Source organism: Streptomyces sp. S186, assembly GCF_051603415.1.
In the GTDB taxonomy this organism is placed as follows: Bacteria; Actinomycetota; Actinomycetes; order Streptomycetales; family Streptomycetaceae; genus Streptomyces.
The window spans coordinates 3315296-3372650 of the sequence record NZ_CP193932.1 but is presented as its reverse complement, the minus strand read 5'-3'; the positions used below and the strand labels follow the sequence as shown (position 1 = coordinate 3372650).

47 protein-coding genes, 1 pseudogene and 1 riboswitch (2 of these 49 cut by a window edge) are annotated in these 57355 nt (G+C 73.3%); of the genes and pseudogenes, 31 read left to right on the top strand and 17 right to left on the bottom strand.

Annotated elements, in window-relative coordinates:
• The 3 genes from guaA to ACRAS8_RS14105 all read left to right on the top strand — a co-directional run.
• Positions 1–1033: the 3' portion of a glutamine-hydrolyzing GMP synthase gene (gene guaA / locus ACRAS8_RS14115; RefSeq protein WP_438486389.1), read on the top strand. Its footprint begins 554 nt before the window's first position; the window shows 1033 of its 1587 coding nt (coding positions 555–1587); its start codon lies beyond the left edge, outside the window; its stop codon occupies positions 1031–1033.
• 125 nt (positions 1034–1158) lie between these two features.
• Entirely contained in the window at positions 1159–1767 is a 609-nt protein-coding gene (locus ACRAS8_RS14110; protein WP_438486387.1) for a Uma2 family endonuclease, read from the top strand.
• A gap of 85 nt (positions 1768–1852) precedes the next feature.
• Positions 1853–2674, top strand: a complete 822-nt coding sequence (locus ACRAS8_RS14105) for a class II aldolase/adducin family protein (RefSeq protein ID WP_438486385.1) — start codon at positions 1853–1855, stop codon at positions 2672–2674.
• A gap of 130 nt (positions 2675–2804) precedes the next feature.
• On the opposite strand, the gene ACRAS8_RS14100 is transcribed toward ACRAS8_RS14105, so the two are convergent.
• Both ACRAS8_RS14100 and ACRAS8_RS14095 read right to left on the bottom strand, forming a co-directional pair.
• Positions 2805–3563 (bottom strand): DUF4239 domain-containing protein, encoded by a 759-nt coding sequence (locus ACRAS8_RS14100; protein ID WP_438486383.1) that lies wholly within the window; start codon positions 3561–3563, stop codon positions 2805–2807.
• Between the two features lie 9 nt (positions 3564–3572).
• The gene (locus ACRAS8_RS14095) at positions 3573–4229 is read right to left on the bottom strand and encodes a hypothetical protein (RefSeq protein WP_438486382.1); all 657 of its coding nucleotides are present in this window, start codon (positions 4227–4229) and stop codon (positions 3573–3575) included.
• A 280-nt stretch (positions 4230–4509) separates the two neighbouring features.
• On the opposite strand from ACRAS8_RS14095, the gene ACRAS8_RS14090 reads away from it, so the two are divergent.
• Positions 4510–5787 (top strand): hypothetical protein, encoded by a 1278-nt coding sequence (locus ACRAS8_RS14090; protein WP_438490476.1) that lies wholly within the window; start codon positions 4510–4512, stop codon positions 5785–5787.
• A 244-nt stretch (positions 5788–6031) separates the two neighbouring features.
• Positions 6032–6565 carry a TQO small subunit DoxD gene (locus ACRAS8_RS14085; protein ID WP_438486380.1) on the top strand — a complete coding sequence of 178 codons (534 nt, stop codon included), beginning with the start codon at positions 6032–6034 and terminating at the stop codon, positions 6563–6565.
• Positions 6566–6612: 47 nt separating this feature from the next.
• Here the strand turns inward: ACRAS8_RS14085 and ACRAS8_RS14080 are convergent, their stop codons facing one another.
• Both ACRAS8_RS14080 and ACRAS8_RS14075 read right to left on the bottom strand, forming a co-directional pair.
• Entirely contained in the window at positions 6613–6837 is a 225-nt protein-coding gene (locus tag ACRAS8_RS14080) for a hypothetical protein (protein ID WP_438486378.1), read from the bottom strand.
• The gene (locus ACRAS8_RS14075) at positions 6834–8279 is read right to left on the bottom strand and encodes a PspC domain-containing protein (RefSeq protein WP_438486376.1); all 1446 of its coding nucleotides are present in this window, start codon (positions 8277–8279) and stop codon (positions 6834–6836) included. Before ACRAS8_RS14075 ends, ACRAS8_RS14080 begins: the two co-directional genes overlap by 4 nt.
• A 387-nt stretch (positions 8280–8666) precedes the next feature.
• On the opposite strand from ACRAS8_RS14075, the gene ACRAS8_RS14070 reads away from it, so the two are divergent.
• The 4 genes from ACRAS8_RS14070 (at position 8667) to ACRAS8_RS14055 (ending at position 14101) form a co-directional block, all read left to right on the top strand.
• Positions 8667–10508, top strand: coding sequence for a serine/threonine-protein kinase (locus tag ACRAS8_RS14070; RefSeq protein WP_438486374.1), 1842 nt, complete (start codon positions 8667–8669; stop codon positions 10506–10508).
• A 91-nt stretch (positions 10509–10599) separates the two neighbouring features.
• On the top strand, positions 10600–11931 hold the full coding sequence (locus ACRAS8_RS14065; RefSeq protein WP_438486372.1) for a PspC domain-containing protein: 1332 nt from the start codon (positions 10600–10602) through the stop codon (positions 11929–11931).
• A gap of 119 nt (positions 11932–12050) precedes the next feature.
• Positions 12051–12761 (top strand): LuxR C-terminal-related transcriptional regulator, encoded by a 711-nt coding sequence (locus tag ACRAS8_RS14060; RefSeq protein ID WP_438486370.1) that lies wholly within the window; start codon positions 12051–12053, stop codon positions 12759–12761.
• 215 nt (positions 12762–12976) lie between these two features.
• On the top strand, positions 12977–14101 hold the full coding sequence (locus tag ACRAS8_RS14055; protein WP_438486368.1) for an alpha/beta hydrolase: 1125 nt from the start codon (positions 12977–12979) through the stop codon (positions 14099–14101).
• 361 nt (positions 14102–14462) lie between these two features.
• Here ACRAS8_RS14055 and ACRAS8_RS14050 read toward each other — a convergent pair.
• Positions 14463–14849, bottom strand: a pseudogene (locus ACRAS8_RS14050) (C40 family peptidase); the annotation flags it as partial.
• Between the two features lie 697 nt (positions 14850–15546).
• Between ACRAS8_RS14050 and ACRAS8_RS14045 the strand changes: the two are divergent.
• Positions 15547–15900 carry a hypothetical protein gene (locus ACRAS8_RS14045; RefSeq protein WP_438486366.1) on the top strand — a complete coding sequence of 118 codons (354 nt, stop codon included), beginning with the start codon at positions 15547–15549 and terminating at the stop codon, positions 15898–15900.
• A 161-nt stretch (positions 15901–16061) separates the two neighbouring features.
• On the opposite strand, the gene ACRAS8_RS14040 is transcribed toward ACRAS8_RS14045, so the two are convergent.
• A complete protein-coding gene (locus ACRAS8_RS14040) occupies positions 16062–17198 on the bottom strand; it encodes an NlpC/P60 family protein (protein WP_438486364.1) in 1137 nt (378 codons plus the stop codon).
• A gap of 8 nt (positions 17199–17206) precedes the next feature.
• A riboswitch (cyclic di-AMP (ydaO/yuaA leader) is annotated at positions 17207–17381 on the bottom strand.
• Between the two features lie 249 nt (positions 17382–17630).
• On the opposite strand from ACRAS8_RS14040, the gene pcrA reads away from it, so the two are divergent.
• Positions 17631–20102 (top strand): DNA helicase PcrA, encoded by a 2472-nt coding sequence (pcrA, locus tag ACRAS8_RS14035; RefSeq protein ID WP_438486362.1) that lies wholly within the window; start codon positions 17631–17633, stop codon positions 20100–20102.
• Between the two features lie 101 nt (positions 20103–20203).
• Here the strand turns inward: pcrA and ACRAS8_RS14030 are convergent, their stop codons facing one another.
• Entirely contained in the window at positions 20204–21928 is a 1725-nt protein-coding gene (locus ACRAS8_RS14030) for a peptidoglycan DD-metalloendopeptidase family protein (protein WP_438486360.1), read from the bottom strand.
• Positions 21929–22205: 277 nt separating this feature from the next.
• The gene (locus ACRAS8_RS14025) at positions 22206–23012 is read right to left on the bottom strand and encodes an esterase/lipase family protein (RefSeq protein WP_438486358.1); all 807 of its coding nucleotides are present in this window, start codon (positions 23010–23012) and stop codon (positions 22206–22208) included.
• A 406-nt stretch (positions 23013–23418) separates the two neighbouring features.
• Between ACRAS8_RS14025 and ACRAS8_RS14020 the strand changes: the two genes are divergently transcribed.
• A complete protein-coding gene (locus ACRAS8_RS14020) occupies positions 23419–23829 on the top strand; it encodes a cobalamin B12-binding domain-containing protein (RefSeq protein WP_221909553.1) in 411 nt (136 codons plus the stop codon).
• Between the two features lie 191 nt (positions 23830–24020).
• Here ACRAS8_RS14020 and ACRAS8_RS14015 read toward each other — a convergent pair whose 3' ends face one another.
• Both ACRAS8_RS14015 and ACRAS8_RS14010 read right to left on the bottom strand, forming a co-directional pair.
• Entirely contained in the window at positions 24021–25622 is a 1602-nt protein-coding gene (locus ACRAS8_RS14015; protein WP_438486356.1) for a DUF5691 domain-containing protein, read from the bottom strand.
• 214 nt (positions 25623–25836) lie between these two features.
• The gene (locus ACRAS8_RS14010; protein ID WP_438486354.1) at positions 25837–26952 is read right to left on the bottom strand and encodes a hypothetical protein; all 1116 of its coding nucleotides are present in this window, start codon (positions 26950–26952) and stop codon (positions 25837–25839) included.
• Between the two features lie 249 nt (positions 26953–27201).
• Here ACRAS8_RS14010 and ACRAS8_RS14005 point away from each other — a divergent pair, with 249 nt between their 5' ends.
• The 7 genes from ACRAS8_RS14005 to sucD all read left to right on the top strand — a co-directional run bounded on the left by ACRAS8_RS14005 (position 27202) and on the right by sucD (position 37436).
• On the top strand, positions 27202–28350 hold the full coding sequence (locus ACRAS8_RS14005; protein WP_438486352.1) for an ATP-binding protein: 1149 nt from the start codon (positions 27202–27204) through the stop codon (positions 28348–28350).
• Positions 28347–30935 (top strand): DUF5682 family protein, encoded by a 2589-nt coding sequence (locus ACRAS8_RS14000; protein ID WP_438486350.1) that lies wholly within the window; start codon positions 28347–28349, stop codon positions 30933–30935. The genes ACRAS8_RS14005 and ACRAS8_RS14000 overlap by 4 nt, the downstream gene beginning before the upstream one ends.
• The gene (locus tag ACRAS8_RS13995) at positions 30932–32113 is read left to right on the top strand and encodes a VWA domain-containing protein (RefSeq protein WP_438486348.1); all 1182 of its coding nucleotides are present in this window, start codon (positions 30932–30934) and stop codon (positions 32111–32113) included. The genes ACRAS8_RS14000 and ACRAS8_RS13995 overlap by 4 nt, the downstream gene beginning before the upstream one ends.
• Before the next feature lie 134 nt (positions 32114–32247).
• The gene (locus ACRAS8_RS13990) at positions 32248–33138 is read left to right on the top strand and encodes a hypothetical protein (RefSeq protein ID WP_438486346.1); all 891 of its coding nucleotides are present in this window, start codon (positions 32248–32250) and stop codon (positions 33136–33138) included.
• Positions 33139–33229: 91 nt separating this feature from the next.
• Complete coding sequence (locus ACRAS8_RS13985) at positions 33230–34345, top strand: hypothetical protein (protein ID WP_438486344.1); 1116 nt, start codon at positions 33230–33232, stop codon at positions 34343–34345.
• 1006 nt (positions 34346–35351) lie between these two features.
• Positions 35352–36530, top strand: coding sequence for an ADP-forming succinate--CoA ligase subunit beta (gene sucC, locus ACRAS8_RS13980; RefSeq protein WP_438486343.1), 1179 nt, complete (start codon positions 35352–35354; stop codon positions 36528–36530).
• Between the two features lie 21 nt (positions 36531–36551).
• On the top strand, positions 36552–37436 hold the full coding sequence (sucD, locus tag ACRAS8_RS13975; RefSeq protein ID WP_438486341.1) for a succinate--CoA ligase subunit alpha: 885 nt from the start codon (positions 36552–36554) through the stop codon (positions 37434–37436).
• Between the two features lie 120 nt (positions 37437–37556).
• On the opposite strand, the gene ACRAS8_RS13970 is transcribed toward sucD, so the two are convergent.
• Entirely contained in the window at positions 37557–38597 is a 1041-nt protein-coding gene (locus ACRAS8_RS13970) for a hypothetical protein (protein WP_438486339.1), read from the bottom strand.
• Between the two features lie 97 nt (positions 38598–38694).
• Between ACRAS8_RS13970 and ACRAS8_RS13965 the strand changes: the two genes are divergently transcribed.
• On the top strand, positions 38695–40410 hold the full coding sequence (locus tag ACRAS8_RS13965) for a cell division protein PerM (protein WP_438486337.1): 1716 nt from the start codon (positions 38695–38697) through the stop codon (positions 40408–40410).
• 37 nt (positions 40411–40447) lie between these two features.
• On the opposite strand, the gene ACRAS8_RS13960 is transcribed toward ACRAS8_RS13965, so the two are convergent.
• Positions 40448–41392 (bottom strand): hypothetical protein, encoded by a 945-nt coding sequence (locus ACRAS8_RS13960; protein WP_438486335.1) that lies wholly within the window; start codon positions 41390–41392, stop codon positions 40448–40450.
• A 334-nt stretch (positions 41393–41726) separates the two neighbouring features.
• Here ACRAS8_RS13960 and purN point away from each other — a divergent pair, with 334 nt between their 5' ends.
• Both purN and purH read left to right on the top strand, forming a co-directional pair.
• Positions 41727–42371: a phosphoribosylglycinamide formyltransferase gene (purN, locus tag ACRAS8_RS13955; RefSeq protein WP_438486333.1), complete on the top strand. Its 645-nt coding sequence runs from the start codon at positions 41727–41729 to the stop codon at positions 42369–42371.
• Entirely contained in the window at positions 42368–43954 is a 1587-nt protein-coding gene (gene purH, locus ACRAS8_RS13950; protein WP_438486331.1) for a bifunctional phosphoribosylaminoimidazolecarboxamide formyltransferase/IMP cyclohydrolase, read from the top strand. Before purN ends, purH begins: the two co-directional genes overlap by 4 nt.
• Before the next feature lie 90 nt (positions 43955–44044).
• Here the strand turns inward: purH and ACRAS8_RS13945 are convergent, their stop codons facing one another.
• Both ACRAS8_RS13945 and ACRAS8_RS13940 read right to left on the bottom strand, forming a co-directional pair.
• A complete protein-coding gene (locus ACRAS8_RS13945) occupies positions 44045–44629 on the bottom strand; it encodes a hypothetical protein (RefSeq protein WP_438486329.1) in 585 nt (194 codons plus the stop codon).
• Between the two features lie 121 nt (positions 44630–44750).
• The gene (locus ACRAS8_RS13940; RefSeq protein WP_438486327.1) at positions 44751–45554 is read right to left on the bottom strand and encodes an RDD family protein; all 804 of its coding nucleotides are present in this window, start codon (positions 45552–45554) and stop codon (positions 44751–44753) included.
• 247 nt (positions 45555–45801) lie between these two features.
• Between ACRAS8_RS13940 and ACRAS8_RS13935 the strand changes: the two genes are divergently transcribed.
• The 7 genes from ACRAS8_RS13935 to ACRAS8_RS13905 all read left to right on the top strand — a co-directional run bounded on the left by ACRAS8_RS13935 (position 45802) and on the right by ACRAS8_RS13905 (position 53384).
• Positions 45802–46659, top strand: coding sequence for a bifunctional methylenetetrahydrofolate dehydrogenase/methenyltetrahydrofolate cyclohydrolase (locus tag ACRAS8_RS13935; protein ID WP_438486325.1), 858 nt, complete (start codon positions 45802–45804; stop codon positions 46657–46659).
• Between the two features lie 167 nt (positions 46660–46826).
• Entirely contained in the window at positions 46827–47255 is a 429-nt protein-coding gene (locus ACRAS8_RS13930; RefSeq protein WP_438486323.1) for a DUF3017 domain-containing protein, read from the top strand.
• Positions 47256–47379: 124 nt separating this feature from the next.
• Positions 47380–48600 carry an NADP-dependent isocitrate dehydrogenase gene (locus ACRAS8_RS13925; protein WP_438486322.1) on the top strand — a complete coding sequence of 407 codons (1221 nt, stop codon included), beginning with the start codon at positions 47380–47382 and terminating at the stop codon, positions 48598–48600.
• Positions 48601–49015: 415 nt separating this feature from the next.
• A complete protein-coding gene (locus ACRAS8_RS13920) occupies positions 49016–50005 on the top strand; it encodes a malate dehydrogenase (protein WP_438486320.1) in 990 nt (329 codons plus the stop codon).
• 240 nt (positions 50006–50245) lie between these two features.
• On the top strand, positions 50246–52093 hold the full coding sequence (locus tag ACRAS8_RS13915) for a hypothetical protein (protein ID WP_438486318.1): 1848 nt from the start codon (positions 50246–50248) through the stop codon (positions 52091–52093).
• 1 nt (position 52094) lies between these two features.
• Positions 52095–52484 (top strand): hypothetical protein, encoded by a 390-nt coding sequence (locus ACRAS8_RS13910; RefSeq protein WP_438486316.1) that lies wholly within the window; start codon positions 52095–52097, stop codon positions 52482–52484.
• A gap of 6 nt (positions 52485–52490) precedes the next feature.
• A complete protein-coding gene (locus ACRAS8_RS13905; RefSeq protein ID WP_438486314.1) occupies positions 52491–53384 on the top strand; it encodes a hypothetical protein in 894 nt (297 codons plus the stop codon).
• Positions 53385–53424: 40 nt separating this feature from the next.
• Here ACRAS8_RS13905 and ACRAS8_RS13900 read toward each other — a convergent pair whose 3' ends face one another.
• The 3 genes from ACRAS8_RS13900 to ACRAS8_RS13890 all read right to left on the bottom strand — a co-directional run bounded on the left by ACRAS8_RS13900 (position 53425) and on the right by ACRAS8_RS13890 (position 55167).
• Entirely contained in the window at positions 53425–53634 is a 210-nt protein-coding gene (locus ACRAS8_RS13900; protein WP_438486312.1) for a DUF5988 family protein, read from the bottom strand.
• A gap of 57 nt (positions 53635–53691) precedes the next feature.
• On the bottom strand, positions 53692–54285 hold the full coding sequence (locus ACRAS8_RS13895; RefSeq protein WP_438486310.1) for a Uma2 family endonuclease: 594 nt from the start codon (positions 54283–54285) through the stop codon (positions 53692–53694).
• A 102-nt stretch (positions 54286–54387) separates the two neighbouring features.
• Entirely contained in the window at positions 54388–55167 is a 780-nt protein-coding gene (locus tag ACRAS8_RS13890) for a hypothetical protein (protein WP_438486309.1), read from the bottom strand.
• Between the two features lie 292 nt (positions 55168–55459).
• Between ACRAS8_RS13890 and ACRAS8_RS13885 the strand changes: the two genes are divergently transcribed.
• Together ACRAS8_RS13885 and ACRAS8_RS13880 are read left to right on the top strand one after the other, a co-directional pair.
• Positions 55460–56986, top strand: a complete 1527-nt coding sequence (locus tag ACRAS8_RS13885; RefSeq protein WP_438486307.1) for an aldehyde dehydrogenase family protein — start codon at positions 55460–55462, stop codon at positions 56984–56986.
• A gap of 81 nt (positions 56987–57067) precedes the next feature.
• Positions 57068–57355, top strand: the beginning of a protein-coding gene (locus ACRAS8_RS13880; protein ID WP_438486305.1) for a GMC family oxidoreductase. The gene runs 1254 nt beyond the window's last position; 288 of the gene's 1542 nt are visible here — the first part of the coding sequence; its start codon is at positions 57068–57070; its stop codon lies beyond the right edge, outside the window.

Below are 57355 nucleotides of genomic sequence, written 5' to 3'. Positions count from 1 at the left end.
CGGCCAGCAGGTCCTGGAGCACTTCCTCTACCGCGGCGCGGGCATCGAGCCGACGTGGACGACCACCAGCGTCGTCGAGGAGCAGGTCGCCGCGATCCGCGCGCAGGTCGGCAGCAAGCGGGCGATCTGCGGGCTCTCCGGCGGGGTCGACTCGGCGGTGGCCGCCGCCCTCGTCCAGAAGGCCATCGGCGACCAGCTGACCTGCGTCTACGTCGACCACGGCCTGATGCGCAAGGGCGAGACCGAGCAGGTCGAGAAGGACTTCGTGGCGGCGACCGGCGTGCAGCTCAAGGTCGTCGACGCCAGCGAGCGGTTCCTGAACGCGCTGAAGGGCGTCTCCGAGCCCGAGCAGAAGCGGAAGATCATCGGCCGGGAGTTCATCCGGGTCTTCGAGCAGGCCCAGGCGGAGCTGGTCGCCGAGGCCGGCGCCGAGGGCGAGGAAGTGGCCTTCCTGGTGCAGGGCACGCTCTACCCGGACATCGTCGAGTCCGGGGGCGGCACCGGCACCGCGAACATCAAGTCGCACCACAACGTCGGCGGCCTCCCCGAGGACCTGGAGTTCGAGCTCGTCGAGCCGCTGCGCAAGCTGTTCAAGGACGAGGTCCGGATGGTCGGCTCCGAGCTGGGCCTGCCGGACGAGATCGTGCACCGCCAGCCGTTCCCCGGCCCGGGCCTGGGCATCCGCATCGTCGGCGAGGTCACCCAGGAGCGCCTGGACCTGCTGCGCGAGGCCGACGCCATCGCCCGCGAGGAGCTGACCGCGGCCGGTCTGGACCGCGAGATCTGGCAGTGCCCGGTGGTCCTGCTCGCCGACGTCCGCTCGGTCGGCGTCCAGGGCGACGGCCGCACCTACGGCCACCCCATCGTGCTCCGCCCGGTCTCCTCCGAGGACGCCATGACCGCGGACTGGACGCGCATGCCGTACGAGGTCCTGGCCCGCATCTCCACCCGCATCACCAACGAGGTCGCGGACGTCAACCGCGTCGTCCTCGACGTGACCAGCAAGCCGCCGGGCACCATCGAGTGGGAGTGAACACCTGCTGATCTCCCGCTGACGTTCCTGACACACGCCGTCGCTCACTCGTTTGAGCGGCGGCGTTGTCGTTCCCGCTCGGTACTCTGGCTGCACAGGCGAGACTCCGTCGCATGGGAGCACTTATGAGCGCCGCACCTGAGTACGACCTCGACGAGCTGGACGAGCACTACAACTACCCCGTCCCGCCGCCGGGCGGCTGGACCGCGGACGACCTTGACCGGCTTCCGGACCTTCCTCCGCACACGGAGCTGATCGACGGGAGTCTCGTCTTCGTGAGTCCGCAGACCAATTTCCACTCACGGGCCATGCGCCTGTTCGAGATCACCCTTCTCTCTCAGGCGCCCGACGAGTTGGACGTCATCCGTGAGATGGCCATCAAGCTCAACAAGAGGAACCGTCCCGAGCCTGATGTTCTGGTGTTCCGGGCGGAGGCTGACGCCGGCCCGAGGCAGACCTGTTACCAGGCGGAAGATGTCATCCTGGCAGTCGAGGTCGTGTCCGAGGACTCCGAGGACCGGGACCGCGAGGTCAAGCCCCGCAAATACGCGGCCGCTGGGATCCAGCACTACTGGAGAGTGGAAGAGGACGAGGGGCTCCCGGTCGTGTATGTCTACGAACTGGACCCCGCCACCAACTCCTACGCGCCCACCGGCATCTTCCACAGCCGGATCAAGGTCTCGGTTCCCTTCCCCATCGATATCGATCTCACCGCCATCAACAAGCGCCCCTGAGCGACGGCGGTCGACTGCCTGCGGTCCTGGCGCGGGCCTGGCCTCCCAGGGAATCGGAAGGTAGCTTCCGCCCGAGCGCCCTGAGTTGTGCGTAAGGACCCGCGCCAGGAGGACAGCCGCGATGCCCGAGCCGACGCCCATACCCACCGATCAACTGCACTTCGCGATGCCGCCGACGCACGAGACCGTCGAGGACGAGCGGCGGTACCGCAAGGAGCGCCTGGCGGCGGCGCTGCGCCTGTTCGCGCGGCACGGCCTGGAGGAGGGCGTCTCGGGCCAAGTCACCGTGCGGGACCCGGAGTTCGCCGACTGCTTCTGGGCCAACCCGTTCGGCATCCCCTTCGCGCTGCTGACCGCCGGCGACCTGATTCTCGTCAACGGCGAGGGCAAGGTCGTCGACGGCCGCCACCACGTCAACCAGGCGGCGTTCACCCTCCACGCGCAGATCCACCGGGCCCGCCCGGACGTCGTCGCGGTCGCCCACAGTCACTCCACGCACGGCCGCGCGCTCGCCGCCCTCGGGGAGCCCCTGGACCCGATCACCCAGGAAGCCTGCGCCTTCTACGAGGACCACGCCCTCTACGACGCCTATACGGGCGTGGTGGTGGACGAGGAGGAGGGGCGCCGGGTCGCCGCCGCCCTCGGCCCCCGCAAGGCCGTGATCCTGCGCAATCACGGACTGCTGACGGTCGGCGACTCGGTCGACGCGGCGGCCTGGTGGTTCCTCACGATGGAGCGCTGCTGCCAGGTGCAGCTGGCGGCGAAGGCGGCCGGCAAACCGGTGCCGATCGGCCATCAGGACGCGCTGCGCACCCGGGACCAGCTGGGCAGCGACCTGGTCGCGTGGATCAACTACCAGCCGCTGTACCAGCAGATCGCGCGCGCCGAACCCGAGTTTTTCGGCTGACCGGCCGCCTGCCCGTACAGCGGGGCGGGCCAGCGCGGCCCAAGTGGCCGCGGGCCGACGCTCGTTGTACGTTCTCCACTCCTGTCGCTTCCTGCCGCCCGCTCTGCGTCACTTCCGCGCCCGTTCTGCGTCACTTCTGCGGGAAAAGATTCAGGAACGGGTCCGCGGCCGCCGGCAGCCCCCGGCTGAACGGCGCGTCGAAGTCCCAGACCAGGAACAGCAGAAAGGCGATCAGCGCGCTGAACACGCCGGCCATCAGCATCTCCCGCCCCGAACGCCGGATCTGGAGCGTGTACATCACCCCGATGGAGATCAGGCCCCCGATGATCAGCCCGAACCACACCACCCCCGGAAGCGTGGAGTCCGCCGCGTCGGAACGGCCCATCCGGGCGCTGTCCGCGGCCGCGACCTGGTCGACGAGCGGTTGGTAGGACTCCCGCTCGTAGTCGTCCCGCGGGTGGTAGCCCATGACGTCGGTGCGGACCTTCGCCAGCAGGTCGGCGCCCCGCTCGGTCAGCTCCCCGCGCTCGGCCATCACCGGCCACTCCTTGTGGACGACGTAGTCGACGTAGGAGTCGACGTCCTTGCGGATGATGTCCCGTACGGGCGCCGGCCAGACCTGGACCCGCGTGCTGACCTCGTGCAGCGCCTGCGCCTCGGCCCGCACGGTGTCCTCGGCGGTGCTCCGGGCCTCCCAGACGCCGGCGATGGCCAGGCCCAGCACGATCGCGTACACCACCCCGACCATCATCGTGAGGTACTCGATCACATCGGGCGTCTCGGACGGGTCGTCGTCCTCGCCGATCCGGCGCTCCTTGAGGACGGTGATGGTCAGGACGACGCCGCAGACCGCGGCCATGGCGATGGTCAGCACCAGCCATTGCGACATGGAGACCTCCTACGAGGAACCGCGCCCGGCGGAGCGGGACGCGGAGCGCGAACGGGGACGGAGCGCGGCGCAGGCCAGCACGGCGGGGGTGGTGACCAGCAACGTCCTGGTCACCACGGAGCGCGCGTGGTGCGGCTTGGCGCGGGTCGGTGTATAGGCGGGCGGGCGCGGGGGGACCGGGGCCGCCAGGTGGCGCGCGGGCGGCGGCGAGGGCGGCGGCGGGGCCGGTGGCGTACTGCGGACCGGCGGGGCCGGGGGCGCGGGCCGGGGCGTGGGGGCGGCCGGGGTGACGCGCGGGTAGGGGCGTGGCGGTGGTGCGGGTGGGGCGGGCGGTGGGGCCGGCGGCGGTGAGGGGTGGGGCCGGGGAGGGGGCGTGGGGGTGGGCGTGGGCTTGGTGCAGGGGATGTGCCAGCCGGGCGGCACGGGGAAGTCGGTGGGCAGGTGTACGGGGGGCGAGGTGCCGGCATAGGCGCAGTTGTCGCCGGCCGGCCGTGGGAGCGCTCCGGTGCGGGCGGCGGCCGGCGGGGGCGTGAGCAGGGCCAGGGCGGCCGCGAGCGTCGGTGCCGCGGCCAGCGCCAGGGCCGCGGCGCGGACCAGGGTGGCGAACGGGGGTCGGGTCCGGCGCGGGGCGGTGCCCGTTCGGTCGGATTCGTGTGTCTCGCGCACGGCGGGAAGCCTGCGCAGCGCCCGGGCCGCGCAGCCCCTGTTCGACGGCGATTCGCCCGAACGGGGGAAGTGCGCGACAGGGCGTCCGGGCGGCGTCCGGACGCCTGCTGCGACGGGAGCACAGTTGAGCGTCAACCCGCTGACGCCGTACGGGACTTCCGTGACCAGGACGATTACCGGCCCGACCGGTGACCTGGGGCACAATTCCCGTTGAGAGACGAGAAGTTGAGACAAGCGGCGGCGGGGCGGTACGGACGTGTCGGTGGATTCGGCGAGCACAGTGGCCGGAAGGAGTGAGCCGGGGGGTGGCGGGGCGCCCGGTGACGGTGGCGCGTGCCGCTGCGGACGGTGCCCGCACGGGGCCCGCGAGGGGCACCGGCAGGCGCTCGCGGCGTTCGTCGCGCTCCGTGAGGAGTTCGCCGCCGGGCGCGGGGTGCCGGCCGGTCTGGCGCATTCCGCCGGTGCCGCCCGGCAGTGGGTGTCGGACGAACTGACGCTGTCCGCACGGCTGCTGGCCGAGCGCGGCGCCGCCGAGGGCGCCTCCTGGCCGGCGGCCGCCCGCCGGCACACCGTGGTGGCGGTGTGGGCCATGGTGCTGGCGCTGCTGCTGGGGCAGGCGCTGACCGCCGTCGGGTCCGGCTGGACGGCCGGCCGCACGGCCACGCTGACCGCGGCCGCCGTCCTCGCCCTCGGGGCGGCGGCGGCGGCCTGGCTCCTTCGTGAACAGGGCGGCGCCCTGGCCCCGTTGGTCGGCGAGGACCGCCGGCTGTCCACCTCCCGTGCGATCGCCGCGGCCTGGGTGGCGGCGGTGCTCTACGCCGTGCTGACGCTCGCCGTCCATCTGGCGGTGGCGCCCGGCCCGGACGCCCGGCGGCGCCTGCTCTCCGGGCTCGGGCTGCTCGCCTCGGGCGGGCTGCTGGCCATACTGGCCGTCGGCTGCGCGGTGGCGGTGCTGGCCTACGGGATGACGGCCGGACGGGTCCGCTCCGGGCGGGTGCAGAAGATCCCGGCGGACCGGCCCCGGGCCGCCGACCTGCTGGCGGACGACGCGGGCCGCGGCAGCTTCACCGACGCGCAGTATGTGTTGGTGAACGCCGCGGTGCTGGCGTTCACACTGGTCCGGCTGGCCGCCGACCCGGCCCGACTGCCCGCGCTCCCCTGGGTGCTGGTCGTCCTGGCGGCGCTCTCCGGGGTGACGTATCTGGCGGGCAAGGCCGTCGCCGGGGGCAGGCCGGTGATCCTCTCCGTCGTCCGCGCGCGGGAGTTGGGCGATCTCGCCGCGCCGATCCGCACCGGCGACGACATCGAGATCCGCGGCGCCGGTTTCGTCCCGCCCGGCGCGGGCACCCCGGACGGGCTGGCTCGTACGGTCGTCCGGATCGGCGGGGTGCATGTGCCCGTACCGCTCGTGCCGGTGCCCGGAGGGTTCGCCAACCCGACGGACGGGGTGCTGACCGTGCCGGTGCCGGTCGATGTGGAGCCGGGGCCCGTGGACGTCCGGGTGATCACGGCGGCCGGGGCGGAGACGCGGGCCTATCGCATCGAGGTCCAGGACTGACGCAGCCGGACGGCGCCCGTGGCCGCGCGCGGTCCGCGCGGGGCGGATGCCGGGGCGGTCCGCGTGGGACGAGCGCTCCGCCGCACCGGTGGCCCGGGGGTTCCCGCGGCCGCCGGAGCGGCGCGTGGCGGCCCCGCGGGTGGTGCGCGAGGGAATCCCGCGCGTCCGTGCGTACGCATCTCGCCAAGCCGTGCGGGCACCGGCACAATCGGCTGCCCCCGGTGGCAACGGAGAGGCGGACGTCATGGCTCACGCACACCGCACACATCCCGTCGACGTCGGCGAGGCCCGGGCCGGCGGACTCCGCGGCGGGGCGGGGCGATTGGCACTGCTTCCGCTGCGGATCTTCCTGGGCGCCACCTTCCTCTACGCGGGACTCCAGAAGCTGACCGACCCGGCGTTCCTGGCCGCCGGCGGGAAAGGATCGCTCGGCGCACTGCTGGGGCAGGTGCACGGCAGCGCCGCGCTGCCACAACTGGTGGAGCTGGCACAGCGCAGCCCGGTGGCCTTCGGCTATGCGATCGCCGGCGGCGAGGTTCTGGTCGGCATCGGGACGCTGCTGGGGCTGCTGGGGCGACTGGCGGCCCTCGGCGGCGCGCTGATCTCGCTGACGCTGTGGCTCACCGTGAGCTGGCCCGCCACTCCCTACTACTACGGCAACGACCTCGCCTACCTGATGGCCTGGACGCCGCTGGTGCTGGCCGGTGCGCCGGGCTTCTCGCTGGACGCGGCGCTGGCCAACCGCCGCCGTCGGCACGGCACCCGGCTCTACGGCTGACCGGGGCGAGCCCCGCGCGTTCGGCCGCCGGGCGGGCGGGGCGCCGGTCATGACGGCGGCCGGGGCGGGGCGTCCCGCTGGTGGTGACGGCGGACGGTGGCCCACACGGCGGTGGTGATCCCGGCGAGCAGCAGACCGGCGGGGAGGGCGAAGAACAGCCAGGGGCCGGGGGCGTGCCAGAGGCCGAGGGCGTCGAGGCCGTAGCCGGCGCCGACGACGAGGGCGGCGACACCGGCGATCAGCCGGCCGGGCTCGAAGGGATGGCGCTTCACTGGGAGGGTCCCTGGGGAGTCGTGGCCGGGGGCGCGGACGAGATGGACGAGGTGGCCGGCGGGGACGGCGTGGCGCGCTCGATGGCGAGCTGACCGGCGCCGACCCTGAGGTCGAGCTCCACCGCACCGCGCGGCTTCTCGCCCTTCTTGAGGCCCTCGGCGGGCAGCGTGACCTGCCGCTCGCGGTGGCCGGCGATGATCTCCACGTCGTTGGCCGCGTCGCCCGGCAACTGGATGTCGCCGACGTCCAGCTGGAGGCGGAGGGTCGCGGTGGTGCCCGGTGGCAGCGTCACCACGAGCCGGCCGGCGCCGACTTCCGCGCTGCTGCGGACCGTCGTGCCGGGCTTCAGGGGGAGTTGGCCGAGATCGAGTCGGGCCTCGCCGGAGCCGACCGCGTAGTGCGGCTGGACGGCGGCGACGGTGGTCGGGGCCCAGGTGCGGTGCTGCCAGGCGGCGGTGATGTTGGCGGGCAGCGCCATCGCGCCCGCCAGCAGCGCGGCCGTCAGCACCGTCATGAAGACCGTGCCGCCGCCCGTGCGGCCCAGCCAGGCGCTCAGCACCAGGCCCAGCCCGAAGACAACCAGCGCGGCGGCCAGGCCCGCCTGGAGGGACGGGGCGAGCGCGGCGTGCCGGGAGACGCCGAGGGCGGTGCCGGTGCCCGCCACGGCGGCCAGCAGGAACGTACGGCCGCCGATCCCCCGGCCGGCGGCGCGGACCGGCCGGGGCGGGACGGCGGCGGGGCGCGGCGCAGCCGCGGGGCCGGACCCCGGGGACCAACTGCCGCGCGGACGGGGGCCGTCCGGCCCCCCGTGGGTGAAGTCGTAGGTGATCTCCAGCCGGGCGTCCTCCGGGCCCCAGAGATAGCCCCGGCGCAGCAGCGGCTCGGTGCGCGGATCGCGCCACCAGGAGGGGCTGTTGGGCGCCGGGGGCGCGGTGGCCTCCGGCGGGGCGTCTGCGACCGCCTGGGCCGTGGCGGCGTCCACCGCACCGGGGCCCTCGGTCTGCGCGCGGCGGCGCCGGCGCGACCAGTAGGCGGCGCCGGCCACGGCCAGCGTCACCATGATCGCGAAGGTCAGCATGCTGCCCTTGCCGAGCGTGGTCAGGAACAGCGCGCAGCCGGCCAGCGCGCACAGCAGGGCCGACAGTGCCGAGCCCTCGACGCGGCCGGAGAGCAGTCGGCGGCCCTCGTTCTCCTCCTCGCCGTCGAGGGGGATCAGCAGCCAGGCGAAGCCGTAGAAGATCAGGCCGAGGCCGCCGATGGACAGCACGGCGAGCACGACCCGGAAGATCACCGGATCGACGTCCCACTGCCGGCCCAGGCCGCCGCACACGCCCGCGACGACCTTGTGCCGCCGGCTGCGGCGCAGCGGGGCGTGCGGCGGCGGGGCCGGGTCCGCGGGGCCGGAGGCCGCCGGCTGCGCGGCGGTGGGTGCATCGTTCATGGAGCCATGGTGACAAGCGCGGCGGCGATCGCGGTATCGGTGAAAACCCTGGCCGATCCCTGATATCCCCCGAGGCGACCCTGATGTGTCCCCGATGCCTCCCCTGGGGGCGTGGGCGGGCCGCCGTGACGGCTGCGGGTCACGGTCGGACGTCGGCCGGTGTAACGGCTGTAACGGCCTCGTGCGGGGCTGTCGCCGCGGCGGGAGGCGGCGGCGCCGGACGGAGGCGGCGGCGGTAACATTTCCCGCGCAGGGGCCGCGCAAGCCCCGCGGGCCGTGGTTCGCACAGGAAAAAGACACGTCGTGGCGGTGGCCGGAGGTCTGTTCCGGCCTGCCGAAGACTATCGTTGCGCCCTGAATACGTACGGGTTTCCGGAGGGGCGTGCGGTGGCGGAAGCGGCGTCGGCGGATGAGGGGCGACTGGTCGCCGGGCGATATCGCCTGGTCGAGCGGATAGGCCGAGGCGGGATGGGCACCGTCTGGCGGGCCCGGGACGAGCTTCTCGGGCGCCAGGTCGCGGTCAAGCGCCTGCACGTCTCACCCCAGTTGGACGCGGACGAACTCGCCACCCGCCACGCCCGCACCACCCGGGAGGCGCAGGCCGCCGCGCGGATCAACCACCCCAACGTCGTCGGCGTGCACGACGTCGTGGACGACGAGGGGTCGCCGTGCATCGTCATGGAGTACGTCCCCTCCTCGACGCTCGGCGACGCCATCAAGGAGGCGGCCGGGTCCGGCACTTACCTCACGCCCCGGGAGGCCGCCCGGATCGGCCGCGGCATGATCGCCGCGCTGCGGGCCGCGCACTCCGCCGGTGTGCTGCACCGCGACGTCAAGCCGGGCAACGTCCTCCTCGGTGAGGACGGCCGGGTGGTCCTCACCGACTTCGGGATCGCCGTCGCCACCGGCACCTCCACCCTCACCAAGACCGGCGAACTGGTCGGCTCCATCGACTACCTGGCGCCCGAGCGGGTCAAGGGCTCGACGCCGGGTCCCGCCTCGGACCTGTGGGCGCTGGGCGCGACGCTCTATCAGGCGGTCGAGGGGAAGCCTCCGTTCCGTAAGAACACCGCGGTGGAGACGGCGTACGCGATCGCCGTCGACCCGCTGGAGGCTCCGCGCAACGCCGGCCAGCTCGGCGCACTGATCGAGGCGCTGCTCGCCAAGGAGCCGGGCGACCGGCCCACCGCCGAGGTCGTCGAGCAGGCGCTGCGGGCCGCCGAGGCCGAGGCGGACACCGCGCTGATGGGCTGGCCCACGCTGGCGTTGGGCACGGCCGGCCGCGGCAGGACCGCGGTGGGCGAACCGTCCGAGGCCCTCACCCGGCCCGTGACGCGGACCTCCGCCCCGGTGGACGCCGAGAGCGGCACCGGGACCGGAGAACGCACGGACACCGGCGCGCCCACGGGGAGCACCGCCGGTACCGCCACCACCACGGGGACGGCCGCCGTCGCCGCCCCCGGGGCGCACCATTCCGCCGGCGCCGCGGATGCCGAGGCCACCGGCTCGATGTTCCTGGCGGCCGGCAGGACCGGCCGGCCGGTCGCCGGTGCCCGCACGGACGTGGTGACGGCTGACGCGGCCCCGCGCAGGCGCCGCGGCCGGATCGTGGCCTGGGCCGTCCTCGGCCTCCTGATCGCCGGGGGCGGCGGAGGCGCCGCCTGGTACCTGAACCACCGCGACGACGGGTCCGCATCCGGCAACGACACCGGCAACATGAGTACGCCCGTCCTGCCCAGCGCGCCGCACGCCAGCGTCAGTCCGCCGCCGCCCACCCCCAAGGGGTACCGCCGGGTCACGGAGAAGAGCATCGCGGCGTCCTTCCCGGTGCCGTCCGGCTGGCGGCGGGAAGTCACGGACGGCGGCAGGCAGATCGTCTACACCTCGAACACCGGCCTCGCGCAACTCACGGTCAGCGGGCTGGACTTCTCCTCGGCGGACCAGGTCGAGCACTTCAAGAGCGTCGAATCCGACGTCAAGGCCCGGTACCCACGCTACGAGCGGCTCCGCCTTCAGGACACCGTCTTCCAGGGCGACCCGGCCGCCATCTGGGAGTTCACCTTCCAGGGCCGGGCCCGCGAGTTCCGCGGCATCGACCTCGGCTTCGGCCGCGAGGGCGGCAAGGAGTACGCCCTCTACGTCTCCGCGCCGTCAGCGGACTGGTCCAGGTACGAAGCGGTCTTCGCGAACGTGAAGGACGGGTTCCGGAAAACCGCGCCGACGGGCTGAGCGGCCCGCAGGAGAACCCCGGGCCGGCTCAGGGACGGTTCAGGGTCGACCCTGATGTCCCGGGCCCGGCCGGCGTGTGACGATCTGAGGCATGACCACAGCGCCACCCCGCGCCGAGACGATCTACGCCCCGGCGCCGGACCCCGACGACCCGCCCGTGCGCAAGCTCTACCGCAGCGCCGAGGGGCGGCTGCTCGGCGGCGTGGCACGCGGTCTCGCCGGGCACCTCGGCCTCCCGGTCTCCTGGGTGCGGATCGTCTTCGTCGCGCTCTTCATGGCCGACGGCATGGGCGCCCTGCTCTACGCCGCCTTCTGGTTCTTCGTGCCGCTGGGCGTCGGCGGCGTCGGGACCCGGCCGTCCGCGCCCGGGGAGGACCGGCGGCGCCTGCTCGGCCGCAGGCCCGACAAGGGGCAGGTCCTGGCGTTGATCGCGCTCCTGGTGGGGGCGGCGATCGTGGCCTCCCGGTTCCAGCCGGGCCGGGCCAACGTCTATCTCTGGCCGGTGCTGCTGATCGGCGCCGGCGTCGCCCTGGTCTGGCGCCAGGCGGACAACTCCCGCCGCGCCCAGTGGCTGGAGCTCGGGCGCCGCAAGGGCCTGCTGCCGATGGTGCGTGGCGCGGCCGGTGTGCTCCTGGTCGGCGCCGGCGTCACCGGCATCGTCGTCCTGCAGGGCTCCGTGCAGAACCTCGGCTCGGTGCTCCAGGCCGCGCTCGCCGTCGTCATCGGCATCGCCCTGCTGGCCGGCCCCTATCTCGTGCGGATAACCCAGGACCTCTCCGAGGAACGCCTGATGCGCATCCGCGCCCAGGAGCGCGCCGAGGTCGCCGCGCACGTCCACGACTCCGTCCTGCACACCCTCACCCTGATCCAGCGCAACGCCGACGACCCCAGGGAAGTGGCCCGGCTGGCCCGCGCCCAGGAGCGCGAGCTGCGCGCCTGGCTCTACAAGCCCGAGGGCCGCGGCAAGGACGAGGACGAGGAGCCGGCGACGCTGGCCGAGGCCGTGCGGGCGGCCGCCGCCGAGGTCGAGGACCACCACGGCGTCCCCATCGAGGTCGTGGTCGTCGGCGACTGCCCCCTGGACGAGGCGCTCGGGGCCCAGATGCAGGCCGCGCGCGAGGCGATGGTCAACGCCGCCAAGTACGGTGGCGAGGGCGGCGCCGTCCAGGTGTTCGCCGAGGTGGAGGGCCGTACGGTCTTCGTCTCGGTGCGCGACCACGGCCCCGGCTTCGACCTGGACGCGGTCCCTGCGGACCGGATGGGCGTACGGGAATCCATCATCGGCCGGATGGAGCGCAACGGCGGCACCGCCCGGCTGCGCGCCGCGCCCGACGGCGGCACCGTCGTCGAGCTGGAGATGGAGCGCACCGAGGACCGCGACCGCACCGAGCGCCGTACCGGCGGGGAGGGGGCGGCGGAATGAGCGCGGCGGCATTCCCGGCCGCCCCGGAGGGAGACGGCGCCGGCCGCGGGCCCGCGGGGGCGCCGCGGGCCCGGGCAGGGAATCATGACGAGGCAGACACCGAAGGACGGACGGACGAGATGAGCAGCGACGACGCACAGCAGGGCGAGGCCGGCGGCGAGGACCAGGGCCGCACCGTACGGGTCGTGCTGGTCGACGACCACCGGATGTTCCGCACCGGCGTCCAGGCCGAGATCGGCCGGACCGAGCAGACCCGGGTCGAGGTGGTCGGCGAGGCCGCCGACGTCGACCAGGCGATCACGGTCATCACCGCCACCCGCCCCGAGGTCGTCCTCCTGGACGTGCACCTCCCCGGAGGCGGTGGCGTCGAGGTGCTGCGCCGCAGCGCCACGATGATGGCCGACCCCGAGCGGCCGGTGCGGTTCCTGGCGCTCTCCGTCTCCGACGCGGCCGAGGACGTCATCGGGGTCATCCGCGGCGGCGCCCGCGGCTATGTCACCAAGACGATCACCGGCACCGACCTCGTCGACGCGATCTTCCGGGTGGCCGACGGCGATGCGGTCTTCTCGCCGCGGCTGGCCGGCTTCGTCCTGGATGCCTTCGCCTCGTCGGACGCCCCGCCGGTGGACGAGGACATGGACCGCCTCACCCAGCGTGAGCGCGAGGTGCTCCGGCTGATCGCCCGCGGCTACGCCTACAAGGAGATCGCCAAGCAGCTGTTCATCTCCGTCAAGACGGTTGAGTCACATGTCTCGGCCGTGCTGCGCAAGCTCCAGCTCTCCAACCGCCATGAACTCACCCGCTGGGCGGCCGCTCGTCGACTGGTCTGACCTGCGGATTCGCCGGGACGTGGGCGCGCGGGGGCGGACGATCGGGAGCCGCCCCCGCAGCAGAGGGCGCGCAGGGGGCGCGTAAAGAAGGCCCCAAGCCGGGCAACCAGGATCGCGCCGATCGCCATCTAAGGGCGCGGAGAGGCTCGCTGCCGAAGGCGGGGCCGGAACCACGCCCACGCCCCACGTGCATACGTCCTGGAGACGAGATCCCGATGAGCCTGACGGGTACGCCTTTCTTCCTCTTCTCGATCCTGCTGTTGATCATCGCCGTCGTGCTGCCGTTCGCCCTGTGGGGCAAGGTGGCCGGACCGCCCCTGCTGCGGGGCCTGGCACGGCTGCTGATGCTGCTGTTCGCGCAGATCACCGCGATCACGGTGGTCTTCGTCCTGGTCAACAACGCCAACAACCTCTACGACAGCTGGGGCGACCTGCTCGGCACCGGCAACCACATCGACCAGGCCCGGAACCTCGGCCCGGACGGCCTGGGCGGCAAGAACCTCAAGGACCAGCCGAAGGTGCTCCAGCACTTCCGGCCGGCCGACGACCCGGTGCTGGGCGCCGGCGTCCAGATGACCGACCTCAAGGGCCAGATCTCCGGCGTCAACGGCGAGGTGTACGTCTGGCTGCCGCCGCAGTACAACGACCCCGCCTACAAGCACAAGAAGTTCCCCGTGGTCGAGCTGCTGCCCGGCTACCCCGGGTCCGCCAAGTCCTGGTTCGGCTCGCTCAAGGCCAACGAACAGCTCGGGTCGCTGATGCGGAGTGGGGCGGTCAAGCCGTTCATCCTGGTGGCGCCGCGCACCAACGTCCTGTCCAACGCCGACACCGGGTGCGTCAACCTCCCCGGCAAGGTCAACGCCGACAGCTGGCTGACCGTCGACGTCCGCCAGATGGTGATCGACAACTTCCGGGCCGGCGACAAGCCGGACTCGTGGGGCCTGGCCGGCTACTCGGCGGGTGCGCACTGCGCCACCAAACTGGGGCTGGCCCACCCGGACCGGTACCGCGCCGCGGTCGGCATGTCCGGCTACAACGACCCGGCGATAGAACGCGACTCGCTCGCCGGCAAGGACCCCAAGCTGCGCGTCGAGACCAACCCGCTGCACATCCTCAAGTCCGCCAACGCGGCCGGGAAGCCGCCCCGCACTGCGCTGTACATCTCGGGCGCGAGCGGCGACGGCTACCAGGCCGGAATGGGCCTGAAGGAGCTGGCGAAGCAGCCGACGACGGTGACCGTCGAGCAGATCTCGTCCGGCGCGGGCGGACACACCGTGCCGGTGTGGAAGCACCAAGTGCCGGAGATCTTCCGCTGGTTCGGGCTGTTCCTGCGGGCCTGACCGGCCGGCCCTCCGGCGGAATTCACCGTTCGGGTGAAACTCCGCCGGAGTTCGCGGAAGCGGGCACAAACCCGTGCCGGGGGCCGTTGTGCGAGTGACGGAGATAACGCACAGCGAGACGGGGGTTGGCGACATGCGGGTCGATATCGGTGGCGGGCCGAGGCCGCACCACGACGCCGAAGGGGCGCGACGCGGCGGCCAGGTCCCGGGCGGCGTGATGCCCGGCAGGCCGGCCGAACGGCTGGAGATATGCGGGCGGTTGGGCGGCGGCGCCCGGGCCCGCGAGGATCCGTAACCGACCCTGACCCCTCGGGCAGGGCCCTGAGCGGGTGGCCGTGGTGCGCGGGGCGCGTGGTCGTTGCTACGTGGGGCGGGTGCTCGTGCTGTGTGGGCGGGTGGCGCCCGCGAAGGGCAGTTGGTCGAGGGGGGCGATCTGGACGGGCGCTCCCGGGTGCGGGGCGTGGATCATCTCGCCGCCGCCGATGTAGAGGCCCACATGACTGATGCCGGAGTAGAAGAACACCAGGTCCCCTGGGGCGAGTTGGGGCCAGCCGATGCGGGCGCCGGAGGTGATCTGGGTGTAGGTGGTCCGGGGCAGGGTGACGCCGGCCGCCTTCCAGGCGGCCAGGGTCAGCCCGGAGCAGTCGTACGCGGACGGGCCGGTCGCGCCCCAGGCGTAGGGCTTGCCGAGGGCGGCGTGGGCGAAGGCCACCGCCCGGGCGGCGCGCTCACCGGGCGCCGGGGCGGGTGCGGCCGCCCCCGCGGCCGGCTCCGGAATACGTGGGGCGGAGCACTCGGCGGCGTACGGGGCGGCGCGTTCCGGGGCGCGGGAAGCCGGCCGTCCCGCGGCTTGGGGTCCCGTCTGCACAGCGGTGTGGTGTCCGGCCTGTTCCGCGACGTGGGGTCCGGCCTGCTCCGGCAGCCGTGGGGCGGTGGGATCCGGTGGGTGGTCCGTGGTGGTCGTGGGGTGGCTGCCGAGCCGGCGGACGCTGCCGAGGCGGCGGCCCCAGCCCGCCACCGCGGTCGCCTGGTGGCTGCCCGTGCGCTCCAGCACCGTGGCGCCGTCCAGATAGCGCTGCGGGTCCGCGACGAGCACCAGCCCGCTGCGGGTGCTGCGCGCGGTACGGGCCAGGGCCGGCGGCGTTACGAGCGGCGGCCGCTCACCGGCCGTGTGGTGCGACGCCATGGGAGCCGTCACTTCCTTCCCTGCGAGGCGAAGGCGACCGGCGGGGTGCGGGCCCGGTCGTCTGAAGGAGGAAGCTAGGCCCGGGGTCAGGACGAGAAACCCCCTTGCCCGGCATTGCCCGTTTCCGACCGCGTGCGACGCGGGGATGACCGGCCCGCCGCCCGTGGCGGAGCCGAGCGGCGGCGGGCCCTGACCGAAGCGGGCATCGCGGGCGCCCTGCCGGAAAGGGCGTGCTATGGGACGGATACGATCCAGCACTATGGACGTAGTAATCAATGTCTTCGTCGCCCTGCACATCATCGGCATCGCCTCCCTTCTGGGCGGCTTCCTGACGCAGATGAAGGCGATGGGCGCGGGCACCGCCCGCTTCGTGCCGGCGATGTTGCACGGTGCGCTGACGATGCTGGTCACCGGCATCGTGCTGGTCGGCCTGAACCAGATGCAGGGCGCGTCGCTCAACAACATCAAGATCGGCATCAAGATGGCCGTCCTGGTGGTGATCCTGGCGCTGGTCTACGTCAAGCGCGACGAGGAGAAGCTCCCCAAGCCGCTGTTCGGCGCGGTCGGCGGGCTCACCATGTTCAACATCTTCCTCGCGGTGCTCTGGACCTGAGCCCCACGGGCGCCCGCCCCCGTACCGTCCGACGGCTCACCGCGCGGTCATCCCGCTCCCGCTCCGTACTACTCCGGAGGCGGAGGATGACCGCGCGGTGGCGTGTGTGGGGGTGGCCGTGGGGCCTTCGTACGGACGCGGGGCGCGCGCCCGTACGCCGGCTACCCGGGCCGGACGCTCCCGTAGATCGGCATGTAGTAGATCGACTCCACCCGGACGCTGGCTCCCGGGTGCGGGGCGTGGATCATCTTGCCGCCGCCGATGTACATCCCGACGTGGCTGATGTCGTTGAAGAAGAACACCAGGTCACCGGGCTGGAGATGGTCGGTGGATATCCGGGTGCCGGTCTTGACCTGGTCCCAGGTGGTGCGCGGCAGATCGACCCCGGCCGCCTTCCATGCGGCCTGCGTCAGGCCCGAGCAGTCGTAGGAGCTGGGCCCCGTCGCGCCCCAGACGTAGGGCTTGCCCATCTGGGCGCGGGCGAAGGCGAGCGCCTTTTCGGCCTTGGTGGAGTAGGTGCCGCCGTCGGACGTGCCGCCGCCGGAGTCCTGGCCGGTGCCGGTGCCGCCGCCGGGCTGCTGCCGCCGCTTCTCGGCCTCCTTCCGGGCCTGCTCGGCGGCCTTCCGCTGAGCCTCCGCCTCCTTCCGCCGCTCCAGTTCGGCCAGCCGCGCCTTCTCCTGGGCGGTCAGCCGGGACAGCAGCTGCCGGGCCTCGGCCAGCTTGGCCTGAACGTTTCGCTTGGTCTCCTTCAGGGATGCCTGCGACTCCTGGAGGCCCTCCAGGCTGTGGGTCGCCTCCGTCCGCTGGCGGGCGGCGGCCGCGGCCTGCTCCTGGTAGTCCGTGATCGCCTGCTTCTGCCGCCCGGTGAGCTGCTCCATCAGGTGGTTGCGGTCGACGAACTGCTGCGGGTCCTTGGCCAGCATCAGCTGGGCGGTCGGGTTGATCCCGCCCGTCTGGTACTGCGCCGAGGCGAACGCGCCCAGCCGGCGCCGGGACTCGTTCATCTTGTCCGCGCGCCGGGCCGCCTCGTCGAGCAGACGGTTCACGGTGCGCTGCTGGCCGTCCGCCTGCTCCTTGGCGGCGTTGTACTTCTGGGTGGCCACCTCGGCCTGCTGGTACAGGTCGTCGACCTTCTGCTTGACCTCCTCGATGCTCGGCTGCGGCGCCTTGGGGGCGGCGTTCGCGGTCTGCGAGAGCAGCGTGACCGAGGCCAGGGCGGCGGTGGTGAGCCCGGCCGCCGTGCGACGGCCGCCGGGCGTGGCGAGTATGGGGGTGCGCGGCTTGCGGTGGGACGCCAAGGCCGGCGACTCCTTCCGTGGACCGCCTACCGGGTTAGCTGTCGGGTTCGGGCTCGGGCGGTGTGCTGACGGAAGGCTTGCCCTACGACCCGTGCGTCCGCCTGGCGACGGCCGCACCGGTCGATTCACCCCGGTGGTGCGTGTGGGTCCCCGGCTCCGGGTGCCTGACGGCAGGGCCGGACTCGGCGGGGGCGGCCCGTGCGGACGCTGTCGTCCGCTGGGACGGCGGGCTGCCCGAGCGAGACCGTAGCCAACTCGTGTGGCCCCTGTGAAGGCTGGTGTTCGATATGCCCGAAACCTTTTCGTGACCTGAATGTGAGCGGCCCCAGGTTTGCGCACGGCCGCACACGGTACCGCCCCATCCGATGCATTACCGGCCAATCCGCCACTCCACAACCGCTTGTCAGTGCGGCCGCCTAGACTCGGTGGGCGATGAGCAGCCTCTTTGACGACAGCTTCCTGGCGGATCTCGGCCCCCCGGACGAGGACGAGCACGGCCCGGCCCCGGAGGAGATGCCCGCCGACCTCTTCGGCGGGAGGTTCGACGCGCCCGCGCCCAGGGAGCCGTACTACCGCGACGGCGCCGCCCGCCCGGCCATCGACCCGGCGGCGCTCCTGGAGGGGCTCAACGACCAGCAGAAGGCCGCCGTGGTTCACAGCGGCAGCCCGCTGCTGATCGTCGCCGGCGCCGGCTCCGGCAAGACCCGGGTGCTCACCCACCGCATCGCCCACCTGCTCGCCGAGCGCCACGTCCACCCCGGCCAGATCCTCGCGATCACCTTCACCAACAAGGCCGCGGGCGAGATGAAGGAGCGCGTGGAGGACCTGGTCGGCCCCCGCGCCAACGCCATGTGGGTCTCCACCTTCCACAGCGCCTGCGTCCGCATCCTGCGCCGCGAGTCCAAGAAGCTGGGCTTCACGTCCTCCTTCTCGATCTACGACGCGGCCGACTCCAAGCGCCTGATGGCCCTGGTCTGCCGCGACCTCGATCTGGACCCCAAGCGCTTCCCGCCGAAGTCGTTCAGCGCGAAGATCTCCAACCTCAAGAACGAGCTCATCGACGAGGAGACCTTCGCGGGCACGGCGGCCGACGGGTTCGAGAAGACCCTGGCCCAGGCGTACGCGATGTACCAGGCCCGGCTGCGCGAGGCCAACGCCCTGGACTTCGACGACATCATCATGACGACGGTCCATCTGCTCCAGGCGTTCCCGGACGTCGCCGAGCACTACCGCCGCCGCTTCCGCCACGTCCTCGTCGACGAGTACCAGGACACCAACCACGCCCAGTACACCCTCGTCCGCGAGCTCGTCGGCCCCGGCACCGACGAGACGCCCGCCGCCGAACTCTGCGTCGTCGGTGACGCCGACCAGTCGATCTACGCCTTCCGCGGTGCCACGATCCGCAACATCCTCCAGTTCGAGGAGGACTACCCGGACGCCACCACGATCCTGCTGGAGCAGAACTACCGCTCCTCGCAGACGATCCTCTCCGCCGCCAACGCCGTCATCGAGCGCAACGAGAACCGCCGCCCCAAGAACCTCTGGACGGACGCCGGCGCCGGCCCCAAGATCACCGGCTATGTCGCCGACACCGAGCACGACGAGGCCCAGTTCGTCGCCGACGAGATCGACCGGCTCACCGACGCCGGCGACGCCAAGGCCGGCGACGTCGCGGTCTTCTACCGCACCAACGCCCAGTCCCGCGTCTTCGAGGAGATCTTCATCCGGGTCGGGCTGCCCTACAAGGTCGTCGGCGGCGTGCGCTTCTACGAGCGCAAGGAGGTCCGCGACATCCTCGCCTACCTCCGGGTGCTCGCCAACCCCGAGGACGCCGTCCCGCTGCGCCGGATCCTCAACGTCCCCAAGCGCGGCATCGGCGACCGCGCCGAGGCGATGATCGAGGCCCTGGCGCTGCGCGAGAAGATCACCTTCCCGCAGGCGCTGCGCCGGGTCGACGAGGCGTACGGCATGGCCGCCCGCTCCGCCAACGCCGTCAAGCGGTTCAACGCCCTGATGGAGGAGCTGCGGACGATCGTGGAGTCCGGGGCCGGTCCCGCCACGGTCCTGGAGGCCGTCATGGAGCGCACCGGCTATCTCGCCGAACTCCAGGCGTCCACCGACCCCCAGGACGAGACCCGGATCGAGAACCTCCAGGAACTCGCCTCCGTGGCCCTGGAGTTCGAGCAGGAGCGCGGCGACGACAACCCCGGCACGCTCGCCGACTTCCTGGAGCAGGTCGCCCTGGTCGCCGACTCCGACCAGATCCCCGACGAGGACGAGGACGGCACGGGCGTCATCACCCTCATGACCCTGCACACCGCCAAGGGCCTGGAGTTCCCGGTCGTCTTCCTGACCGGCATGGAGGACGGCGTCTTCCCGCACATGCGGGCGCTCGGCCAGACCAAGGAGCTGGAGGAGGAGCGCCGGCTCGCCTACGTCGGCATCACCCGCGCCCGCGAGCGGCTCTACGTCACCCGCTCCACGATGCGCAGCGCCTGGGGCCAGCCCTCGTACAACCCGGCCTCCCGCTTCCTGGAGGAGATCCCGGACGAGTACGTCGACTGGAAGCGCACCGGCCCCGCGACGCCGTCCGCGTCCATGGGCGGGCTGTCGTCGTCGCGCGGCTCCTCAGGGGGATCCGGCGGGGGAGGCATCGGCGGCGGGATCGGGGCCTCGCTGTCGTCGGCGCGGTCCAAGGGGCCGAGCGGCTTCGCGACCCGGCGCGCCGCCGACCGCCCGGTGGTCTCGCTGGCCGTCGGCGACCGCGTCACCCACGACAGCTTCGGGCTCGGCACCGTCGTCGGCGTCAAGGGCAGCGGGGACAACGCCGAGGCGACCATCGACTTCGGCGGCGAGAAGCCCAAGCGCCTGCTGCTGCGCTACGCGCCGGTGGAGAAGCTCTAGGCCGGTCCCGGCCCAGTGGAAAGCGCCCGGGGCCCGTCGCGGTGTGCGGCGGGCCCCGGGCGCTTCGTCCCCGCGCTCGGCGGCGCGGGGCCCGTACGGGGTCAGTACGGGTTGAGGTCGTGGGCGCGGAGCCACGGTATCGGGTCGACCGCCGCGCCGCCGCCGGGTCTCACCTCGAAGTGCAGGTGCGGGCCGGTGGAGTTGCCGGAGTTGCCGGAGTAGGCGATGGTCTCGCCGGCCTTGACCGAACCGGAGCGGATCTTGGTGCTGCTCAGGTGGCAGTACCAGGTCTCGGTGCCGTCGGGCGCGGTCACGATCGCCATGTTGCCGTAGGCGGAGTTCCACTGGGTGTGGACGGTGCCGTCGGTGGCCGACATGACCGGGGTGCCGTAGCTGACCGGGAAGTCGATGCCGGTGTGCACCGACATCCAGTTCACCCCGGCCTGGCCGAAGAGCGCGCTCAGGCCGTGCTGGGTGACCGGCAGGACGAACTTGGGGCGCAGCGCCTCCTTGCGGGCCGCCTCCTCCGCCTTTCGCTTGCGCTCCAGATCCTGCCGCTCCTTGAGGTCCAGCCGCTCCTGGGTACGGCTGGCCCGCTCGCGGAAGTCCTGGGCGCTGGCGCTGAGTCCGGCCAGCTGGTTGTCCAGCTTCTTGTTGGCCGCCGTCGCCTGCTTCACGGCACCGGCGTCCGGCGCGGCCTGGGCCGTCGCGGTGTCCTTGTCGTCCCCGCCGAACTGGCCGACCGAGGCCGCGGCCGCCGCGCAGACGCCCATCGCGGCGACCGAGGGCACCGCGACGGTCAGCAGCGCCGAGCGCTTGGCCTGGCGCCGCCGGCCGCGGTTGCCGCCGCGGACAGCCTTGCCCGCCGTGGGACCGCCGACCGGCCCCGGGGTGGCGTCCTCGTCCGGGACGGTGGTGACCGGCATCGCCTGGGTCATCGCGTCGGCGATCGACGCTGCGCCGGTGGCCGAGGGATCGGTGGCCTCGCCCTCGGGGGACCGCGTGGTCTCGGCGGTCTCGGCGGGCCCGGTGGCGAACGACGCGAGGGGCGCATCCCACAGGACGGTGTCGCCGGCCCCCACGGTGTCGCCCGCGGGCGGGCCAGCCTGGGCCGGGATGCCGGGGGCCGGGGCGGACGGCGGGGCGGTGGGCTCGGCGTGGTCCGCGTAGTCCGTGGTCGACCAGACCGCGGTGGCCTCGTAGCCGATCGGCTCCTGGACGGCGGTGGCGGCGGCCGCGAAGGCGGCGGTGTCGTAGGCCGCGGCGCCGTAGCCGGTGTCGTAGGAGGCGGTGTCGCAGGCGGCGGGGGCGTGACCGCCGGCGGGGTAACTGCCCGTGTCGTAGCCGCCGGTGAGGCCGGTGAGGGGGTCCCCGTAGGCGGCGCCGGTGCCGTGGGCGGCGTACGCGCCGTGATCGAAGCCGCCGGTGTCGTAGGCGCTGCCGCTGCCCTGAGGAGCGGGGTCGTAGCCGCCGGCGAGCCCGTATGCCGCGGTGTCGTATCCGGCGTCATACGGGGCGGCGGTGGTGTCCGTGCCGTAGCCGGGGGCGTCGTAGGCGGTGTGTGCGTACGGGTCGTAGCCGGCGTTTCCGTAGGCGGCGGTGTCGTAACCGGTGTCGTATCCGGCGGTGGGGTAACTGCCCGTTCCGTAGGCGTCGGTGAGGTGGTGGGCCGACGGGCGCGCGCCGGTGTCGTAGGCGCCGTGGCCGTGGCCGCCGGGGTGCGAACCGAAGAGGGGGTCGCCGTCGCCGTATGCCGGGTGTGCATAGGAGGCATCGGAAGCGGGGGCGGTCGGAAGCTGAGCCCCCGATGGGTGACGGTCGTCCACCAACTTCTCTTTCGCCTCGGCTGCAGGAGAATTAGCGGCGACTGTACCCGGCGGTACGCGACGGCGACAATCTTCCCGAGGTTTCGGGCCCGGCGACGCCGGGCGATCGGCCGCCTTTCGCCGGCGCGCATGCGCGTTCTTGGCGGATCGTTCGAAGTCCGTTCGGGGAAAGGGGAGGTCGGGAGGCGGGGCAAGAAGCGGTCGGAGCGGCCGTGTGGGGAGTGGGGAGGGCGCTGGACGGTCCGTCCGGCGGCAGGGTGGTTGCCCGGGGCGCCGCTCAGGCGACCGATATCGCGCCGTGGACGGAGGCGGCCGCTGCGGTGGACGTCAGTGCCTCCCGTATGCCGGCTGCCACGGTGGCGTTGACCGGCAGCGCGAGGTGGCCGACACCCATGACCCGGACGTTCTCGGCCGTCAGGTCCGGGTGGTCGATCCGGGCGGTGGTGGCGGGCACCATCACCTGGTCCTCCTGACCCCAGAACGCCACGAAACGCGTCCGGCAGCGCGGCGCCGGCAGCGCCAACTCCGCGATGACCGGGGAATCCGGGCGCATCTGCCGGACGATCGGATGCGCCGACATCAGGGGCGCGACCCGGGTGCCGGAGTGCGGGGTGCCCAGCGTGACCAGCGTCCGGACGCGGGCGTCGCCGCCACGCCGCTGCACGTAATAGCGGGCGATCAGGCCGCCGAGGCTGTGGCCGACGATGTCCACCCGGCGGTGGCCCGTCCGGGCACAGACCTCTTCCACATGGCGGCCCAGCAACTCGGCGGCCCGGCGCAGATCGCAGGTCAGCGGGGAGTAGTTGAGCGCCTCGACATGGCGCCAGCCGTGCCGGTGCAGGGAGCGGCGCAGCAGGACGAAGACCGAGCGGTTGTCGACGAAGCCATGGAGCAGCAGGACCGGCGGGTGGGCGCGGCCCTCGGTGGGCAGGCGGGCCGGGGCGCCGGCCGTGGAGGGTGCGGGCAGGGGCTGCTCCTGGGCGATGCCGGTGGGATAGAGGAGGAGATGGGCGGCGAGCACGCCCAGCTCCACGAGCGTCGTACGGAAGAGAAGGGGTGCGGAGAGAACAGGCAGAGCCCCCATGGCCGACCTCCCGAACGGCATGCGGAAGGCGGCGACGACCCCCGAATGCCCTTGTGGGAAACCGTGAGCGGCGATCGCGATGCGGCGGCCCCGCGCCGACCCGGCTGCGGCTCCCCGGACGCCCGGCCCGTGTGTGCGGCGCCGGCCGTCCCTGGCGGCGGCTGACACGCGGAGCGCGGCGCGTGGCGAATGTGTCCCATGTGTGATTTCCCCCTCGCCGGATGTCACGAAACGGCTGCGTACGGGATGCTGTAGATAACGTTCGTTCACGCTCGTGGCCGCCGGATCGCGGTGGCGCGATCGGATGTCGGCTCGGCGGCACCGCCCTGGCGGTGCCGCGCATGGCTTGGAGGCAGGGATGAGTGTGGCGCGGCAGGACGGGGCGCAGTCGGAGGGCCAGGGAGCGGTGGGCCGGTCGGGGCCGATCCGGGTCGTCGTCGCCAAGCCGGGGCTCGACGGGCACGACCGGGGAGCCAAGGTCATCGCCCGGGCGCTGCGGGACGCCGGTATGGAGGTGATCTACACCGGGCTGCACCAGACGCCGGAGCAGATCGTCGACACCGCGATCCAGGAGGACGCCGACGCCATCGGGCTGTCCATCCTCTCCGGCGCCCACAACACCCTCTTCGCGAAGGTGCTCGCCCTCCTGGAGGAGCGGGACGCGATGGACATCAAGGTCTTCGGCGGCGGCATCATCCCGGAGGCGGACATCGCGCCGCTGAAGGAGCAGGGCGTCGCGGAGATCTTCACGCCGGGGGCGACCACCGCCTCGATCGTGGAGTGGGTCAACGCGAACGTGCGCCCGCTGGCTGTCTGAGGGGGCTGCGCTCGACGGGTCGGATGGCCTGGATGACGGTTCGTACGACGGCCTGTACGGGCGGCCCGCATGACGGCTCGTACGGCGGTTCGTGCGCGACGGCGGTCCGGCCCGTCCCCGGGGCGGCTCCGGCTGTCGTCGGCGGAACGGGCCCGCCGTCCTGGCGCGCGGGCGAGGGGCGGCCGCGAGGATCATGACGGCTCCCCGTCCCCGGCGAGTTCGGCGTGCATGGTGGCGCGCAGGCGGAGCGTGCCGACCAGGCGCTGGAACGCCTCGGACCAGTAGCCGACGGAGCCCGGGGAGGCGCCCTCGGGCTCGTCCGTGACCGCCGTGAGCATCTCCAGCCGGTCGGCCGCCGCCGGGTCCAGGCAGCGCTCGGCCAGGCCCATCACCCCGCTGAAGCTCCATGGATAACTGCCCGCGTCCCGGGCGATGTCCAGCGCGTCGACCACCGCCCGGCCCAGCGGCTCGGACCACGGGACCGCACAGACCCCCAACATCCGGAAGGCGTCCGCCAGGCCGTGGACGGCGATGAACTCGGCCACCCACCGCGCCCGTTCATCACCCGGGAGGACCGTCAGCAGTTTCGTCAGATCCCGGGACGAACCGGCCGGTGCCAGCTCGGCCGCGGCCTGTCCGGGATCGCCGGGCGCACCCAGCAGTGCCCGCGCCCACTCCGGGTGCCGCTGACGCACCGCGGCGCGGCACCAGGCGTCGTGCAGCTCCATCCGCCAGTCGCCCGCCACCGGAAGCGCGACGATCTCCGCCGGGCTGCGGCCACCCAGGTGAACGGGCCAGCGGTCCAGCGGCGTCGCCTCCACCAACTGCCCCAGCCACCAGGTGCGTTCCCCCCGACCGGAGGGCGGCTTCGGGGCGACGCCGTCCCGCTGCATCCCGGCGTCGCAGACCCGTGGCGGATCGAGGACGAGCACTTCGCCGGGGGCCGGCTCCTCCGGGCCAGGGGCGGCCAGGCGGACGCGGGCCAGGCTGCGCTCGGCCATCCGGTCGGCCAGCGCAGAGCCGGGCAGGGCGGAGAGCAGCTCCGCGGCGGTGGTACGGACATTGCGGCTGCGGTCGGACAACGCCTGCTCCAGGAACGGCTCGTCGTCCGGCGTCAGGCATTCGCCGAGTGAGTCCAGGAACATCAGACGGTCCTCGGCGCGCTCGGTCGCCCAGGTGACGGCCAGCAGCTCCAGCCCGGCACCCGGGTCGCGCCGGCGCACCGACGTCAGCAGTGCCACCCGCTCCGCGAACAGTCCCTCCTCCCACAACCGCCGCACCGCCTCGGAGGAGTCCGCGTCCGGCAGCGACATCGGGCCGCCGCCGATGCCACGGAGCGCGAACCTCCAGTCGGCGTTGAGCCGCGCCAGCCACCGGCCGCGGGGGCCCGCCAGGGCGAGCGCGGCGGGCCGCAGATCCGTACGGGACCGGGCGGCGTCCAGCAGCGCGGGCAGCAGCGCCTCGGGGGCGCGGTAGCCGCGCTCGTCGGCTGCCGCCAGCCACTGGGGCAGCAGTTCGGTGAGATCGGGGTCCGTGCCGCGCCGGCCGCCGGAGCCGGGATCGCGCTCGGCGAGCAGCAGCGCGAGGCGGCGCCGGGCGGCCGGCGGCAGCGGCGGGCGCGGGTCGGCGGGAGCCGGCACGGGCCGCTCACCGGCCGGGGCGGGGCGCAGCGCGGAGCGCCGCCGCACGGTGCTCACCGCCGCCGCGTCCAGCAGCGCCGCCGCGGGGCTCTGTCCGGCCCGGACGGCCACCGGCGGGGTACGCCGGGCGACGCCGAGAAGCGCGGCACTCACCAGGTCGGGCCAGGGGGCGGGAGCGGCGGCGGAGGCGTCGGGGGGCGGGGACGTGGTGGGAGTGGCTGAAGTGGCAGAAGTGGTGGAAGTGTCGGTTGGCGTGGGCGTGTTGGGTGTCATGGGTGTGGTTGACATGCTCTGCCTCCGGGGGAGGGTGGTGCGCGGATGGGACCCGGCGCGGCGGGTGGTGGGCCGTTACGCGTCACGCCGCGGGTCACAGGGGCAGCGGCACCGGTGACGGGTCCCAGGCCGTCAGCGGCAGGAAGCCCCGGTGGCCGCAGGTGCCGAAGACCGTGACCGGCGCGCCGCCCGATATGGCCGCCAGCTGCCACAGAGCCGTACGGCCCAGGCAGCGCGGGTCCAGGGGAAGCGCGGACTCGCCGTCGGCGTCGGCCAGTTGCCAGCAGCGGCCCTCCCCGTCCGGTATGGGCGTGACGTCGGTGAGCACCACCGGCCAGGAGCCCAGCCACGGGTCGTCGCGCAGCGCGTGGCCGTACGCGGCCAGGGCGGCGTCGATGCCGCAACCGGGCGGGACCGGTCCCGGGGTTGCGGGGGAATGCCGCTCGCCAAGGGCGACGCGCAGCGGCCGGGCGCCCGGGTAGTAGGCCAGGTCGGCGTCGAGCAGCAGGCCGGGTGGCAGGGTCACCTCCAGGGGGCGGTGCGGGCCGCCGAAGGAAAGGTGCAGCGCCATCCGGCCGGTCCGCTCGCCGCGGAGGAAGATCCGGCGGCTGGTCAACGCACCGTCCTCGCCGTCCTGTTGGGCGAGCACGAGCCAGCGGTCCCGGATGGTCACCGAGTCCGGGTCGGACAGGACGTCCGCGGCCTCCGTGGTCAGGCCGACCCGGGCGCGGACCGTCGCCGCCAGCGGGGCCGGGAGTCGTTCGAGCCCCAGGAATGCCTGGTCGAGGAGGTGCAGCAGGGCACACTCCTCCAGCAGACGGGACGGCCAGTCCGGGCCGGAGGAGGTAAGGCCACCCAACTCCCGTACTCGGGAGGCGAGCCCGGGCGCCTGGGCATCGACCATGCGGGCGGCGGTCTCCTCCCAGGAGTCCGGCCCGGCCACGTCGGCTCTGTCCGGGCCCATGGGGGAGCCCATGAGGGAGCCCATGGGGGAGATGCCGCCGGTGACGCGGCCGCTCGCCGCGAGACCGGAGTGCAGGAGATCCTCCAGCCGCTGCTCCAACTCCGTGGCACCGGCACCGATCCGCTGCATGCGGCGGGCCGCGCGCCGGCGGGCCGCAGCGAGCCTTTCGCCCGCGGCGCGCGAGGCCCCGTCCGGAGCCTGCGCGAGCACCTCGTCCGTCGTCCCGCGTTCTTCCTGCAGATTCATCCGATCCCCCTGCGGACTTCCGTCGACCCCTGTCGAACCCCTGTCGAAGCTCTGCCGTCGAACCCCTGCGGATTCGCTGTCTTCGACGCTACGACGCGCCACTGACAATCGCCCTCGGCCGACATCAACTCCGCAGGTCAGGACCGGTTTTCGGGGGATTGTCAGTGGTCTGGTGCAGGCTTGGAACCGCAAGCGGCCGGCGGGTTCCGCGCGGGGTGCCGGCCGCACATCGTGCGACGAGGGGGAAGCATGAGCGAGTACGGCAACACGACAGGGCAGAACGGCAACACGGCAGATGACCGGACGCGCCCCGCGGCCGGGGACGTACTCCGACCGCACGCCGAAGTCGCCTTCGCGAAGGAGCTGGCGGCGCTCGCGGCGGCCGACGACCGGCCCCGGCCGGAGCGCTGGCGGCTCTCACCGTGGGCGGTCGCGACGTATCTGCTCGGCGGCACGCTCGGCGACGGCACGGTCGTCACACCCAAGTACGTCGGCCCGCGGCGGATCATCGAGGTCGCGGTGACGACCCTCGCCACCGACCGCGCGCTGCTGCTGCTCGGCGTGCCCGGCACCGCCAAGACCTGGGTCTCGGAGCACCTCGCGGCGGCGGTCAGCGGCGACTCCACCCTGCTGGTCCAGGGCACCGCCGGCACCCCGGAAGAAGCGATCCGCTACGGCTGGAACTACGCCCAGCTGCTCGCCCACGGCCCCACCCCCGACGCCCTGGTGCCCGGCCCCGTGATGCGGGCGATGGCGCAGGGCATGACCGCGCGGGTGGAGGAGCTGACCCGGATCCCGGCCGATGTCCAGGACGCCCTCATCACCATCCTGTCGGAGAAGAGCCTGCCGATACCGGAGCTGGGCCAGGAGGTGCAGGCCGTCCGCGGCTTCAACCTGATCGCCACGGCCAACGACCGCGACCGCGGGGTCAACGACCTCTCCAGCGCGCTGCGCCGCCGCTTCAACACCGTCGTGCTGCCGCTGCCCGCCACACCGGAGGAGGAGGTGGACATCGTCACCCGGCGCGTCGGGCAGATCGGGCGCTCGCTCCAACTCCCTTCGGCACCCGGGGGGATGGAGGAGATCCGCCGGGTGGTGACGGTGTTCCGTGAGCTGCGGGGCGGCGTCACGGCCGACGGCCGCACCAAACTCAAGTCGCCGACGGGCACCCTCTCCACGGCCGAGGCGATCTCGGTGGTCACCAACGGCCTTGCTCTGGCCACCCACTTCGGGGACGGCGTGCTGCGCCCCGGGGACGTGGCCGCCGGCATCCTCGGCGCGGTGGTCCGCGATCCGGCCGCGGACCGTGTCATCTGGCAGGAGTATCTGGAGAGCGTGGTGCGCGAGCGCGACGGCTGGAAGGACTTCTACCGCGCCTGCCGGGAGGTGGGCGTATGACCGGCGGAAGCGGAGCGGCGGGGCCGGTGCTGCTGGGGGTGCGGCACCACGGTCCGGGTTCGGCGCGGGCGGTGCGGGCCGCGCTGGAGCAGTGCGCACCCCGCGCGGTGCTGATCGAGGGGCCACCGGAGGCGGACGCCCTGGTGCCGCTGGCCGCCCGTTCGGAGATGCGGCCGCCGGTCGCCCTGCTGGCGCACGCCGTGGACGACCCGGGCCGTGCGGCGTTCTGGCCGCTGGCCGCCTTCTCCCCGGAGTGGGTGGCGCTGCGCTGGGCACTGGAGCACGACGTTCCGGTGCGCTTCATCGACCTCCCGGCGGCGCACTCGCTGGCGATGCCGGAAGGTGAGGTGATGCCGGCCGGGGAGGCCGATGACGTGAAAGGCGGGGAGTCGGGGGCCGCGCGGCTGGATCCGCTGCGGGTGCTCGCCGAGGCCGCCGGGCACGACGAGCCCGAGCGCTGGTGGGAGGACGCGGTCGAGCACCGCGGCGAGCACGGGTCCGACGCGGATGCTCTGGCTCCGTTCGCCGCGCTCGCCGAGGCCATGGGGGAGTTGCGTGCCGCGTACGGCGACGGCGGAGACGAGCGCGACGCGCTGCGGGAGGCCCATATGCGGCTCCGACTCCGGGCCGCGCGGCGGGAGTTCGGTGATCCGGTCGCTGTCGTCTGCGGGGCCTGGCACGTCCCCGCACTGGCCCTCCCGGACGGGCGGCAGCGCTCCGGCCACCACCCCACGGCGGCCCGCGACCGGCAGCGCTCCGGCCCCCACCCCACCGCGGCCGGCGACCGGCAGCTCCTCAAGGGCCTGCCGAAGGTCAGGACGGCACTGAGCTGGGTGCCGTGGACCCACCGGCGGCTCGCCCGGCACAGCGGTTACGGAGCCGGCATCGCCTCACCCGGATGGTACGGCCACCTCTTCGAAGCCCCCGACCGTCCCGTGGAGCGTTGGCTGACCAAGGCCGCCCGGCTGCTCCGCGAGGAGGACTACGCCGTCTCGTCCGCGCATGTCATCGAGGCGGTGCGGCTCGCCGAGGGGCTCGCCGCGGTCCGCGGCCGCCCGCTGGCCGGCCTCGCCGAACTCGACGACGCCGTCCGCGCCGTCATGGGCGACGGCTCCGACGTCCCCGCCGCACTGATCCGCGACCGCCTCGTGATCGGCGACATCCTGGGACGGGTCCCCGAAGACGCCCCGGCCGTCCCCCTCCAACGGGACCTCGACCGCTGCCGTCGTGCGCTGCGGCTCAAGGCCGAGGCGGCCGAGCGGGAGCTGGAGTTGGACCTCCGCAAGGAGACCGACGCCGGCCGCAGCAGGCTGCTGCACCGACTGCGGTTGCTCGGCATCCCCTGGGGGGAGCCGGTCCGCTCCCGGGGCAGCACCGGCACCTTCCGGGAGACCTGGCGGCTGCGCTGGGAGCCGGAGCTCTCGGTACGGGTCGCGGAGGCCGGCATCTGGGGCACGACCGTGCGCGCGGCGGCCACCGTCAAGGCCGCCGCCGACGCCGCGGAGACCGGCACGCTCGCCGAGGTGACCGCGCTCGCCGAGCGCTGTCTGCTCGCCGGGCTGCCCGACGCCCTGCCCGTGGTCATGCGGGCACTGGCGGACCGCGCGGCCCTCGACGCCGACGTCGGCCACCTCGCCCAGGCGCTGCCCGCCCTGGTCCGGTCGGTGCGCTACGGGGACGTCCGCGGCACCGACGCCGCCGGGCTCCGCGCGGTGGCGCTGGGGCTGGCCGGCCAGATCTTCGTCGGCCTGCCCCCGGCCTGTGCGGGCCTCGACGCCGACGGGGCGGCCGAGATGCGCGGCCACCTCGACACCACCCACCAGGCCGTCGGCCTCCTCGCGCAGACCGCGGAGCAGCACGAGGAGAACGGCGGGGCAAACGGCTGGGCAAACGGCGGGATAAGCGGCGAGGCCAGCGGTGGGGCACCGGATCGGACGACGACCGGTGAGGCCCCGCCCGCGCCCCTCCGGGAGCGCTGGGCGGCAGTGCTCCGGGTGCTCGCCGAGCGGGACGCCGTCCCCGGGCTGCTCCGCGGACGGGCCACCCGGTTGCTGCTGGACGACGGACGACTGCCCGGCGAGGGCGCGGAGCGGCTGCTGGCACTCGCCCTCTCGCCCGGCACCCCGCCCGCCGACGCCGCGGGCTGGATCGAGGGATTCGTGGGCGGCCCGGACGGCGGCTTGCTGCTGGTCCACGACGAGCGGCTGCTGGCACTGGTGGACGCCTGGCTGACGCGGGTACCGGACGCCGCGTTCACCGACGTCCTGCCGCTGCTGCGGCGCACGTTCGCCACGTACGACACCGGAGTCCGGCGCAGCATCGGCGAGTTGGTCCGCCGCGGGCCGACCGAGGTATCCCGTCAGCCCGGCAGCACCCCAGCGGAGTCGGCGGTGCCCGGCTTCGGCCCCGGCCTGGACCGCGACCGCGCCGCCGCCGTCCTCCCCACCCTCCGCCTCCTGCTGGGAATACCCGAGCACGGCCACGAAGCCGATGGCGAGGACGCCATCGGGGAAGGCGCGGCTGCCACGGACGGGGCGACCGGCCCGCGACGAAGGGCCAACGAGCTGACGGGGGCGAGGAGATGACGAAGACGACCGACCGGGAAACGGAGCGGCTGCGACGCTGGCGGCTGGTGCTGGGCGGGGCCGGAGCGGACGGCACCGACTGCCAACTGCGCGGCAGGGATGCCGCGATGGACGAGGCACTGGAGACCCTCTACGGACAGCAGCGGCCGGCCCGTGGGGTGCGGCACGATGGCGGGACCCGGGCCGCCGGGCTCGGCGCCTCGGCACCCCAGGTCGCCCGCTGGCTGGGCGACATCCGCGCGTACTTCCCGTCGTCCGTGGTGCGGGTGCTGCAGCGGGACGCCATCGACCGGCTGGGGCTGTCCGCGCTGCTGGTGGAGCCGGAGATGCTGGAGGCCGTCGAGGCCGACGTCCACCTCGTGGGCACCCTGCTCTCCCTGAACAAGGTGATGCCGGAGACCACCAGGGAGACCGCCCGGGCGGTCGTCCGCAAAGTCGTCGCGGAGCTGGAGCAGCGGCTGGTCACCCGCACCCGGGCCACGCTCACCGGGGCGCTGGACCGCGCCGCCCGGACCAGCCGCCCGCGGCGCCGCGCCATCGACTGGGACCGCACCATCCGCGCCAACCTCCGGCACTACCTCCCGGAACACCGCACCGTCGTCCCCGAGCGGCTCATCGGATACGGCCGCGCCGCGCGGTCGGCGACGAAGGACGTGGTGCTCTGCATCGACCAGTCCGGATCGATGGCCGCGTCTGTGGTGTACGCCTCGGTGTTCGGGGCGGTCCTGTCCTCGATGCGGGCCCTCGACACCCGGCTGGTCGTCTTCGACACCGCCGTCACCGACCTGACGGACCACCTGGACGACCCGGTGGAGCTGCTGTTCGGCACCCAGCTCGGCGGCGGTACGGACATCAACCGGGCGCTGGCGTACTGCCAGTCGCGGATCCACCGCCCCGCCGACACCGTCGTCGTCCTCATCAGCGACCTCTACGAGGGTGGGATACGCGACGAGATGCTCAAGCGGGTCGCCGCGATGAAGGCGTCCGGCGTGCAGTTCGTGACCCTGCTCGCACTGTCCGATGAAGGAGCGCCCGCCTACGACCGGGAGCACGCCGCGGCCCTCGCGGCCATGGGGGCACCGGCGTTCGCCTGTACACCCGACCGGTTTCCGGAGGTGATGGCGGCCGCACTGGAGAAGAGGCCGCTGCCCATACCGGACATGGCGGAGCAACAGTGACAGGAAGCCCGGAGGGACTTGCGTGGCACCTGGCGTGTCGTGCAAGGATCAGGGCATCGCTCGATCACCCGTGACGGGTGCGACACCGAGGCGCTGTGCCCGGCTGTCCCCGTCCACATGGGAAGGTCCCCTCCTTGTCCGCTGTGTTCGCCATGCCTGCCGCCGTGCGCCTGCCGCGCACCGTGGCCATGCGGCGCGCACTGCTGGCAGGGCTCTTCCTGATCGGCTTCGTCCTCCTCGGCATCGCCTTCGGCGCCGGCGCACACGCCGCCGACCGGACGCCCGCCGACGGCCACCCGGCCGCACCCGCGCTGACCGGGGCCCAGGCCCCGGAGGGCGCCACCGCCACCCGTCACACCGGCCGACTGCCGGAGTCCGGGGCCGCGTTGGCGCACCAGGGACGGGCGGCAGACGCCGCACTCGCCCGTGGGACCGACACCGCGGCGGCCACCGTCGAGGGCGCGGTGCGCCCCGCCGAGCGGGCTGTCGCACCGGTCACCGGACGGCTCACCGGCCCGGTGGACGAGGTGACCGGCGTGGTCAAGGAGATCGGCGGGATCGGGGACACGGTCGGCGGCGCGCTGCCCGTCCACCTCCCCGTCGGCACGCAGCCGGGTCGGCCCGGCGACGGTGGCACGCCCGCGCACGGCGGGACGCCCGGCGGCGCCCCGGCGGGCCCGGGTGCCGCGCCGACCGGCGACGGCCCGGCCGCCTCGCACCTGTTCCGCCCGGCGCACTGCGGTGACGCGCCGCAGCACCAGGCCGTCACACAGCACCAGCACCGTCCCACGGGGCTTGCGCAGCGCGACGCCGGTCGCCACGGCCTGCCGGGTCAGGGCCCGCAGGGTCCGGCCGCGCCGCCCGCGCACACCACGGGCGACGGCCACGGTCCCCGTGGTGGGGACCAGCACGCCGCCGTTCCGGCGGACTCCCCGCGCTTCCGGCTGCTGCCGGGTGGCGTCCGTACGGCCGATGGCGCCCCGACGCGCCGACGGGCCGAAGAAATCCTCGAATTCCCCGGCTAGGGCAGACCGCTCCGCGTCCGAAAGGACCTGCCGCGCGGGGGCGGCACAGGTCTGCCCGTTGAACCTCCCGAATTCGAAGGACACCACCACCATGCGCACCAACATCCGCCGTTCCATCGCCGTCGCCGCCACCGCCACCGGCCTGTGGGCCCTGGGTTCGGTCGCCGCCAACGCAGCGGAGCTGCCGGCCACGCCGGACCTGCCCGCCGTCGGCACCGTCACCGGTGCGGCCGGGCACCTGCCCACCGGCGCGGTCACCGGCACCGTCCAGAAGACTGCCGGCACGGCCACCGCCACTGTGAACGGCCTGGCCGGCAAGGCGACCGGAGCCCTCGGCGGCGGTGGCGTCTCGGCTGACAAGCTGCCCACCGGCCGGCTTCCGCAGGTCGGCGGCGTCGTGGACGGCGTGCGCAAGCTCGTCGGCGGTGCCGGTCTGTCCGGCCTGAACACCGGTGACGTCCAGAAGGCCGTCGACACCAAGCAGGCCACGAAGGCCGTCAAGCAGGTCACCAAGACCGCCGACCACGCCAACCTGGGCAAGGCCGGCAAGCTGGTGAACGGCAAGCTGCCGGCCGCCCCCGGCGTGCCCGCCGCCAAGCTGCCCGGCGGCCTGCCCAAGGGCCTGCCCGGCGTCCCGGCGCTGCCCAAGGTCCCCGGCCTGCCCAAGGCCCCGGGTTCCGCCGACAACCTGCTGGCCGGTCTCGCCGGTGCGGGGCTGCGCCCCGAGCAGCTGACCAAGCAGGCCCAGGGCGCCCTGGCCACCGCGCGTCCGGTCGTCGACCGCACCGCCGCCGACGTGCTGCCGCCGGTCGCCGGCCGCACGGTCGCCAAGGTCCTGCCGGTCGCCCAGGGCGCCGTCGGCGACGCGGGCATGCTCGCCGGTGACGCCGCCGGCCACGCCACCCCGTTCGTGACCGTCGTCAGCGGCCGCGTCCAGGTCTTCGTGCAGGGCGCCCAGGGCCAGGCGGTGCCGTTCGCGCAGGGCGTCGCCGGTCAGGCCACCGCGCTCGCGCAGGGCGTGGGCGGCGACGCGGTGCCGTTCGGGCAGGGCCTGACCACCGTCGTGGTGACGGACGCCAAGAGCACCGCGACCACCACCGTCACCGGCGCCCGGAGCCTGGCCCCGGCCGTGCCCGCGCACGTCGCCGACCTGACCAACGCCGCCAACATCCCGGCGGTGCCCGCGCTCCCCGTGCAGGGCCTCTGATCCGTCCGGCGGACCGTACGGAGTGCACCGGTGGAACGGCCGCGGCGGCGGCCGGGAAACCGGGGCACGCGGGACGCCGGATGAGGCGGTCGGAGTGATGTGGGGATCGCTGCGCACCGTCCAGTGAAAGACGCCGGGTGGCCCTCTGTGGGGGAGGGCCGCTCGGCTTTTTCGTGGGTGGGGGCGGGGGCGGGCCGGACGGTACGTGCGGTGGGGGCGGGGGCCCGTAGGGGGGAGGGGAACGGATTCCCTAGGGGGTGCGCGGGCCCCCTTCGGGGCCACAACGTGCTGGGGCAGGCGGCGTATTCCCGGGCTGGAGAACGGGAGTTGCCCCGAACGAACGGGACTTGTCACCTAGTTGAACAACGCGTGGCGCTCACAAGGTGTCAACGCAGTTACTTTCACCGGGTGTTGAACCGTCGTGAGGCTCCCCGGGGACCCCCCACGGAGGTACCCCGCAGGCACGTCGCGCGTTCTCCCCCCGAACGACTCCCGGCATTCGCGTTCCCGCAACCGGAACGGGACGGACCGGCAGACCCGGCCGGCTGGTTATCCGGACCCCGGCCAGGCGGTCGTACGGACCCCAGCCCGCCGGTCATCCGCCCCTGTGCCCAAACGACGCCGACGACGGCGCGGCCCCCACCCACCCCAGCCCCCGAACGGCGCACCCCGCCCGATCGCGCGGCAGATGGCGGCGAAGCCTCACACGGAGGCGGTCGGTCCTGTGAAATGTTTCCGACGCGCCGCGGCATCCCTGCGGAAAGGGGGCGGCACCCCACGTTGGCCAAAAGATCTGTGACCGTAATCACCGCCGGAGTGTGATCTGTGATTTAGGGACGCATGTCCAGCGGCGATACGCTGCGAGACGGACATGCCGCGTATCCGGACACCGTGTATACGCCTCCCCTGTGACAGCGCCGTCACGTTGCCCTTCGCGGCACGCCCATCGCAGACGAACGAACCGCGATCACTACGGCGATTCTGAGAAGACAAGGGACGGACGCGCGTGGACCTGTTCGAGTACCAGGCGAGGGACCTCTTCGCCAAGCACGGTGTACCGGTGCTGGCCGGTGAAGTCATCGACACGCCTGAGGCGGCGCGCGAGGTGACCGAGCGGCTGGGCGGCAAGTCTGTCGTCAAGGCGCAGGTCAAGGTCGGCGGCCGCGGCAAGGCCGGCGGCGTCAAGCTGGCCGCCACCCCGGACGAGGCCGTCGCGCGCGCGACGGACATCCTGGGCATGGACATCAAGGGCCACACGGTCCACAAGGTGATGATCGCCGAGACGGCCCCGGAGATCGCCGAGGAGTACTACGTCTCCTACCTCCTCGACCGCACCAACCGCACCTTCCTGGCCATGGCCTCGGTCGCGGGCGGCATGGACATCGAGGAGGTCGCCGCGACGACCCCCGAGAAGCTCGCCAAGGTCCCGGTCGACGCCAACGAGGGCGTCTCCATCGAGAAGGCCCGCGAGATCGTCGCCCAGGCGCAGTTCCCGGCGGACGTCGCCGAGAAGGTCGCCGAGGTCATGGTCACCCTGTGGCAGACCTTCGTGAAGGAGGACGCCCTCCTCGTCGAGGTGAACCCGCTGGCCAAGGTCGCCTCCGGTGACGTCCTCGCCCTCGACGGCAAGGTCTCCCTGGACGCCAACGCCGAGTTCCGTCAGCCGGGTCACGAGGCCCTGGAGGACAAGGCCGCGGCCAACCCGCTGGAGGCCGCCGCCAAGGCCAAGGGCCTGAACTACGTCAAGCTCGACGGCCAGGTCGGCATCATCGGCAACGGCGCGGGTCTCGTCATGAGCACCCTGGACGTCGTCGCCTACGCCGGTGAGAACCACGGTGGCGTCAAGCCCGCCAACTTCCTCGACATCGGCGGCGGCGCCTCCGCCGAGGTCATGGCCAACGGCCTGGAGATCATCCTCGGCGACCCGGACGTCAAGTCGGTGTTCGTCAACGTCTTCGGCGGCATCACCGCCTGCGACGAGGTCGCCAACGGCATCGTGCAGGCCCTGGAACTGCTGAAGTCCAAGGGCGAGAACGTCACCAAGCCGCTGGTCGTCCGCCTCGACGGCAACAACGCCGAGCTGGGTCGCAAGATCCTCTCGGACGCCAACCACCCGCTGGTGCAGCGCGTGGACACGATGGATGGCGCGGCCGACAAGGCCGCCGAGCTGGCCGCGGCCAAGTAAGGGACGAGGACTCCAACAACCATGGCTATCTTCCTCACCAAGGACAGCAAGGTCATCGTCCAGGGGATGACCGGCGCCACCGGCATGAAGCACACCAAGCTGATGCTCGGTGACGGCACCAACATCGTGGGCGGCGTGAACCCGCGCAAGGCGGGCACCGAGGTCGACTTCGACGGCACGTCCGTCCCGGTCTTCGGCTCCGTCAAGGAGGCGATGGAGAAGACGGGCGCCAACGTCTCCGTCCTCTTCGTCCCGCCGGCCTTCGCCAAGGCCGCCGTCGTCGAGGCCATCGACGCCGAGATCCCGCTGGCCGTCGTCATCACCGAGGGCATCGCGGTGCACGACTCCGCCGCCTTCTGGGCGTACGCCAAGGCCAAGGGCAACAAGACCCGGATCATCGGCCCGAACTGCCCCGGCCTGATCACCCCGGGCCAGTCCAACGCCGGCATCATCCCGGGCGACATCACCAAGCCCGGCCGCATCGGCCTGGTGTCGAAGTCCGGCACGCTGACCTACCAGATGATGTACGAGCTGCGGGACATCGGCTTCTCGTCGGCCGTCGGCATCGGTGGCGACCCGGTCATCGGCACCACCCACATCGACGCCCTGGAGGCGTTCGAGGCCGACCCCGACACCGACCTGATCGTGATGATCGGTGAGATCGGCGGCGACGCCGAGGAGCGGGCCGCCGACTTCATCAAGAAGAACGTCACCAAGCCGGTCGTCGGCTACGTGGCGGGCTTCACCGCGCCCGAGGGCAAGACGATGGGCCACGCCGGCGCCATCGTGTCCGGCTCGTCCGGCACCGCCCAGGCGAAGAAGGAGGCCCTGGAGGCCGCGGGCGTGAAGGTCGGCAAGACCCCGTCCGAGACCGCGCTGCTGGCCCGCAAGATCCTGGGCGGCTGAACCGCGCGCCCGTCCGCGTACCGCCGCGGCGGCACCGTATGACGGCCGTGGGCCCGCACCCGGAAAGGGGTGCGGGCCCACGGCCGTTCCGCGTCCGGCGGGCGCCGGGGCGTGCCCCGTTCACCGGGCGTCGGGGGTGAGCCGGGCGCCGTTCAGCAGCGCCCGGTGGCGGCGGGCGAGGTGCCCGCCCTTCCGGTGGTGCTGTTGTCGTGGCCGGTCCGCCTGCTGGGCCGCCGGGGGCGCCGCCGCCGGCCCCGGTGCCGCGGACGGGGCGGCCACCGCCGGGCGCCGCGGCGGCGGCCGGTAGCCGTCCGGCGTCCCCAGCGACACCGCCAGCGCCGCCACCGCCAGCAGCCCGGCCGCCCCGAACCCCGTACGGGTGGTCAGCCGGGCTCGCCGCTCCGCCCCGGTCCGCACCTCCCGCGCCGGCGGCACCACCACCGGGCGCAGCGCCGCCAGCGCGCCCAGCCGCGCGTGCAGTACCGCGCCCTGCCGGTCCGGCGGCAGCCCCTTCAGCCCCAGCTCCGGCAGCCGCTCGGCCAGGCACTCCCGGGCGTGCGTCAGCCGCCCGGTCGCCGCCGGCGTACTGGCCTCCACCTCCGCCGCGGTCTCGTGCAGCCCCAACCCGACCCCGTCGTGCAGCAGCAGCGCCCGGCGGTACGGGACGGGCAGCGCCAGCACCGCGGTCAGCAGCGCATGGTCCTCCGGCGCGGCCGGCGGCGGCGCGGGCGTCCCGGGCCCGGGACGCTCGGCGGGCCGCAGCCCGGGGAACAGCCGCCGCCACGGCGCCAGCGCGTACTCGTACGCGGCCGCCCGCACCCACCCCACCGGGTCCGGGTCCGCCACCACTTCCGGCCACCGCTGCCAGGCCGTCTGGAACGCCCGCTCGACGGCCCGCCGGGCGAGCCGGGCCCGTCCGGTGAGCAACAGCGCCTGCCGGACCAACGGCCCGGCGTGCGCACCGTACAGCGCGTCGAAAGCAGCTGACGGGTCGGAAGAAACTGACGGGCAGTCAACTAAGGCTTTTTCGCTGGATTCTGACGGAACGTCGGAATCGGTGACGGGGGTGGCGGCGGAGGCGGTGACGGAAGCGGTGAGGGGTGTGGTGTCGTGCGGGGCGTCGGGGGTGGCCGGGGGCTGCCGCCGGTCGTGCTCGCTCATACCGGAAGTCTGGAAACGCGGGCGGTGGAGCGCGCGCGACACGTCGGACAGATGCCCGGTACGTGGCGGAAAGGGGTGTTATTGGCAGCATGATCGTGTGAGCCAGTTGACCGAACGCGGCACCCCGCTGTCCTCGCACGGCCGGACCGCCGCGCAGCGCTCGTCCGCGATCGCCGCCGCCGCCGTCAGCGGGGTGACCGCCGCCGGACTCGGCCTCGGCGCGCTCGCGGTCGCCGTCCTGCTGCTCTGGGTCGCCTCCCCGTACCCCGACAGCGGCCCCTCCCGGGCGCTGCACCTGGCCGCCGGGCTCTGGTTCATGGCGCACGGCGGCGGCCTGGTCCGCGAGACGACGCTGTCCGGCACCCCGACGCCCCTCGCGGTGACCCCTCTGCTGCTCTGCGTCCTCCCCGTCTGGCTGCTCCACCGCGCCGCCCGGGACACCCTGGCCACCGCCGCCGACCAGCGCCGCGACGACGGCACCGCGGTCGCCCCGCGCACCCTGCTCGGCGCCCTGTTCGCCGGATACCTGCTGGTCGCCGCCGCCGCGCTGGTCTACGCCTCGACCGGCCGGCTGACCGCGGCGCCGCTCTCCGCGCTGCTCGCCGTCCCCGGCACCGCCGCCGCCACGCTCGGCGCGACCGCCTGGCGCCTGCTCGGCCGGGACGCCGCGACGCTGCTGCCGGCGCGGGTGCCGCGCGCCTTCCGGGCGCTGCCCGACGCCCTCCGCTCCGCCCTCACCGGCCCCCGCCTCGACACCGCCCTGCGCGCGGCCGGCGCCGCGACCCTCGCACTGCTCGCCTCCGGCACCGCCCTCGTCCTCCTCGGACTGGCCCTGCACCCGGGGCGGTTCGCCGACGACCTGGGGCAGCTCGCCCCCGACTGGGAGGGCCGCTGCACGGTGCTGCTGCTCTGCCTCGCCCTGCTCCCCAACGCGGCCGTCTGGGGCGCCGCCTACGGACTCGGGCCCGGCTTCACCGTCGGCGCGGGCACCGCAGTCGGACCGCTGGCCACCTCGCCGCGCCCCCCGCTGCCGCACTTCCCGCTGCTCAGCGGCCTGCCGGCCCCGGGCCCCGGCACCTGGTGGCAGCTGGCGCCGGCACTGGTGGTGCCGGTGTCCGCGGTGGTGCTGTTGGCCCGGTACGCGGCCGGGGACGGCCACCGCTCCTGGGGGCGAACCGCCGGCACGGCCGCCGTGGCGGCGGTCCTGTGCGGGGTGGCGATGGGGGTGCTCGGCGGACTTGCCGGTGGGGCGCTGGGCGAGGGCGCGCTCGCGTCGTTCGGGCCCGCCGGGTGGCTGACCGGCCCCGTGGCGGCGGGCTGGGTGGCGCTGGCCGGGGTGCCCGGGACGCTGGGGCTGCGCGCCTGGCGGCAGGTCGAGCGGCGGGCGGTCGAGAGCCACGGCTCGGCTCTACGCGCTCTGCCCGCCCTCCTGTTCCGCCGCGGCCGGGCGTCGAGCCCGGAGTCGCCCCCGGAGCTGACCCCTGATCCGAGTGGGGAGTCGAGCCCGGGGCCGAACGGGGAGCCGGGTCCGGCGCCGGACCCGACGACGCCGGACCTGACGACGGCGGCCTCGACACCGGACCCGACGACCCCGGACCCGACGGCGCCGAGCGAGGAGCCGAGCGGGGGAGAGCCGAGCGGGGGAGAGCCGAGCCGGGAGAGCAGGGGCGTACGGCGAGCGGGCCGAACGGCCGGCCGGTGGACCGGCCGCATCCGGGCCCGCCGGGACAAGAGCGGCAGGGACAAGAACGGCCGGGACAAGAACGGCCAGGGCAAGAACGGCCGGGGCGGCGACGAGGAGACCGCGGCCTGAGGGCGCCCGCAGAGGCGCGCCCGCTCCCTGCCGTTCCCTACTGTTGTTGCTGTTCCTGCTGGCTGAGCAGCGGCCGGAGTTGGGGCGGCAGGAGCCGCTCGCAGGACTTGCTCGCCGCCTGGGTCAGCGCGTCGTTCACGCAGGTGAAGTAGTCGCGGTAGACGACCTGCACGGTGAACGTCGCGGCCACCATCATCAGCGCCAGCGAGGCGGTCACCAGGCCGGCGATCGCGGCGGTGGTCTGCGGCCGGGTCGCCGCGGCCGGTGCGCCGCCGGGCCGGCCCGGCGGGGGTGGGGTGCCGCCGGGCGGACGCCCCTCCAGGGCCGCGGCGGTCGTCTTCTTCGGTTCGGCCTTGCCGCGCAGCGCGCTGATACCCCAGTAGAGGGCGAGCGCACCCAGCAGCAGCGCCACCTCGGGCAGGCTGAAGAGCACGAAGAAGAACGCCCACATCCCGGCCAGCAGGGCGTAGCGGGCCCGCCGCTGGAGCGGGTCGGTGGGGTCCCAGCGCAGCCCGCCGGGGCCGCCGCCCGGCCCTCCGGGTCCGCCGGGACCGCCGGGGCCTCCCTGGCCGCCGCCCCGGCCCGGCCGGGTGCCGAACCCGCCGCCCTGGCGGCCCGGTTGGCGGCTGCTCCACTGGCTGCCCCAGGCCGGCGGCTGGTCCTGCGGCCGCTGCTCCTCGTTGCCGTCACCCTCACGGTCGCCGTCACCGTCGCCGTTGCCCTGCCCCCGTCCGATGAGGTGGGGGCGCGGGCGCCACTCCTGGTCGGGGGTGCCGGCCGGCGGCGGCGCGAACGGGTTGTCCTCCCGGCCGGAGGAGGACGGGCCCGGGCCACCGGCGGACGGTGAGTCCGGGGCGGACGACGACTTGCGCTCGCGCGGCAGGAGGACCACCCCCGGGGCGGTGGCGGGCCGGGGGCGGTCCCAACCGGCGATACCCGGGGGAGGGAGGAGGAGAGCCGCGCGGCGGCGTCGGTCCGGCATCTGGAGTGAGTCTTCCCCTTGTCGCGGGCGTCCGTCCGGCGGGTGGGCCGGGCGGGCGGTCACCATGAACTGCATGCGTTCTTCCGCCCGACGCTACCTCCCGTGCCCGCCCCCGTCCCGCGGGGGCCGCGCGGTGTGCCGGTATCGTTGCTGACGGTCGGCGCCTTCGTAGGGTTCCCCGGATTCGCGAAACCCCTCGCTTTGTACGACCGCACAAGGACCGCGCACCAAGATCGCGCACAAAGACCACAGAGCCCCCGTACAGCACTCCAGCCCCAGCCCCAGCCCAGCCTCAGACCCAGCCCCGCAAGACCTGGCGAGAAAGACCCCCACCGTGGCCTCCTCCTCTCTTCCCGCTCGCGCCACCCCGGCCCGCATCGTGGTACTCGTCTCCGGTTCGGGCACCAACCTCCAGGCGCTGCTCGATGCCATCGCCGAGGAGGGCGCCGCCGCGTACGGCGCCGAGATCGTGGCCGTGGGCGCCGACCGCGCCGGGATCGCCGGCCTGGAGCGCGCCGAGCGGGCCGGGCTGCCGACGTTCGTCTGCCGGGTCAGGGACTACCCGGACCGCGCGGCCTGGGACGCGGCGCTCACCGAGGCGACCGCCGCGCACGCCCCCGACCTGGTGGTCTCGGCCGGCTTCATGAAGATCCTCGGCAAGGACTTCCTGGCCCGTTTCGGCGGCCGGACGGTCAACACCCACCCGGCGCTGCTGCCCAGCTTTCCCGGTGCCCACGGTGTGCGCGACGCGCTCGCGTACGGCGCGAAGGTCACCGGCTGCACCGTCCACCTCGTCGACGACGGCGTCGACACCGGCCCGATCATCGCCCAGGGCGTGGTCGAGGTCCGGGAGGAGGACGACGAATCCGCGCTGCATGAGCGCATCAAGGAAGTCGAGCGCTCGCTGCTCGTCGAGGTCGTGGGGCGTCTGGCCCGCCACGGCTACCACATAGAGGGACGAAAGGTACGTATCCCGTGACCGCCACCGAAGGCATCGCCACCGAAGGTACGCAACGGCCCATCCGCCGCGCCCTGGTCAGCGTCTACGACAAGTCCGGGCTGGAGGAGCTGGCCCAGGGGCTGCACGCGGCGGGCGTCCAGCTGGTCTCGACCGGGTCGACGGCCGCGCGGATCGCCGCCGCCGGGGTGCCGGTCACCAAGGTCGAGGAGCTCACCGGCTTCCCCGAGTGCCTCGACGGCCGGGTCAAGACCCTGCACCCCAGGGTCCACGCCGGCATCCTCGCCGACCTGCGCCTTCCGTCGCACCGCGAGCAGCTCGCCGAGCTGGGCGTGGAGCCGTTCGACCTGGTCGTCGTCAACCTCTACCCGTTCCGCGAGACCGTCGCCTCGGGCGCCTCGCCGGACGAGTGCGTCGAGCAGATCGACATCGGCGGTCCTTCCATGGTCCGCGCCGCCGCCAAGAACCACCCCTCGGTCGCCGTGGTCACCAGCCCCGAGCGCTACGCCGACGTCCTCGCGGCCGTCAACGGCGGCGGGTTCGACCTGGCCGCCCGCAAGCGCCTGGCCGCCGAGGCGTTCCAGCACACCGCCGCCTACGACGTGGCCGTCGCCTCCTGGATGACCAACGTGTACGCGCCGGAGGAGGGCGGGGCCGAGCTGCCCGAGTTCCTCGGCGGGACCTGGGAGCGCCGCAACACCCTGCGCTACGGCGAGAACCCGCATCAGGCCGCCGCCCTCTACGTCGACGGCCGGCCGGGCGGCATCGCCAACGCCGAGCAGCTGCACGGCAAGGAGATGTCCTTCAACAACTACGTGGACACCGAGGCCGCCCGCCGCGCCGCCTACGACCACGACGAGCCCTGCGTGGCGATCATCAAGCACGCCAATCCGTGCGGCATCGCCATCGGCGCGGACGTCGCCGAGGCGCACCGCAAGGCGCACGCCTGCGACCCGCTGTCCGCGTTCGGCGGCGTGATCGCGGTCAACCGCCCGGTGACCGTCGCCCTCGCCGAGCAGGTCGCGGAGATCTTCACCGAGGTCATCGCCGCCCCGGCGTACGAGGACGGCGCGGTCGAGATCCTCGCCCGCAAGAAGAACCTCCGCGTCCTCAAGGTCGACGGCACCCCGCACCAGCCGGGTGACCTCAAGCTGCTCTCGGGCGGTGCGGTGCTCCAGGACACCGACGTCTTCCAGGCCGAGGGCGACGACCCGGCGACCTGGACCCTGGCCACCGGAGAGGCGCTGTCCGCCGGCGAGTTGGCCGAGCTGGCCTTCGCCTGGAAGGCGTGCCGGGCCGTCAAGTCCAACGCGATCCTGCTCGCCAAGGACGGCGCCTCGGTCGGCGTCGGCATGGGCCAGGTCAACCGCGTCGACTCCTGCAAGCTCGCCGTGGAGCGCGCGGGCGAGGAGCGGGCGCGCGGCTCCTACGCGGCGTCCGACGCGTTCTTCCCGTTCCCCGACGGCCCGGAGATCCTCATCGGCGCCGGGGTGCGGGCGATCGTCCAGCCGGGCGGCTCGATCCGTGACGAGCAGGTCGTCGAGGCCGCCGAGAAGGCCGGCGTGACGATGTACTTCACCGGCACCCGGCACTTCTTCCACTGACCCGGATTCCACTGACCCGGACCGGTCACGTGCGGAGGGCCGCACCCCGTCATTTCGGGGTGCGGCCCTCCGCCGCTGTCTGCGCGGTGCCTACTGACGCGGCCGGCTGAACCAGGCCTTGCTCTCCTCCTTGGAGGCCATGACGATCACTGTGATGCCCAGCGCCGTGTGGATCAGGCCGAGCGGGAAGGAGGCGAAGCTCAGCAAGGTGGTGCCGGCGCCGAAGACGATGGTGCTGATACGGACACCGTTGCTGCCGTTGCCGAACTGGGCGGCGAGCGTGATCGCGGCGGCCGTGAAGATCACGATGACCACGATGGCCGCGATCGCGAAGCCCTTGGTGACCGCGAACGCGGACGAGTCCGCGTACGGGGAGGACGCCGCCTCGTGCGACGCCTTGCTGAAGACCCCCAGCATGACCACCGAGAGGACCAGGCCGATGAGGTTCAGGCCGGCGAGCACGAACAGCATCACCCGGGCCGTCTTGACGCCGCTCGGCATCACCGCCGGGTACGGCATCTGCGCCGCGGGCATCGGACCGCCCGCGTACGGGCCGCCCGGGTACGGGTTGTACGGGGCCATCGGCTGCTGCGGCTGCGGGGGCTGCTGGGGATAGCCGTAACCGGGCTGCTGGCCCGGCGGAGGGCCGTAGGGGTTGGGGTTGGGATAACTCACGAGCGGTGCCCTTCAGGCTACTTGGAGCGGTATCGGCGAGCGCCGCGAAGGCCCCCGATTCGCTGCTGCGAGGGGGCCTTCACCGGGCTGTGCGGGGCGTGGAGTGCGGCCCGCTACGTCCTTACTTGGGAACCTCGACGACCACGGTGCCGACGATCTTGTCCGCGAAGGTCTGGTTCTTCTCGTCCCAGAGCGGCCACAGCCAGCCGATGCCGCACAGCGCACCGTTCAGGCCGCGGCAGATGTAGCGCACGAAGGTCATGCCGAAGCCCATGGGCTGGCCGGTGGCCTCCTTGATGACCTTGATGCCCAGCGCCTTCTTGCCCGGGGTCTGGCCGGTGCCGCCTTCCTTCGCCATGAGGAAGAAGCCGCCGCTCACGCCGATCAGCCACGCGATCCCGATGAGGATGAAGAAGATGGCCGGCGTGCTGGACGTCGTGGCCGACTCGTAGGCGTGGTTGAGGCAGCTGTAGTCCCCCGGCGGGCAGTTGGCGGCGGCTGAGCTGGCCGAGCTGCTGGCCGAGCTGACCGAGCTGCTCGCCACGGCGATGGCGATGACGTAGAGGATGATCGGCACCAGGCCGACGATGAGGAAGTCGATCAGCAGAGCACCGACCCGCGCACCCCAGCTCGCGTACCCCATCGGCATTCCCGGCATCCCGGGCATCCCCGGCATGCCCGCGCCCGGCTGGCCGTACGGGGCCGCCGGCTGCTGCGCGTAGCCGTAGCCCGGCTGACCCTGGGGCGGGACCTGCCCCTGCTGGGGGTAGCCGTACGGCTGCTGGGGCTGCTGCGGGGCGCCCTGCTGCGGGTAGCCGTAGCCCGGCTGACCGCCCTGCGGCGGGACCGGCGGCTGCTGGCCGTACGGGCCCTGGGGGGCCTGCGGCGGCTGGCCGTACGGGTTGTTCGGGTCACCGAAGCTCATGGTGCTGCTTTCCTCCGTTGGTGTCAGTGGGGGACGACGCGGCGTGACTCGGAGGAAAAACAGGTGTGTTCATGGCCCGCCCCCGACGATGCCTGCGGCACTGCGCCGTCAATCCTTCTAGGTGAGGATTCCGTCTGTCCAGTCAAGGCGGTCAGCCTTTGTGCAACCGCAATGATCATTTCAGGACAACTGGCGTCCGCGCGCCCTGATTGGAACACGGGTGCCTCCATCCGGGAGGATGGGGGGTATGACTGCCCAGATTCTGGATGGCAAGGCCACCGCCGCCGCGATCAAGTCCGAGCTCACCGCCCGCGTCGAGGCGCTGAAGGCCAAGGGTGTCACCCCCGGCCTGGGCACCCTGCTGGTCGGCGACGACCCCGGCAGCCGCTGGTACGTCAACGGCAAGCACCGGGACTGCGCCGAGGTGGGCATCGCGTCCATCCAGCGCGAACTGCCGGGGACCGCCACCCAGGAGGAGATCGAGGCCGTCGTCCGGGAGCTCAACGAGGACCCGGCCTGCACCGGTTACATCGTCCAACTCCCGCTCCCCAAGGGCATCGACGCCAACCGCGTGCTGGAGCTGATGGATCCGGCCAAGGACGCCGACGGGCTGCACCCGATGAGCCTGGGCCGCCTGGTCCTCGGCATCGAGGGCCCGCTGCCGTGCACCCCGTACGGCATCGTCCAACTGCTGCGGCGGCACGACGTCGAGATCAAGGGCGCGCACGTGGTCGTCGTCGGCCGCGGCATCACCATCGGCCGGCCGATGCCGCTGGTGCTCACCCGCAAGTCCGAGAACGCCACGGTCACCCAGTGCCACACCGGCACCCGCGACCTCTCCGCGCACCTGAAGCAGGCCGACATCATCGTCGCCGCCGCCGGTGTGCCGCACATCATCAAGCCCGAGGACGTCAAGCCCGGCGCGGCCGTCCTGGACGTGGGCGTCAGCCGGGACGAGCACGGCAAGATCGTCGGCGATGTGCACCCCGGCGTCGCCGAGGTGGCCGGCTGGGTCGCGCCCAACCCCGGCGGCGTCGGCCCGATGACCCGTGCCCAGCTGCTGGTCAACGTCGTCGAGGCGGCGGAGCGCGCGGCCGGGCTCTGACCGGCGTCAGCCGGGGAGGCTCTGACCGGCCCGGACGTGCGAGCCTGGAGGAGGGCCCGCCGTCCCGCGTCCCGGGCAGGCGACCTACCCGCGACACCGCTCTCGACACCGACCTCCACACCACTCTCCACACCGACCCGGACACCGGAAGGGGCTGACCGCCAGACATGGCTGCCGAAGCGCACTCGGAGGGTGCGTCCGAGCCGCAGCGCACCTCGCGCCGCTTTCCGCAGCTGACCCGTGACACCGCCCGCCCCGAGGGCGGCGGCCGGGCCGCCTCGGGCGACTACCCGGCGCCGGCCCGGCAGTGGCCGCTGCTGACCGTGCTGGGCGGGGTCGCCCTCGGGCTGCTGCTGGTCGCGCTGGACGCGTTCCGGATCGGCTCGATCGTGATCGGGCTGTCCCTGCTGGGCGGCGCGGCGTTGCGGTGGGCGCTGCCGTCGGTGGGGATGCTGGCCGTCCGGTCCCGCTTCACCGACCTGATCACCTACGGCGGCCTGGGCTTCGTGATCGTGATCCTGGCGATGATGGTGCAGCCCAAGCCGTGGATCCACATCCCGTTCCTGGACGACATCGTCCACTTCACGGTCCGGTAGTACGCGGCCACCGGCCTTGCGCGGCGCTGCGGCACACCTCGTGCCGTAGCGCCGTGTGCCTGTGTGACGCGGGTAACTTGGCGACGTCCGGGGGGTGCCCCAACCGCGAGAGGGACGTCCACGCATGGCCAAGATCAAGGTTGCCCGCCCCGTCGTCGAGATCGACGGCGACGAGATGACCCGCATCATCTGGTCGTCCATCAGGGACCGGCTGATCCTCCCGTACCTCGACATCGAGCTGAAGTACTTCGACCTCGGCATCGAGCACCGGGACGCCACCAGCGACCAGGTCACCGTCGACGCCGCGCACGCCGTCCAGGAGTACGGCGTCGGGGTGAAGTGCGCGACGATCACCCCGGACGAGGCCCGGGTCGAGGAGTTCAACCTCAAGGCGATGTACCGCTCGCCGAACGGGACCATCCGCGACATCCTCGGCGGCGTGATCTTCCGCGAGCCCGTCATCATGGAGAACGTGCCCCGGCTCGTCCCCGGCTGGACCAGCCCCATCGTCGTCGGCCGCCACGCCTTCGGCGACCAGTACCGCGCCACCGACCTGAAGGTCCCCGGACCCGGCACGCTCACCCTGACCTTCGCCCCGGCGGACGGCGGCGAGCCGACCGAGCTGGAGGTGCACCAATTCCCCGGCGCCGGCGTGGCCCTGGCGATGTACAACCACGACGACTCGATCCGCGACTTCGCCCGGGCGTCGTTCCGTTACGGGCTGGACCGCGGCTACCCCGTCTACCTCTCCACGAAGAACACGATCCTCAAGAAGTACGACGGCCGCTTCAAGGACCTCTTCCAGGAGGTCTTCGACGGCGAGTTCCGGACCGAGTTCGAGGCCCGCGGCCTGGTCTACGAGCACCGGCTGATCGACGACATGGTGGCCATGGCCCTGAAGTCGTCCGGCGGCTTCGTCTGGGCCTGCAAGAACTACGACGGCGATGTGCAGTCGGACGTCGTCGCCCAGGGTTTCGGCTCGCCCGGGCTGATGACGTCGGCGCTGATGACGCCCGACGGCCGGACCCTGGAGGCCGAGGCGGCGCACGGCACCGTCACCCGCCACTACCGGCAGCACCAGCAGGGCAAGGCCACCTCCACCAACCCCGTCGCCTCGGTCTTCGCCTGGACCCGCGGCCTGGCGCACCGCGGCAAACTGGACGACACCCCCGAGCTGACCCGCTTCGCCCACACCCTGGAACGGGTCTGCGTGGAGACCGTCGAGGGCGGCCAGATGACCAGGGATCTGGCGCTGCTCATCGGCCCGGCCCAGCCGTGGCTCACCACCGACCAGTTCCTGGAGGCGCTGGACGCCGCGCTCCAGAAGGCGATGGCGCCCGCCTGAGCCGGCCGCGGCGGGCTTCTGCGGCTGGCCGGGAATCGCCCTCCCCGTAAAACCGCCGAGTAAGTGGGGGGATTGCCCTCCCGGATCCCGGGCATGCGCACCACAACCCCCCCACGGGTATGGCACAACCGCCGGCCGCCCGCGCTCCCCCTCCAAGAGCGGGCGGCCGTCGCCCCCCGGCCGGGCCGCCCCGCCGGCCGCCCGCACCGCGGCCGCCGAGGTGGCCCGGCCGGGGCCGGTGTGACGACCGGTGAGGTGTCCCACACCGGCCCGCCACCTGCGCGGGTCAGGGGTCCGATAGCCTGACGGCCGGGTCTCTCGATACCAAGAGACCTCGATGAATGGGCAGGGACACCCACCGCCGACCCAAGGTGGTCCAGGGGCTTGCCCCCGGAATACCGCGCAGGAGATCGCCATGACCCGCACTCCCGTCAACGTCACCGTCACCGGCGCCGCCGGCCAGATCGGTTACGCCCTCCTCTTCCGCATCGCCTCCGGTCAGCTGCTCGGCGCGGACGTGCCGGTCAAGCTGCGCCTCCTGGAGATCCCGCAGGGTCTCAAGGCCGCCGAGGGCACCGCGATGGAGCTCGACGACTGCGCCTTCCCGCTGCTCCAGGGCATCGACATCACCGACGACCCGAACGTGGCCTTCGACGGCGCCAACGTCGCGCTGCTCGTCGGTGCCCGTCCCCGCACCAAGGGGATGGAGCGCGGCGACCTGCTGGAGGCCAACGGCGGCATCTTCAAGCCGCAGGGCAAGGCCATCAACGACCACGCCGCGGACGACATCAAGGTCCTGGTCGTCGGCAACCCGGCCAACACCAACGCGCTGATCGCCCAGGCCGCCGCCCCGGACGTGCCGCGCGAGCGCTTCACCGCGATGACCCGCCTGGACCACAACCGCGCGGTCACCCAGCTCGCGCAGAAGACCGGCACCCCGGTGTCCGAGATCCGCCGCCTGACCATCTGGGGCAACCACTCGGCCACCCAGTACCCGGACATCTTCCACGCCACGGTCGCCGGCAAGAACGCCGCCGAGGCCGTCAACGACGAGAAGTGGCTGGCCGACACCTTCATCCCGACCGTCGCCAAGCGCGGTGCCGCGATCATCGAGGCCCGCGGTGCCTCGTCGGCCGCCTCCGCCGCCAACGCCGCCATCGACCACGTCCACACCTGGGTCAACGGCACCGCCGAGGGCAACTGGACCTCCATGGGCATCCCCTCGGACGGCTCCTACGGCGTCCCGGAGGGCCTGATCTCCTCCTTCCCCGTCACCACCAAGGACGGCGTGTACGAGATCGTCCAGGGCCTGGAGATCAACGAGTTCTCCCGCACCCGCATCGACGCCTCCGTCAAGGAGCTGTCGGAGGAGCGCGAGGCGGTCCGTGCCCTCGGCCTGATCTGAGCCGGCGCCGGCGTACCGCCGCACCACCCTTCCGAGCCCGTACGGCCCAACGGCCGTGCGGGCTCGTCCCGTTGACGGACCGTCGTACGTCGGTAACGCGCTGGCACGGCGGCCTCCGCTCCTCTATGCTGCGATGCCTTCACACGTCCGGGTGATGGCGGGCGTTCCGCGGAACGAGCCGCGCGCACCGGCGCGTTGTGGTGGGTGTAGCCGTTACGCGGGGGAATTCGGGGGAGGACGATGAGCGGTACGCAGGTGCCTGCGCAGCCGGGCGAGCCGGACGGCCCGTCACGTCTGCGCAAGGACGTGACGAAAGACGTATCCGGTGGCGCGGCGGGGGCCATGCCGCCGCCCTCGCTTGCGGCGACCCCGCCGGGCGCCAGTGAGGCCACCCGCCTGCTGTGCGCCGGCACCTACATGGACGAGACGTTCCGGGACGCCGTCATCGACGAGCTGTACGTCCACGAGGAGCGATTCGCCGCACCGTCCCTGGGGATCGACGCCGCCCGGGTGCTCGCCCACGCGCTGCGCGCCCGCCGGCTCGAAATCGGCTGGGCGGCGCTGATCCTGTTCACCTGGATCGTGGTCATCGTGCTCTCGCAGGGGTTGGCGCTGGCCTACGCCCTCCCGGTCGTCCTCATGGGCCTGGGCCGTTTCGTCCGCCGGGCCCCGATCCCGCAGGGTCTGGCCCGGCCCGTCTCCTTCGTCTTCCGCTGGTACGGCCGGATCTCGCTGTTGCTGCTCCTGCTGGCTCTGGCGGCGGCGTTCGGCGGGGCCCTCCTCGCGGGGGCCGTCTCGGCACCGTTCGGGTGGCTGGAGGGCCTCCTGGCCGGCTCGTCGGGCTCCGGATCGTACGGCGGGTACGGCGGGTACGGCGGGTACGGCGGGTACGGCTCGTCCGGCGCTCTGGACCTGGGCTCCTCCCTCTTCGCCGTCTGGATCACGCTGGCGCTGCCGGTGCTGCTGGCCGTCATGGTCGGTATGCAGCGCGGCCGGTTCGCCCGCTCGCTGGCCCGTGAACTCTCCAAGGAACGCTTCCCGGACGTGCTGTCCGACCCCGCCGAGCAAGCCGAGGGCATGCGCTTCCAGCGCCTGCGGCACCGCATCCGGGTCGAGCAGCACGGGCCGCTGGTGATCTACCGTGCCACCGACCCGTTTTGCGGCGCCGGCGAGGAGTTCAAGCCCTGGTCGCTGTCGGTGGAGTTGGTCCCCCGGAGCGACCGGGAGCCCGAACCACTCGACAACGGCGCGATCCTGGCGCGCATCGTCCCGCTGGTCGCGGCGCTGCGCACACCGTCCGGATCAGCGCACATGGCACCGAAGGTGCGCGACCGCCTGCGCGCACTGGAGATCGACGAGTGCGTCTTCCTCCCCGCCGACGGCCTGCGCAGCCGCGGCGACGCGCCGTACGACCCCGCGGGGTTCGAGCTGCACCGGGCCGACGCGGTGGAGGAGGGCGGGGAGACCCGCCGGCACTTCCTGCGGATCCGGGTCGGCGGCTGGCACGAGGGCGTGGTCACCACCGTCTTCGTGCGGGTCCACACCCAGGGCGGCATGCTGATGCTGGAGGTCGCCCCGCATGTGCTGTGGCCGCTGCGGCCGCTGTTCCAGGAGGCCGACCGGATCGCCCACCGCTACCGCCACCACGACCACTTCGGCAAGGCCGTCTGGGCGCTGGCCCAGGCCCCGCGCTCCGCCGGCGACGCGGTGCTCAGCCTGCTGCGCGCACTGCGCTCCACCTGGCGGATCCTCACCGGAGGACACCGCGGCGCCCTCCCAGAGGGCCCGGCCGCCTCCGTGCGCGAACTGGGCTCCTTCGGTGATGCATCGCTCTTCCAGGACATGGACGTCGCCCGGTATCTGAAGACCATTCAGTCCCGGGTGGCGGGCGGGGTGACCACCGCGCTGCGCGACGCCGGCTACCAGACCGACGAATTCGAGCAGCGCATCGTCCATGTCGCCGAGGGCGGCATCTACGTCGAGTCCGCCCAGGGCGCCATCGGCATCGGCGACCACAACACCATCACCAGCAACGGCGACCCCGCTCCCCGGAGCGGCTCCGACTCCTCCCCGAAGGGCAGGTCCTGACGTGGCATCAGCTGACCGGGCCGGCAACGGCAACGGCATCCACATCGGCAGTGTCCAGGGCGCCTTCGCCATCGGCGACCACAACACCGTCACCCACCACGGCACCAACGCCCAGGGCGCCGCGCCCGCGATCGACCCGGCGCACGAGCAGCTCCTCCAGGCCGTCCGCACCCTCCGCGAGGACCTCGGGCGGGCCGTGGAGAGCCCCGAGGTCCGGGCGCTGACGGCCGAACTCGCCGACACCGAGGAGGAGATCACCGGCACCGGCGCCGCCGCCCCCGGCCGGCTGGCCCGGCTGCGGGCCGCGCTGACCGACGCCGGTGCCGTGGTGGGGCTGCTGGCGTCCGGCGCGGCGGTGGTCCAGGCGGTCGCCGCCCTGTTGGGAGGGTGACGGCCCGTGCCCCAAGGCCCCGGACCGCGCTGGAACCCCGACACCCAGTCCTGGGAGACCGGCCCCGCGCGCCCCACCCGCCCGTACACCGGCCCGATGCCGCCCCGCCCGGTCGCGCCGCCGCCGTCCGCTGCTCCGGGGCCGGATGCCGACGGCCCCGTCGCGCCCGCGTACGGTTCCGGACCGTCGTACGTCCCTGGCACCGACAGCGTGGGGATACCCGTGCCTGCCGCGGGCACCGGCCGCCGGACCCGGATCCTGATCGCCGCCGCGGTGGCCGCCGTCGTCGTGGCCGGTGCCGGCGGCGGCTACCTCCTGTGGGGCCGGGGCGGGGACGCCCGGCCCGCCGCCCGGCCGACGGCCTCGGCGAGCGGCGCCACCGCCACCGCCCCGACGACCGCCCCCGGAACGCCCTCTGCGTCGCCCACCGCCTCCCCCTCGGCCTCCGCCCCGCCCGTCCCCAGCGGCTCCCACCTCGTCCACGACGAGAAGGGCTTCACCCTCGCCGTCCCCGACGGCTGGCGGCGCGAGCTGCGCGCCACCGGGGTCTTCTACACCTCGCCGGACGGCCGCAGCCTGCTGCAGATCTTCCAGATCACCGAGCCCGACCTCACCCCGCGGCAGGCCCTGGAGCAGGCGTCCAAGGGCCTCTCCGGCCAGCCGGGCTACAAGGAACTCGGCATCGAACTGCGCCAGGGCCCGCCCGGCCCCAACGGCGCCCAGCTGACCTACGCCTACGACAGCGACCGCCTGGGCATCCGCGTCCAGGCCGTGGACTGCGCCTTCACCGTCCCCGACGGCCGCCAGTTCGCGGTCCTCGCCCTGGGCCCGGAGTCCGACTGGCCCCGGCAGGAGGAGGTCCAGCGGGTCGCCCTGGAGTCGTTCCAACCCGTCGTCTGAGGCCGCGGCCCGGTCCGCCGGGCCGCGCCGCCACCGCCGGCTAGCCGGGCAGCTCGGTCCGCTCCCACCACTCGTACACCGGCAGCCGGCCGTCGGCGGTGTCCCACTCGCGCGCGGTCGGCCGGAAGTGCTCGTAGCCACCGCGGTACGGGATCTTCAGGTCGCCCGCCCCGGGATCCACCTCGACGATCCGCTTGCTGATCCCCTCGGGACCGCCCTGGAGTACTGCCTTGGGTGCCTTGCTCTCCATGGCGGCAGTGTCTCGCGCACCGCGCGGGCGCCCGGGGCGGCTCGCCGGGCCGGCCCGTCAGTCGCGCGGGAAAACCTTGGTGTCGAAGGTCATGCCGAGGACGGTGTCCGTGAGATCGATCGGTTCGCCGTAGGCAAGGGTGAGGTCGCGCATGTACTCGCCGTCCTGGGGGTGGGTGAAGACGCGGCAGCGGCCGGCGTAGGGATCGGCGATGACGTAGATGGGGACTTCGGCGGTGGCGTAGATCTTCTTCTTGGGGCCGTAGTCGTTCATGGCGGTCTTCTCGGAGATGACCTCTGCCACGAACTCGACGTCCTGATAACGCCAGCGGCCGTCCTCCTTCTTGGCGTTGTCGGCGAGCTTGGCGACGTCTGGGCAGAAGCCGTTGCGCTTACCGGGGAAGTCGATCCGTACATCCGACATCGCAAGGACGTCCATGCCGAAGCGGTCTTCCAGCGCCCGCACGATCCGGCGAATGGTCTGCCAGTGGATGTCCCGCTGTGGCGACATGAAGATGGCCCCCTCGACGATCTCAACCTTGTATCCCTCGGGGACGGGCATCCGCTCCAGCCGTTCAAACAGCTCGTCCAACGTCGGCTCACCGGGCTCGGCCATCTCGATCCGTTCGGTCCGCTCAAGGCTGATGGTCATCGTGCCGCTCCTCCCCGCTCCGCCGCGGGATGCGGGGAGCCGCACGGTTCAACGATACGTATGTACGAACGTCACGGGGTGAACGTCTTGCGGGGGCTGACGTCACACGGACTGGTTCTGGCCCCCCTCCAGGACGGAGACGTCGACGGTCTGGCCCGGGGGCGGGGTGTGCGTGGAGACCGGGCGGTCGTAGTCGCTGAGCAGGACGGTGCTGGTCTCGTCGTCGACCCGGGTGGCGAGCTTCAGGGGGTAGTGGGTGCCCTTGATGGCGACGTAGACGGTCTGGGTGGCGTCGCCGTCCTTCTTGACGACGGGGAGGACGCGGGTGCCCTCGTGGGTGGTGGGGCGGCCCTTGGAGAGGGTGACGGCGGGGCTCTCGTCGGGGGCGGGGGACTGCGGGGTGACCGCCTTCTGGAAGGCGGTGAGGTCGCAGGCGGCGGCGATGCTCTGGAGGAAGCTGTCGTCGGTGGTGCCGTGGAGGAAGCGGTCCCGGTAGTTCCGGGCCGCGGTGGTGCCCTCGTCGCCGGGCAGCTGGCTCTTCCAGAAGGCGGCGTCGGGCTTCAGCCAGACGTCCTTGCCGCGCTTGATCAGGTCGACCCGGCCCTGCTCGCCGTTGCTGATGTCGCCGGCGCAGTTCCCGGCCCGGTCGAGGGTGAGGTCGAGCTTGGTGGCGTCGACGGAGGTCTCGGTGCGCAGCCGCACGGAGGTCGCGCCGAGGAGGGCGTGCAGGGCCTCGTCGGAGATCTGCTGGGCCGACTTGTGGGCGAGGTCGCCCTCGTCGTCCGGGTCGTCGGCCGGGGCCACGGCGGCGCAGGTGGCGGCCGCGATCAGACCGGCCGCGCCGCAGGCCAGGGCGGTGAGGGAGGGGCGTCTGCGGGGCATCTCGGCACCTCCGTCCGGAGGGGCTCCCGGGGGCCGCGGTAGGCCGTCCGGGAGGCTCCCGGGATGGGCATACGGCTATTCAGCGTACTTTCCGGCCTATTCGGGCGCATGCGGAGAGGTCGGGCGCCTCGGGGTGACTCGGGTCACTTTCGATGAATGTTCCGGCATAGGAATGCAGGTTTGGGTTAGGGGTCCACGTTGCTGGCGTGGCAAGTGGTTGAACCAGTGAAGATCACTGGGGAGCCCGGTCGCCGGCGGGAACACACCGGAAAGCGGAAGGCAGAAGGACGTCGTGGCGGCAACCGAGACACGCGAGACCAGTGAGACCATTCACGTAGGCGGGGAGTGGCGGGCGGCCGCTTCCGGTGCCACACGCGAGGTCCTGGACCCCGCGGACGCCACGACGCTCCAGGTGGTCGCCGAGGGCGGCGCCGAGGACGCCGACGCGGCCGTCGCGGCGGCCCGGGCGGCCTTCGACGGCGGCGCCGGGGTGTGGCCCCGCACGCCGGTGGCCGAGCGGTCGGCGCTGCTGCGCCGGGTCGCCGACCTGCTCCAGCGCGACCGCGAGAAGATCGCCCTGATCGAGAGCCGGGACACCGGCAAGACCCTGGAGGAGGGCCGGGTCGACGTCGACGACGTCACCAACGCCTTCCGGTACTTCGCCGACCTCGTCGTCAACGAGAGCGGCGGGCGGGTCGTGGATGCCGGGTCGGCCGATGTGCACAGCGTGGTCGTGCACGAGCCGGTCGGTGTCTGTGCGCTGATCACGCCCTGGAACTACCCGCTGTTGCAGGCCAGTTGGAAGATCGCGCCGGCGCTGGCGGCGGGCAACACCTTCGTGATCAAGCCGAGCGAGGTCACCCCGCTCTCGACCGTGCACCTGGTCCGGCTGCTGATCGAGGCGGGGCTGCCGGACGGCGTCGCCAACATCGTCACCGGCGCCGGGCTGCCCGTCGGCCAGCGGCTGGCCGAACACCCCGACGTGGACCTCTTCTCCTTCACCGGCGGCCTGGTCAGCGGCACCAAGGCGGGCGCGGCGGCGGTCTCCGGCGCCAAGAAGATCGCCCTGGAGCTGGGCGGCAAGAACCCCAATGTGGTGTTCGCCGACGCCTGCGCCACCGACGAGGGCTTCGACACCGCCGTCGACCAGGCGCTGAACGCGGCGTTCATCCACAGCGGGCAGGTCTGCTCGGCCGGTGCCCGGCTGATCATCGAGGAGTCCGTACGGGACCGCTTCGTTTCCGAACTCGCTCGCCGGGCCGAGAAGATCAAGCTCGGCCGCGGGACCGAAGAGGGCGTGGAGTGCGGCCCGCTGGTCTCCCAGCAGCAGCTGGAGAAGGTCGAGGCGTATGTCGCCTCCGCGCTGACCGAGGGCGCGAGCCTGCGCTGCGGTGGCGCCCGCCCCGAGCCCAGCGACGTCCGGCCGGCCGGCGGCTACTTCTACCGGCCGACCGTGCTGGACGGCTGCCACCGCGGGATGAAGGTCGTCCGGGAGGAGACCTTCGGGCCGATCCTCACCGTCGAGACCTTCACCACCGAGGACGAGGCCGTCGCGCTCGCCAACGACACCGAGTACGGGCTGGCCGGTGCGGTCTTCTCCGCCGACACCGCGCGCGCCCGCCGGGTCGCCGCCCGGCTGCGGCACGGCACCGTGTGGATCAACGACTACCACCCCTACCTGCCGCAGGCCGAATGGGGCGGCTTCGGGAAGTCCGGCATCGGCCGCGAGCTCGGGCCGAGCGGACTCGACGAGTACCGGGAGAGCAAGCACATCTACGAGAACCTGCGGCCCGAGCCCGTCCGCTGGTTCGCCGGCTGACCGGCCCCCTTCCGGTACGACCCCCGGCCCGGACACCCCGACGTCCGGGCCCCGCGCACTTCGCCAGTTAAGGAGCACCCCATGCCCGTGTACGACTACGTGGTGGTCGGCGGTGGCACCGCCGGTTCCGTCATCGCCTCCCGCCTCGCCGAGGACCCGGACGTCACCGTCGCGGTGATCGAGGGCGGTCCCTCCGACATCGACCGCGAGGAGGTCCTGACGCTGCGCAAGTGGCTCGGCCTGCTCGGCGGCGAGCTGGACTACGAGTACACGACCACCGAGCAGCCCCGGGGCAACTCGCACATCCTGCACAGCCGCGCCAAGGTCCTCGGCGGCTGCTCGTCGCACAACACCCTGATCTCCTTCAAG

What these genes read in the sequence shown, in the direction of transcription:
- ACRAS8_RS14110 (WP_438486387.1), top strand. Translation starts at nt 1,159, where the DNA reads ATGAGCGCCGCACCTGAGTACGACCTCGACGAGCTGGACGAGCACTAC.
- ACRAS8_RS13995 (WP_438486348.1), top strand. Translation starts at nt 30,932, where the DNA reads ATGACGAAGACGACCGACCGGGAAACGGAGCGGCTGCGACGCTGGCGG.
- ACRAS8_RS14060 (WP_438486370.1), top strand. Translation starts at nt 12,051, where the DNA reads ATGAGCAGCGACGACGCACAGCAGGGCGAGGCCGGCGGCGAGGACCAG.
- ACRAS8_RS14005 (WP_438486352.1), top strand. Translation starts at nt 27,202, where the DNA reads ATGAGCGAGTACGGCAACACGACAGGGCAGAACGGCAACACGGCAGAT.
- ACRAS8_RS14055 (WP_438486368.1), top strand. Translation starts at nt 12,977, where the DNA reads ATGAGCCTGACGGGTACGCCTTTCTTCCTCTTCTCGATCCTGCTGTTG.
- ACRAS8_RS13985 (WP_438486344.1), top strand. Translation starts at nt 33,230, where the DNA reads ATGCGCACCAACATCCGCCGTTCCATCGCCGTCGCCGCCACCGCCACC.
- sucD (WP_438486341.1), top strand. Translation starts at nt 36,552, where the DNA reads ATGGCTATCTTCCTCACCAAGGACAGCAAGGTCATCGTCCAGGGGATG.
- ACRAS8_RS13935 (WP_438486325.1), top strand. Translation starts at nt 45,802, where the DNA reads ATGACTGCCCAGATTCTGGATGGCAAGGCCACCGCCGCCGCGATCAAG.
- ACRAS8_RS14100 (WP_438486383.1), bottom strand. Translation starts at nt 3,563, where the DNA reads ATGTCGCAATGGCTGGTGCTGACCATCGCCATGGCCGCGGTCTGCGGC.
- ACRAS8_RS13895 (WP_438486310.1), bottom strand. Translation starts at nt 54,285, where the DNA reads ATGACCATCAGCCTTGAGCGGACCGAACGGATCGAGATGGCCGAGCCC.
- ACRAS8_RS13900 (WP_438486312.1), bottom strand. Translation starts at nt 53,634, where the DNA reads ATGGAGAGCAAGGCACCCAAGGCAGTACTCCAGGGCGGTCCCGAGGGG.
- ACRAS8_RS14085 (WP_438486380.1), top strand. Translation starts at nt 6,032, where the DNA reads ATGGCTCACGCACACCGCACACATCCCGTCGACGTCGGCGAGGCCCGG.
- ACRAS8_RS13930 (WP_438486323.1), top strand. Translation starts at nt 46,827, where the DNA reads ATGGCTGCCGAAGCGCACTCGGAGGGTGCGTCCGAGCCGCAGCGCACC.
- pcrA (WP_438486362.1), top strand. Translation starts at nt 17,631, where the DNA reads ATGAGCAGCCTCTTTGACGACAGCTTCCTGGCGGATCTCGGCCCCCCG.
- ACRAS8_RS13920 (WP_438486320.1), top strand. Translation starts at nt 49,016, where the DNA reads ATGACCCGCACTCCCGTCAACGTCACCGTCACCGGCGCCGCCGGCCAG.
- ACRAS8_RS14075 (WP_438486376.1), bottom strand. Translation starts at nt 8,279, where the DNA reads ATGAACGATGCACCCACCGCCGCGCAGCCGGCGGCCTCCGGCCCCGCG.
- ACRAS8_RS13915 (WP_438486318.1), top strand. Translation starts at nt 50,246, where the DNA reads ATGAGCGGTACGCAGGTGCCTGCGCAGCCGGGCGAGCCGGACGGCCCG.
- ACRAS8_RS14000 (WP_438486350.1), top strand. Translation starts at nt 28,347, where the DNA reads ATGACCGGCGGAAGCGGAGCGGCGGGGCCGGTGCTGCTGGGGGTGCGG.
- ACRAS8_RS14065 (WP_438486372.1), top strand. Translation starts at nt 10,600, where the DNA reads ATGACCACAGCGCCACCCCGCGCCGAGACGATCTACGCCCCGGCGCCG.
- ACRAS8_RS13940 (WP_438486327.1), bottom strand. Translation starts at nt 45,554, where the DNA reads ATGAGCTTCGGTGACCCGAACAACCCGTACGGCCAGCCGCCGCAGGCC.
- ACRAS8_RS13890 (WP_438486309.1), bottom strand. Translation starts at nt 55,167, where the DNA reads ATGCCCCGCAGACGCCCCTCCCTCACCGCCCTGGCCTGCGGCGCGGCC.
- ACRAS8_RS13970 (WP_438486339.1), bottom strand. Translation starts at nt 38,597, where the DNA reads ATGAGCGAGCACGACCGGCGGCAGCCCCCGGCCACCCCCGACGCCCCG.
- ACRAS8_RS13925 (WP_438486322.1), top strand. Translation starts at nt 47,380, where the DNA reads ATGGCCAAGATCAAGGTTGCCCGCCCCGTCGTCGAGATCGACGGCGAC.
- ACRAS8_RS14025 (WP_438486358.1), bottom strand. Translation starts at nt 23,012, where the DNA reads ATGGGGGCTCTGCCTGTTCTCTCCGCACCCCTTCTCTTCCGTACGACG.
- ACRAS8_RS14045 (WP_438486366.1), top strand. Translation starts at nt 15,547, where the DNA reads ATGGACGTAGTAATCAATGTCTTCGTCGCCCTGCACATCATCGGCATC.
- ACRAS8_RS14010 (WP_438486354.1), bottom strand. Translation starts at nt 26,952, where the DNA reads ATGAATCTGCAGGAAGAACGCGGGACGACGGACGAGGTGCTCGCGCAG.
- ACRAS8_RS13960 (WP_438486335.1), bottom strand. Translation starts at nt 41,392, where the DNA reads ATGCCGGACCGACGCCGCCGCGCGGCTCTCCTCCTCCCTCCCCCGGGT.